General features: G+C 70.7%; 45 protein-coding genes. 26 read left to right on the plus strand and 19 right to left on the minus strand.

Annotation, left to right across the window (positions count from 1 at the left end):
• Window positions 1-49 precede the first annotated feature (49 nt).
• Window positions 50-1,147 carry a calcium/proton exchanger gene (cax, locus tag KGQ19_RS17810; RefSeq protein ID WP_212010306.1) on the plus strand — a complete coding sequence of 366 codons (1,098 nt, stop codon included), beginning with the start codon at window positions 50-52 and terminating at the stop codon, window positions 1,145-1,147.
• A gap of 138 nt (window positions 1,148-1,285) precedes the next feature.
• On the opposite strand, the gene KGQ19_RS17815 is transcribed toward cax, so the two are convergent.
• From KGQ19_RS17815 to KGQ19_RS17830, 4 genes are all read right to left on the minus strand, one after another.
• Window positions 1,286-2,137, minus strand: a complete 852-nt coding sequence (locus KGQ19_RS17815) for an ABC transporter permease (RefSeq protein WP_212010307.1) — start codon at window positions 2,135-2,137, stop codon at window positions 1,286-1,288.
• Complete coding sequence (locus KGQ19_RS17820; RefSeq protein ID WP_212010308.1) at window positions 2,134-3,231, minus strand: ABC transporter ATP-binding protein; 1,098 nt, start codon at window positions 3,229-3,231, stop codon at window positions 2,134-2,136. The genes KGQ19_RS17815 and KGQ19_RS17820 overlap by 4 nt, the downstream gene beginning before the upstream one ends.
• 86 nt (window positions 3,232-3,317) lie before the next feature.
• On the minus strand, window positions 3,318-4,403 hold the full coding sequence (locus KGQ19_RS17825) for a DUF2705 family protein (protein WP_212010309.1): 1,086 nt from the start codon (window positions 4,401-4,403) through the stop codon (window positions 3,318-3,320).
• 1 nt (window position 4,404) lies between these two features.
• Complete coding sequence (locus tag KGQ19_RS17830; protein WP_212010310.1) at window positions 4,405-5,433, minus strand: ABC transporter ATP-binding protein; 1,029 nt, start codon at window positions 5,431-5,433, stop codon at window positions 4,405-4,407.
• Between the two features lie 104 nt (window positions 5,434-5,537).
• Between KGQ19_RS17830 and KGQ19_RS17835 the strand changes: the two genes are divergently transcribed.
• Together KGQ19_RS17835 and KGQ19_RS17840 are read left to right on the plus strand one after the other, a co-directional pair.
• Window positions 5,538-6,278: an alpha/beta hydrolase gene (locus KGQ19_RS17835; protein ID WP_212010311.1), complete on the plus strand. Its 741-nt coding sequence runs from the start codon at window positions 5,538-5,540 to the stop codon at window positions 6,276-6,278.
• A 46-nt stretch (window positions 6,279-6,324) separates the two neighbouring features.
• A complete protein-coding gene (locus KGQ19_RS17840) occupies window positions 6,325-6,663 on the plus strand; it encodes a DUF2087 domain-containing protein (RefSeq protein ID WP_212010312.1) in 339 nt (112 codons plus the stop codon).
• On the opposite strand, the gene KGQ19_RS17845 is transcribed toward KGQ19_RS17840, so the two are convergent.
• The gene (locus KGQ19_RS17845; RefSeq protein ID WP_230418834.1) at window positions 6,590-7,816 is read right to left on the minus strand and encodes an AI-2E family transporter; all 1,227 of its coding nucleotides are present in this window, start codon (window positions 7,814-7,816) and stop codon (window positions 6,590-6,592) included. The two genes, KGQ19_RS17840 and KGQ19_RS17845, sit on opposite strands and share 74 nt — an antisense overlap.
• 137 nt (window positions 7,817-7,953) lie before the next feature.
• Here KGQ19_RS17845 and KGQ19_RS17850 point away from each other — a divergent pair, with 137 nt between their 5' ends.
• On the plus strand, window positions 7,954-8,451 hold the full coding sequence (locus KGQ19_RS17850; RefSeq protein WP_212010313.1) for a SigE family RNA polymerase sigma factor: 498 nt from the start codon (window positions 7,954-7,956) through the stop codon (window positions 8,449-8,451).
• A 39-nt stretch (window positions 8,452-8,490) separates the two neighbouring features.
• Window positions 8,491-9,384: a subtilase-type protease inhibitor gene (locus tag KGQ19_RS17855; RefSeq protein WP_212010314.1), complete on the plus strand. Its 894-nt coding sequence runs from the start codon at window positions 8,491-8,493 to the stop codon at window positions 9,382-9,384.
• 397 nt (window positions 9,385-9,781) lie between these two features.
• On the opposite strand, the gene KGQ19_RS17860 is transcribed toward KGQ19_RS17855, so the two are convergent.
• From KGQ19_RS17860 to KGQ19_RS17880, 5 genes are all read right to left on the minus strand, one after another.
• Window positions 9,782-10,735: a coiled-coil domain-containing protein gene (locus KGQ19_RS17860; protein ID WP_194896708.1), complete on the minus strand. Its 954-nt coding sequence runs from the start codon at window positions 10,733-10,735 to the stop codon at window positions 9,782-9,784.
• 268 nt (window positions 10,736-11,003) lie between these two features.
• Window positions 11,004-14,513, minus strand: a complete 3,510-nt coding sequence (locus KGQ19_RS17865; protein WP_212010315.1) for a polarized growth protein Scy-related protein — start codon at window positions 14,511-14,513, stop codon at window positions 11,004-11,006.
• A gap of 267 nt (window positions 14,514-14,780) precedes the next feature.
• On the minus strand, window positions 14,781-16,130 hold the full coding sequence (gene ccrA, locus KGQ19_RS17870; RefSeq protein ID WP_212010316.1) for a crotonyl-CoA carboxylase/reductase: 1,350 nt from the start codon (window positions 16,128-16,130) through the stop codon (window positions 14,781-14,783).
• A gap of 192 nt (window positions 16,131-16,322) precedes the next feature.
• Window positions 16,323-17,054 (minus strand): GNAT family N-acetyltransferase, encoded by a 732-nt coding sequence (locus tag KGQ19_RS17875; protein WP_438801870.1) that lies wholly within the window; start codon window positions 17,052-17,054, stop codon window positions 16,323-16,325.
• Window positions 17,055-17,145: 91 nt separating this feature from the next.
• Window positions 17,146-17,925 carry a TetR/AcrR family transcriptional regulator C-terminal domain-containing protein gene (locus KGQ19_RS17880; protein WP_212010318.1) on the minus strand — a complete coding sequence of 260 codons (780 nt, stop codon included), beginning with the start codon at window positions 17,923-17,925 and terminating at the stop codon, window positions 17,146-17,148.
• A gap of 93 nt (window positions 17,926-18,018) precedes the next feature.
• Between KGQ19_RS17880 and KGQ19_RS17885 the strand changes: the two genes are divergently transcribed.
• Entirely contained in the window at window positions 18,019-19,224 is a 1,206-nt protein-coding gene (locus KGQ19_RS17885; RefSeq protein ID WP_212010319.1) for an FAD-dependent monooxygenase, read from the plus strand.
• 72 nt (window positions 19,225-19,296) lie between these two features.
• Here the strand turns inward: KGQ19_RS17885 and KGQ19_RS17890 are convergent, their stop codons facing one another.
• Together KGQ19_RS17890 and KGQ19_RS17895 are read right to left on the minus strand one after the other, a co-directional pair.
• Entirely contained in the window at window positions 19,297-19,938 is a 642-nt protein-coding gene (locus KGQ19_RS17890; RefSeq protein ID WP_212010320.1) for a response regulator transcription factor, read from the minus strand.
• A 16-nt stretch (window positions 19,939-19,954) separates the two neighbouring features.
• Complete coding sequence (locus KGQ19_RS17895; protein ID WP_212010321.1) at window positions 19,955-21,247, minus strand: sensor histidine kinase; 1,293 nt, start codon at window positions 21,245-21,247, stop codon at window positions 19,955-19,957.
• Between the two features lie 163 nt (window positions 21,248-21,410).
• Between KGQ19_RS17895 and KGQ19_RS17900 the strand changes: the two genes are divergently transcribed.
• Together KGQ19_RS17900 and KGQ19_RS17905 are read left to right on the plus strand one after the other, a co-directional pair.
• Window positions 21,411-22,556 carry an MGDG synthase family glycosyltransferase gene (locus KGQ19_RS17900; RefSeq protein WP_230418836.1) on the plus strand — a complete coding sequence of 382 codons (1,146 nt, stop codon included), beginning with the start codon at window positions 21,411-21,413 and terminating at the stop codon, window positions 22,554-22,556.
• Entirely contained in the window at window positions 22,556-23,287 is a 732-nt protein-coding gene (locus KGQ19_RS17905; protein WP_212010322.1) for a polysaccharide deacetylase family protein, read from the plus strand. The genes KGQ19_RS17900 and KGQ19_RS17905 overlap by 1 nt, the downstream gene beginning before the upstream one ends.
• Before the next feature lie 206 nt (window positions 23,288-23,493).
• Here KGQ19_RS17905 and mce read toward each other — a convergent pair whose 3' ends face one another.
• Window positions 23,494-23,949 carry a methylmalonyl-CoA epimerase gene (mce, locus tag KGQ19_RS17910; RefSeq protein WP_212010323.1) on the minus strand — a complete coding sequence of 152 codons (456 nt, stop codon included), beginning with the start codon at window positions 23,947-23,949 and terminating at the stop codon, window positions 23,494-23,496.
• 190 nt (window positions 23,950-24,139) lie between these two features.
• Between mce and KGQ19_RS17915 the strand changes: the two genes are divergently transcribed.
• From KGQ19_RS17915 to KGQ19_RS17925, 3 genes are read left to right on the plus strand one after another with little or no spacing between them, the layout of a single operon-like run.
• Window positions 24,140-25,318, plus strand: a complete 1,179-nt coding sequence (locus KGQ19_RS17915) for an acetyl-CoA C-acetyltransferase (RefSeq protein WP_368862119.1) — start codon at window positions 24,140-24,142, stop codon at window positions 25,316-25,318.
• Between the two features lie 26 nt (window positions 25,319-25,344).
• Window positions 25,345-26,307 (plus strand): methylmalonyl Co-A mutase-associated GTPase MeaB, encoded by a 963-nt coding sequence (meaB, locus tag KGQ19_RS17920; RefSeq protein ID WP_212010324.1) that lies wholly within the window; start codon window positions 25,345-25,347, stop codon window positions 26,305-26,307.
• Window positions 26,307-26,696, plus strand: coding sequence for a VOC family protein (locus KGQ19_RS17925; RefSeq protein WP_212010325.1), 390 nt, complete (start codon window positions 26,307-26,309; stop codon window positions 26,694-26,696). The genes meaB and KGQ19_RS17925 overlap by 1 nt, the downstream gene beginning before the upstream one ends.
• A 71-nt stretch (window positions 26,697-26,767) precedes the next feature.
• Here the strand turns inward: KGQ19_RS17925 and KGQ19_RS17930 are convergent, their stop codons facing one another.
• Complete coding sequence (locus KGQ19_RS17930; RefSeq protein ID WP_194895138.1) at window positions 26,768-27,076, minus strand: DUF3817 domain-containing protein; 309 nt, start codon at window positions 27,074-27,076, stop codon at window positions 26,768-26,770.
• Between the two features lie 111 nt (window positions 27,077-27,187).
• Here KGQ19_RS17930 and KGQ19_RS17935 point away from each other — a divergent pair, with 111 nt between their 5' ends.
• From KGQ19_RS17935 to KGQ19_RS17950, 4 genes are all read left to right on the plus strand, one after another.
• Entirely contained in the window at window positions 27,188-28,135 is a 948-nt protein-coding gene (locus KGQ19_RS17935) for a DUF2127 domain-containing protein (protein ID WP_212010326.1), read from the plus strand.
• Between the two features lie 101 nt (window positions 28,136-28,236).
• Window positions 28,237-28,716: a MarR family winged helix-turn-helix transcriptional regulator gene (locus tag KGQ19_RS17940; protein ID WP_212010327.1), complete on the plus strand. Its 480-nt coding sequence runs from the start codon at window positions 28,237-28,239 to the stop codon at window positions 28,714-28,716.
• Between the two features lie 210 nt (window positions 28,717-28,926).
• Window positions 28,927-30,384, plus strand: coding sequence for an MFS transporter (locus tag KGQ19_RS17945; RefSeq protein ID WP_438801871.1), 1,458 nt, complete (start codon window positions 28,927-28,929; stop codon window positions 30,382-30,384).
• 12 nt (window positions 30,385-30,396) lie between these two features.
• On the plus strand, window positions 30,397-31,527 hold the full coding sequence (locus KGQ19_RS17950; protein WP_212010329.1) for a serine hydrolase domain-containing protein: 1,131 nt from the start codon (window positions 30,397-30,399) through the stop codon (window positions 31,525-31,527).
• A gap of 27 nt (window positions 31,528-31,554) precedes the next feature.
• Here the strand turns inward: KGQ19_RS17950 and KGQ19_RS17955 are convergent, their stop codons facing one another.
• Window positions 31,555-32,409 (minus strand): hypothetical protein, encoded by an 855-nt coding sequence (locus tag KGQ19_RS17955; RefSeq protein WP_212010330.1) that lies wholly within the window; start codon window positions 32,407-32,409, stop codon window positions 31,555-31,557.
• A 148-nt stretch (window positions 32,410-32,557) separates the two neighbouring features.
• On the opposite strand from KGQ19_RS17955, the gene ilvD reads away from it, so the two are divergent.
• Window positions 32,558-34,414 (plus strand): dihydroxy-acid dehydratase, encoded by a 1,857-nt coding sequence (ilvD, locus tag KGQ19_RS17960; RefSeq protein ID WP_212010331.1) that lies wholly within the window; start codon window positions 32,558-32,560, stop codon window positions 34,412-34,414.
• A 2-nt stretch (window positions 34,415-34,416) separates the two neighbouring features.
• Window positions 34,417-35,292, plus strand: a complete 876-nt coding sequence (locus tag KGQ19_RS17965) for a TIGR03560 family F420-dependent LLM class oxidoreductase (protein WP_307856444.1) — start codon at window positions 34,417-34,419, stop codon at window positions 35,290-35,292.
• A 49-nt stretch (window positions 35,293-35,341) separates the two neighbouring features.
• Here KGQ19_RS17965 and KGQ19_RS49710 read toward each other — a convergent pair whose 3' ends face one another.
• The 3 genes from KGQ19_RS49710 to KGQ19_RS17980 form a co-directional block, all read right to left on the minus strand.
• The gene (locus KGQ19_RS49710; protein WP_307856445.1) at window positions 35,342-37,552 is read right to left on the minus strand and encodes a putative Ig domain-containing protein; all 2,211 of its coding nucleotides are present in this window, start codon (window positions 37,550-37,552) and stop codon (window positions 35,342-35,344) included.
• A 265-nt stretch (window positions 37,553-37,817) separates the two neighbouring features.
• On the minus strand, window positions 37,818-39,179 hold the full coding sequence (locus KGQ19_RS17975; RefSeq protein WP_212010332.1) for a M16 family metallopeptidase: 1,362 nt from the start codon (window positions 39,177-39,179) through the stop codon (window positions 37,818-37,820).
• Window positions 39,176-40,606, minus strand: coding sequence for a M16 family metallopeptidase (locus KGQ19_RS17980; protein ID WP_212010333.1), 1,431 nt, complete (start codon window positions 40,604-40,606; stop codon window positions 39,176-39,178). The genes KGQ19_RS17975 and KGQ19_RS17980 overlap by 4 nt, the downstream gene beginning before the upstream one ends.
• A 156-nt stretch (window positions 40,607-40,762) precedes the next feature.
• On the opposite strand from KGQ19_RS17980, the gene KGQ19_RS17985 reads away from it, so the two are divergent.
• Entirely contained in the window at window positions 40,763-41,269 is a 507-nt protein-coding gene (locus tag KGQ19_RS17985; RefSeq protein WP_212010334.1) for a MarR family winged helix-turn-helix transcriptional regulator, read from the plus strand.
• Between the two features lie 92 nt (window positions 41,270-41,361).
• Window positions 41,362-43,053: a coenzyme B12-dependent isobutyryl-CoA mutase large subunit gene (icmA, locus tag KGQ19_RS17990; RefSeq protein WP_212010335.1), complete on the plus strand. Its 1,692-nt coding sequence runs from the start codon at window positions 41,362-41,364 to the stop codon at window positions 43,051-43,053.
• Window positions 43,054-43,125: 72 nt separating this feature from the next.
• Here the strand turns inward: icmA and KGQ19_RS51925 are convergent, their stop codons facing one another.
• Window positions 43,126-43,755: a TetR/AcrR family transcriptional regulator gene (locus KGQ19_RS51925; protein WP_212010345.1), complete on the minus strand. Its 630-nt coding sequence runs from the start codon at window positions 43,753-43,755 to the stop codon at window positions 43,126-43,128.
• A 270-nt stretch (window positions 43,756-44,025) separates the two neighbouring features.
• Between KGQ19_RS51925 and KGQ19_RS18000 the strand changes: the two genes are divergently transcribed.
• The 7 genes from KGQ19_RS18000 (at window position 44,026) to KGQ19_RS18030 (ending at window position 51,629) form a co-directional block, all read left to right on the plus strand.
• Window positions 44,026-45,039: a tetratricopeptide repeat protein gene (locus KGQ19_RS18000; protein WP_212010336.1), complete on the plus strand. Its 1,014-nt coding sequence runs from the start codon at window positions 44,026-44,028 to the stop codon at window positions 45,037-45,039.
• Window positions 45,040-45,585: 546 nt separating this feature from the next.
• Complete coding sequence (locus tag KGQ19_RS18005; RefSeq protein ID WP_212010337.1) at window positions 45,586-46,242, plus strand: DUF6230 family protein; 657 nt, start codon at window positions 45,586-45,588, stop codon at window positions 46,240-46,242.
• 95 nt (window positions 46,243-46,337) lie between these two features.
• Entirely contained in the window at window positions 46,338-47,081 is a 744-nt protein-coding gene (locus KGQ19_RS18010; RefSeq protein WP_212010338.1) for a DUF6114 domain-containing protein, read from the plus strand.
• 4 nt (window positions 47,082-47,085) lie between these two features.
• Window positions 47,086-48,864, plus strand: coding sequence for a hypothetical protein (locus KGQ19_RS18015; RefSeq protein WP_212010339.1), 1,779 nt, complete (start codon window positions 47,086-47,088; stop codon window positions 48,862-48,864).
• Window positions 48,865-49,042: 178 nt separating this feature from the next.
• A complete protein-coding gene (locus tag KGQ19_RS18020) occupies window positions 49,043-49,816 on the plus strand; it encodes an enoyl-CoA hydratase/isomerase family protein (RefSeq protein ID WP_212010340.1) in 774 nt (257 codons plus the stop codon).
• 53 nt (window positions 49,817-49,869) lie between these two features.
• Window positions 49,870-50,775 carry a heavy metal-binding domain-containing protein gene (locus KGQ19_RS18025; protein WP_212010341.1) on the plus strand — a complete coding sequence of 302 codons (906 nt, stop codon included), beginning with the start codon at window positions 49,870-49,872 and terminating at the stop codon, window positions 50,773-50,775.
• Window positions 50,776-50,795: 20 nt separating this feature from the next.
• Entirely contained in the window at window positions 50,796-51,629 is an 834-nt protein-coding gene (locus KGQ19_RS18030) for a heavy metal-binding domain-containing protein (RefSeq protein WP_212010342.1), read from the plus strand.
• Window positions 51,630-51,665: the final 36 nt, after the last annotated feature.

Raw genomic sequence — 51,665 nt, forward strand, 5'->3', positions numbered from 1 at the left:
GCCCCGCCCTCCACAAGTTCGCAGCCTGAGATCCCATATAGTCCCGGGCATGACCGCACTCACGGGGCGCTCACGGGTCTTCTCCCGTTCGGACCTGATCGTCTTCGGCCTGACCGGGCTCGCGACCGCGGGCTCGGCCGTGGTCACCCACGGGTCGCTGGCGCCGTTCCTGGTGACGGCGGTGGCTGTCACGTTGGTGGCGGCGATGGTGGGGCGGGCGGTGGATCATCTGGCGGATCGGCTCGGGGCCGGTGCGGTCGGGGTGTTGCAGGGCGCGCTGGGGAACCTGCCGGAGCTGTTCGTGTCGGTGTTCGCGCTGCGGGCCGGGCTGACCACGGTGGTCAGCTCCGCGATCATCGGCTCGATCATGGCGAACCTGCTGCTGGTGCTCGGCTTGTCGTTCGTGGTCGGCAGCGCGCGGCACGGCGTGCTGCGCTTCTCGATTCAGCGGGCGCGGCTCATCATGGGTCTGATGATCCTGTCGGTGGCGTCGATGCTGATCCCCAGCCTGGCCGCCTACATCCACTCCCCGGCGGCCGGTCACGAGGTGGCGCTGGCCCGGGTCACCGCCGTGGTGTTGCTGGTGGTCTTCGCCCTGTCGATCCCGGTGAGCCTGCGCCGCGATCTGGAGCCCACCGCTGCCGAGGGGGCGGCTGAGGTGAAGCAGGAGCTCGATGCCGCCAATCCCTGGCCGCTCTGGCTGGCCGTCACCCTGCTCGCGGTTGCCGCGCTGGCCGCCGCGTATGTCTCCGACCAGTTCGTCACGGCCCTGACTCCCGCGATGAACTCCCTGCACATCTCGCAGGCCTTCTCCGGCCTGGTGATCGTGGCGCTGGCGGGCAACGCGGTGGAGAACGCGGTCGGGGTCAAGCTGGCCTGGCAGAACAAGGCGGACCACGCGCTGTCGGTGGTGCTGAACAGCCCGCTGCAGATCGCGCTGGTCCTGGCGCCCGCCCTGGTGCTGCTGTCCCCGGTGATCGGCGGGCCGGCGTTCACCCTGGTCTTCAACCCGATGCTGGTGACCACGGTCGGGATCGCGACGTTGGCGGTGCTGTACCTGATCTCGGACGGCGAGTCGGACTGGCTGGAGGGCTCGGCGATGATCGGGCTGTACGTGTTGGTGGCGACGGCCTTCTGGTGGGGATAGTGCCGGGGTGGGAGTGTGTGTCAGGCCTCGAACTGGCCGGTGTCCATTAGCGGCCCTGGATTTCCATGGCTCGCATGGTAGGTCCGGACGGCGCGGCGGCGCCTGGCTGTTCTCCGCCGGCCGGCCGGACCTGTGGCGCTAAGCGTCGCGCCGCTTCAGCACCCACCCAGCGGCGATCAGCAACACCGCGGTCCACAGGCAGAACACTCCGAAGCCCTGCCATGCCGACAGCAGGTCGTTCGTCCCCGGTGCGGACTGCGCGACCAGGTGTCCGGCCTCCGTCGGCAGATATGCGTGGACGTGCTTGCCCAACGAGCCCGGCAGCAGCTGCGCCAGTGGGGCCAGCACCTCGACGAAGGCGATGACGCCGGTGATGGCGCCGGCGGTGTGCCGGATCAGGGTGCCGATCGCGAGGGCGAACAGGCCCAGCATCATCAGGTAGAGGCCGGCGCCGAGCAGGGCCCGCAGGACGCCCTTGTCGCCGAGGCTCACCGGGACCTTGCTGTGCAGGATCGGGGCGGCCAGGAAGAAGGCGCCGAAGGAGACGATCTCGCCGACCACGAAGGTCACCACGGCGAACACCAGCGCCTTGGCCGCGAGCATCGGTGTCCGCCTCGGTGCGGCGAGGACCGAGGCGCGGATCATGCCGGTCGAGTACTCCGAGGTGATCACCATGACGCCCAGGACGCAGATCGCCAGCTGGCCCAGGACGAATCCGGAGCCGAGGATGTTGCCGGTCGGGTCCCGTCGGTAGGCGAGCTGTTGGGTCGGGTCCATCTTCGACCACTGGCTCGTGGTCAGCCAGGTGAACAGCACCGACAGGCCCAGGGTCAGGATCACGAAGGCGAGCAGTGACCAGACCGTGGAGCGTACGCTGCGGAACTTCGTCCACTCCATCGCCAGCAGGCGCGGGAAGGCGGCCGAGCGGCGGCCCTCGGCGGGCCGGCCCGCGGACACGGTGGCCGGGGCGTCGGGAGTCGCGGCGGTCATTCGGCGGCCTCGCTTCCGGACGTCGGGACGGCCGGTTCGGCCCGGTCCTGGGAGGGCAGGGCGGCAGGTGGCGCGGCGCCTGGTGGCACGGCGCCCGGCGGTGCGAATCCCGGCGGCACCGCGTCCGCGATCCCGCCGCCAGCCGCACCGGCCCCGCCGGTCTGCGACTCCAGATCCGCGTGGTACTCGACGGATCCCCGCGTCATCTCCATGAACGCCTCCTCCAACGAGGCCCGCTGCGGGGTCAGCTCGTGCAGCACCACGCGCGCCGCGGCGGCCTTCTCGCCGATCTCCTGCGCCGTCATGCCGCGGACGATCAGCGAGCCGTCCTCGGCGGTCGCCACCGTGACGCCGTCGGCCTCACCCTCGGCCGGCGTCCGTTCCAGTTCCTTGGCGAGCTGGCTCGGCTGCGGCGTCCGGACCAGGACCGAGTGATCGGAGGAGCGCGCGATGAACGCGTCCACCGACTCGTCCGCGATCAGCGCGCCGCGGCCGATCACCACCAGGTGGTCGGCGGTCTGCGCCATCTCGCTCATCAGGTGGGAGGAGACGAAGATGGTCTTCCCGGCGGCGGCCAGCGCCTTCATCAGGTTCCTGATCCACAGCACGCCCTCCGGGTCGAGCCCGTTGACCGGCTCGTCCAGGATCAGCACCTGCGGGTCGCCGAGCAGCGCCGCGGCGATGCCCAGCCGCTGGCCCATGCCCAGCGAGAAGCCGCCGGCCCGCTTCTTGGCCACCTCGGTCAGCCCGACCAGGGCCAGTGACTCCTCCACCCGCTTGCGGGGCAGGCCCTGGCTCTGTGCCAGGCACAGCAGGTGGTTGTAGGCCGAGCGGCCGGTGTGGACGGCTCGGGCTTCCAGCAGCGCCCCGACTTTGCGCAGCGGCTCGCGCAGGTCCGCGTACCGGACGCCGTCGATCGTCGCGGTGCCGGACTGCGGCCGGTCCAGGCCCAGGATCAGCCGCATCGTGGTGGATTTGCCGGCCCCGTTCGGGCCCAGGAACCCGGTGATCCGTCCCGGTTGCACCGAGAACGTCAGGTGATCGACGGCGGTTTTGGCCCCGTACCGCTTAGACAGGTCGTGCACTTCGATCACGGCGGCCCCCTCAGACAGCGCGAGACGGAGCCAGCGACCCCTGGCCCCGCCTCGAAGCTTACTGAAAACGCCTGGGAAAACCGCGTCTACGCGTCCTTGCTCCGCATCACGATTGCGCCACCGATCACGGCCGCGGCGGCATAAGCGGCGAACACCCCGAACCCGGCCCACGGCGAGAGCATGTCGTCGGCCGGCCTGGTGGCGATGATCTGCAGCCCGGCGTTGAACGGAATCCACTTGGCGATGTCGGTGTGCCAGTTCCCCGGCAGGAACTGCACCAGGATGAACAGGATGAACAGCACCCCGACCGAGGACGTGATGGCCCCGGCGGTGTGCCGCAGGATCGCGCCGAGCCCGAAGGCCAGCAGCGCGGTGCCCGCCATGTACAAGCCGCCGCCGAACACCGCGCGCAGTACGCCGTGGTCGCCCAGGGCCACATGGATGTGGTGGCCGGAGTAGATGCCGGAGGCGATGAAGAAGGACACGAACGAGCAGATCAGCCCGACCGCCAGCGCCACCGCCGTGACGATCGTGGCCTTGGCCCAGAACAGCGTGGCCCGGCGCGGCTGGCTGGTCAGCGAGGTGCGGATCATGCCGGTGCTGTACTCGGCGGTGATCGCCATCGCGCCGAAGACCACGATCACCAGCTGCCCGAAGAACAGGCCGGACATGGAGATCGCGGTCCAGTCGTCGCTGCCGTCGCTGCTGGGGTGGCTCGAGGAGCCGAAGGCGATCAGGACGCTCAGGCCGATGGTGAGCACGATGGTGATCAGCAGGGTCCAGAAGGTGGAGCGGACGGTGCGGATCTTGGTCCACTCCGAGCGCAGGGCGGTGCCGAAGGTGGCCTTCGCGCCCGGGAAGCGGTCGGGGCCGGCGGCGTCGACCTGGCCGGCCGCGCCGTGCCGGCCGGGGTTTCCGGGCTGGCCGTAGTGGCCGGGAGCCCCGGGCTGGCCGCCGAAGCCGGCGTCGGCCGGCACCGGCTGGCCCGGTGCGTATCCCGGGGCCGCCTGCATCGGCGCCTGTCCGGGTGCGGTGTTCGGTACGGCGTTCTGCGCGGCGGCGTATCCCGGCCCGTAACCCGGCCCGTAACCCGGCCCGGGCTGGGCCGCCGCCTGGTCCTGCGGCGCGAAGCCCGGGTTCTGCGGCTGCCCGGTCTGCGAGGGGGTGCTCATCTCAACGGGCTCCGATCATCTGGCCGGGGTTCTGGCCGGGGGCGTACGGGTTCTGCGATGCTCCGGGTCCGCCTGGACCAGCGGGACCGCCGGGTCCACCGGGACCGCCCGGTCCGTAGCCGCCGACGCCGGCCGCGCGGTACTCGACCTCGTCCTTGGTCATCTCCATGAAGGCCTCTTCCAGCGAGGCCTGGTGCGGCGCGAGTTCGTGCACCCGGATCTGGTTGTCGAAGGCCAGGTCGCCGATCTGCTGCGGGCTGGCGCCGCGCACCGTGATCAGGCCGCCGGCGTCGTTGGTGACCCGCGCGCCCTTACTGGCCAGCAGCTGCATCAGCTGCATGGCGTCCGGGGTGCGGACCGTGACCGTCTGCTCGGAGTTGCGGGAGATGAACTCCTGCACCGAGCAGTCCGCCTGCAGTTTGCCCCGGCCGATCACGATCAGGTGGTCGGCGGTGTGCTCCATCTCGGACATCAGGTGCGAGGAGACGAAGACCGTGCGGCCCTCGGAGGCCAGCTTGCGCATGAACTCGCGGATCCAGCGGATGCCGTCCGGGTCCAGGCCGTTGACCGGCTCGTCGAACATCAGCACCTTGGGGTCGCCGAGCAGCGCCGCGGCGATGCCCAGCCGCTGGCCCATGCCCAGCGAGAATCCCCCCGAGCGCTTCTTGGCCACCTCGCGCAGGCCGGTCAGCTCCAGCACCTCCTTGACCCGGCGGGCCGGCAGGTGGTTGGACTGCGCCAGGCACAGCAGGTGGTTGTAGGCGGTGCGGCCGCCGTGGATCGCCTTGGCGTCCAGCAATGCGCCGACCTCGCGCATCGGGGCCACGGCCTTGGCATAGGGGCGGCCGTTGACGGTGACCGTGCCGGACGTCGGAGCGTCCAGGCCCAGGATCATCCGCATGGTCGTCGACTTTCCGGCGCCGTTCGGACCGAGGAAGCCGGTCACCACCCCCGGACGCACGGTGAACGTCAAGCCGTCGACGGCTTTCTTGTCGCCGTACTGTTTGGTGAGCCCTGTTGCTTCGATCATGCGATAGACCGTATCGGCGTTGAGTAGGGCCCGTCGTCGCCCTTAGGTCTTTCGTTACCAGGTCAGGTATTAGCCCTTAGTAGGGGGAGGTACCGTTGATCGCGATGAGCACCGACATCCGCGCCACCACCATCCTGCCGGCCGAGCGCCGGCCGGTGACCCTGACCACCGCCGACGGCCTGGAGTTGGTCGGCGAGCTGGCGCTGCCCCCGGACGGCCGCACCCCGGCCGGCACTCTGGTCACACTGCACCCGCTGCCCACCCACGGCGGCTTCATGGACAGCCATATCTACCGCAAGGCGGCCTGGCGGCTGCCGGCGCTGGCGGACCTGGCGGTCCTGCGCTTCAACACCCGCGGCACGGTCTCGCCGGCCGGCCGGAGCCAGGGCGAGTTCGACCACGCGGTGGGGGAGCGGTTCGACGTGGAGGCCGCGATCGAGTTCGCGGACTACGAGGACCTGCCGAACCGCTGGCTGATCGGCTGGTCGTTCGGGACCGACCTGGCGCTGATGTACGGCGAGGACCCCTCGATCGACGGCCTGATCCTGCTCTCGCCGCCGTTGCGCTACTCGCGGCCGGAGGATCTGGACCGCTGGGGCGCCTCCGGCAAGCCGGTCGTGGCGCTGGTGCCGGAGTTCGACGACTACCTGCGGCCGGCTCAGGCGCGGGAGCGGTTCGCCCGCATCCCGCAGGCCGAGGTGATCGGCGTCGACGGCGCGAAGCACCTGTGGGTCGGCGAGAAGTACGTACAGCGTGTGCACAACGAGATCGTCAAGCGCGTGAACCCGGCGGCTTGTCCGCTGGCCACCACGTGGGACGGACCGTTCGAGACGTTCGCCGAGTAGCCGATATCCGGTTGGCGCGGACCGGCCGGATGACGATCATCGAGGCATGGACACCTCACGCCAGAGCGCCGACCGCGGTTCCGGGAGCTCCGATCCGCGGATCATCCAGTGCTACAGCCACGGCCGCGTGGTGCAGATGCCTTCTTTGCGGGCCCGGAGCCAGGAGCTGCGCGACAAGCTGCTGAAGCACATCGCCGCCCGGGCCTTCGAGCCGGGACGCGCGTACAGCGAGCAGGAAGTCAACGCGGCGCTGATGCCCGTCTTCGACGACTACGTGGCGCTGCGCCGCTACCTCGTCGAGAGCCGGCACCTCACGCGGGATCAGGCCGGGCGGGAGTATCGCCTGCCGGTCCAGACCCCGACCGCTGTTCCGGCCCAGGGCTAGCCGGCGGTTCCGACGTCGGAGTGCCGGGCGGCTGCGCGTCCGGGTCGCGGTCCTGGGCCGGCAGCACGACCTGGCGCACGATCACCAGCAGCCCGGCGGTCAGCGGGATGAACAGCAGCGCGCCGGAGACGCCCAGGATGGTGTAACCGGCCAGCGCCGCTATCACCGCGACCGCCGGCGGCAGGTCGACGGTCCGGGACATCACGCGCGGGTAGATCAGGTAGTTCTCCAGCTGCTGGTAGAGCACGAAGAAGATCAGGGCCGCGAGCGCCTTGACCGGCGAGTCCAGCAGCAGGATGACGGCGCAGGCCAGGAACGCGCCGAAGGTCGCGCCGATGATCGGGATCAGGTCGGTGAGCCCGACCAGCAGGGCCAGCGGCAAAGCGAAGCGCACGCCCATAATGGACATCGCCAGCCAGCTGGCCAGGGTGGCGCAAGTGGAGACGACCAGCGCTCCGGAGACGTAGCCGCCGACCCGGTTCAGCACCCGGTCGGTCAGGTCCGCGGCCCGCTCGCGGCGGGAGCGGGGGACGAGCTTGAGGCCGCCGGAGGTCATGGACGGCAGCGAGCCGAGGAAGTACAGCGTCAGCATCAGGATCGTGAAGGCCTTGAAGACGCTGGTGAGCACCGCCTTGCCGAAACCGAACGCGCCGCCGGCCAGCGTCTTGGTGGTGTCGGCGGTGCTGAACCAGTTCTGCAGCTTCGTGATCAGGTGGTACTTCTTGTCCAGCCGCTGGATCGTGGAGTTGTCCTGCAGCTTCTTCAAGCCGTCGGGCACGCCGTTGTGGATCAGGGACGAGGTCTGGTCGGTCAGCGGCTTGGCGATGACGACGATGAAGCCGGCGAACAGAGCCAGCACCGCCAGTGCCACGATCGTCACGGCCCACCGCCGGTGGAACCCGCGCCCGGTGAGCATCTCCACGAACGGATTGAGCCCGGCGGCCAGCACCAGCGCCATGGTGATCATGACGATGATGTCGACGACGTTGGTGAGCGTCCGGCCCAGATAGTAGGCGCCCAGCACACCGAACCCGCCGACCAGCCCGATCGCGAACGGCGGCGTCCGGGTCAGCGCGGGCTTGGCCGCCGCCCGGGACGCCGAGGCGCTGCTCGCGCTTGCGGACTCGGCGGGAACCTGATCGGCGGCGGTCATGGGGGGAGTTTAGTTGAGGCGCGGGTCGCCAGGCCGGTTGCGGACCGGCGTCGCCGGTGGCCGTCCGCCGAACGATTTCCCAACTCGGGCAACTACCGCGCACCGGGCCCGGGTCTGCATGGTCGAAGGAGGTGCCGATGAGAGCCGAGGACGAGGCAGAGTTCCGCGAGTACGTGGCCGGCCGCTGGACGTGGCTGGTAAGGGCCGCGGCGCTGCTCACAGGGGATCCGTGGCACGCGGAGGATCTGGCGCAGACGGCTTTGGTGCGGGTGTTCGCTTCGTGGTCGCGGGTCCGCACGGCCCAGGACATGGACGCGTACACCATGCGGATCCTGATCAACCAGAACAAAAACCGCTTCCGGAGGCGGCGGGTCGTTGAGGATCTGACGGCCGCGGTGCCCGAGCGCGGCGGCGGGGACCCGACCTCGCGGGTGGATCAGCGGGCCGGTCTGTTGGCCGCGCTGGCCTCGCTTCCGAAGCGGCAGCGCGAAGTCGTGGTGCTGCGGTACTGGGAGGACTACAGCGAGGCGCAGACGGCGCGGATCCTCGGCTGTTCGGTCGGCACCGTGAAGAGCCAGTCGTCCAAGGCGCTGGCCAAGTTGCGCACGCACGCCTCGGTGCTGGCGTCGCGCTGAATCACCAACCCACCCATCCAGCACGGAAGACGGGAATCCATGAACGACGAAGAATTCGACGGCTCCGCGGTGCGCGAGCTGTTCGCCCCCGCGGTCGCCGACCGCGGTCTGACCTCGGCCCCGACCGACGCCATCGTCGCCGCCGGGCGCCGCCGCATCGTCGGGCGCCGGGCCGCCGTCGCCGGCGGGGCGCTGGCGATCGTGGCCGCGGTGCCGCTGGCCGCCACGGCCATCGCCGCCGGGCCCGACCAGGCGGGCAGCACGACGAACGCGGCGAGCAACACGGGCACCACGAAGGCTCCCGGCCTCCTCGCCCCGCCGGACGCCAAAACCCTGACGAAGGGCGTCGGCGTCGGCGACAGCGGCGCGCCCAGCAGCCCCGCCAAGAGCGACACCGGCGGCGACCCCGCCGGTCTGCCGACCAAGCCGACCGTCGTGGCCACCGGAAGCATCGAGGGCCACACCTGGACGGTCACCTTCGAGACGATCCCAGGCAACAACGCTCTGACCGCCGGGGACAAGTGCCTCGGGCTCGTCCTCACCGTGGACGGTCACACCTCGTCCATCAACCCGTCGATGGGGCCCTACTGTCTGCCGGTCAAGTATGAAGGCCCCTCGGGCCTCATGTGGGCCATCCAGTACACCCTGAAGTACTACTACCCCAGCGGTGCGGGCACCCTGCAGATGGGCATGGTCCCGGCCAACGTGGCGAAGGTCGTCGCGCACGTGGACGGCCTGGCCCCGGTCTCGGCCGCCACGATCCCGGCGCCCGGCCTGAACGACGAGGCGTTCTATTTCCTGCCGATCCCCAAGGACGATCAGGGCTTCCGCGTGTCCTTCGACGAGTACGACACGCAGGGCGTGAAGATCGGCAGCTTCAACAACTGGACGCCGGCTCCGGGCCAGCCGCCGAACCCGACGAACACGAAGTAGCCGAAGCAGCCGAAGTGTCTGAAGTGTCTGAAGTAGCGGAAGTAACTGAAGCAGCCGAAACAGTGGGCTGATAGAAGCCCGGCGCGAACGCGGCGCACCAAAGCGCACCGAAGCGCTTCGCGCCGGAACGCAAAAGCGCCCCCGGACCCACCCAGAGGGTCCGGGGGCGCGCTCGCGACGTCTGCCGAAACCGGCTTTCCCGATCGGTGTCGGCAGCTCTGCTGCGAGCGCCGGTCGTCCGCTGCCGCCGGGGTTTCGGACTGAAACCCTTCAGGCTCGGGCCGATGCCGGCGCCGCCTGTTGTCCGCCCGTCAAACGATCCCGCAAACGATCCCGCAAGCGATCCCGATCCGCCCCCGCCGGCCGGTGCACCACAACCGCCGGCGGGGGCGAAGACTCAGCGCTGCGCCGGGATCGCCGCGTCGTCGGCCTGCTCCAGCTCGTCCTCGGCCTCGTTCAGCGCCGCCAGGGCGTTGACGTTGACCGCGCCGCCGGTCAGCGTGGCCAGCATCTCGCGCACGTTGTGCAGCTGCGCGTTGATGCTGTCGCGGCGGTGGGTCAGCGCCGCCAGCTCGCGCTCGGCCTCGCTGCGGATGCGGTCGGTCTTGCTGCGCGCGTCGGCGATGATGTCGTCGGCCTGGCGCTGCGCGGTCTCGATCGTGGACCGGGCCCGGCGCTCGGCGTCGGTGCGCATCTTCTCGGCCTCCAGGCGCAGCTGCTCGGCCCGGTTCTCGATCTCGGCCAGCCGCTTCTCGGCCTTGGCCTGGCGCGCGGCCAGGTCCCGCTCGGACTGCTCGCGGCGCTTGGCCAGCTTGGTCTCGAAGTCGGTGGCGGCCGCCGCGGCCTTGGCGCGGGTCTCCTCGAAGAGGGCTTCGGCCTCCTCGCGCTTGGTCGCCGCGTCCTTGGCGGCGGTGGCGCGGACCTGGTTGGCGTCGTCCTTGGCCTTCTCGACGATCCGCACGGCCTCTTCGTCCGCCTTGGCCTTGCGGTCCTTGGCGTACTGCTCGGCGTCGGTGCGGACCTTCATGGCGGCCTGGTCGGCCAGCTCGCGGTGCGCGTCGGCGGCCCGGCGGGCCTCCTCGCGCAGGTCCTTCGCCTCTTCCTCGGCCAGGCGCAGGATCTTCTCCACGCGCGCGCCGAGACCGGCGTAGCTCGGCTCGCTGTCGGCGAGCTGCGCCTGCACGGTCTGGTTCTCCAGGTGCAGTTCCTCGATGCGCTTCTCCAGCGAGCCTGACCGGGAGTGAGCGGCGTCCCGCTCGGCGATCAGCTTGGTGATTCGGTCGTTGACCTGAACCGGGTCGTACCCGCGGCGCACTTGCTCGAAGCCGTGCGGCGAATGCATGTCGCTCATGAGATCCCTGTCGCGATTCACTGGCCCGCGTCGGGCCGGGGGTGAGTGAACAATCTACAAGTGGCGGTGAAGGTGTACCGGGCTGTGGTGGTGTAAGGGGAATCCTGGCACGAAACCCGCCGGTCTTCGACCGGGTGTGCCGTAATCGAACAAACGAACCCGGCAAACCCGCCCTATCGAGTGCATTAGCTGATCATGCGTCACGGGCCGTGGACCAACACATACCGGGTGTCGTGGTGCGGCGGGGACGGCGGAACAGACACGCTTCTCAGTCCTCCGACGGCGGCCCGACGGGAACGGAGACCGAGGTCGCCAGCGCGTCCAGCACCCCGTGCACCCGCGACATCTCCGCCTTGATCTCCTGCTTGCGCACCTCGATCTCCTCGACCTCGCGCTTGGCGTCGGCCCGCAGCCGCTCGGTCTCCTCCTTGGCCTTCTCGACCAGTTGCTCGGCCAGCTCCCGCGCCTCCGCGACGGTCTCAGCGGCCTGCTTGCGCGCGGTGGCCAGGGCGGTCTCGGCCTTGGAGTTGGCCTGCTCGCGGGTCTCCAGCGCCTTCTTGTCGGCGGCTTCCAGCACCCCGTCCGCGGTCCGCCTTATCCGCTCGACATCGGCCTTGGCCGCGGCGGTGACGCGCTCGGCCTCGGCCTCGGCGGTCGAGGTGACGCGCGTGGACTCATCGCGCGCCGCCGAGAGCATCTTGTCGACCTCGTTCTCGCTGTCGGCGCGCACCTTCACGGCCTCCGAGCGGGCCATCGCGACCAGCTTGTCGGCGTCCCGGCCGGCCGATTCCAGCTTGCGGCCGGTCTCCTCGCGGGCGTCGCTGCGGATCTTGTCGGCGTCGGCCCGGGCCGCCTCGGCGCTGGCCGCCGACTCGTGGTGGATCCGCTCGGACTCCGACTTCGCGGCCTTCACCATGGTGTCGGCCTTGGTCCGGGACTCGGCCAAGGTGGCCTCGGCCTCGGCCCGCATCGCGGCGGCGTCGCGGCGGGCCTCGGCGCGGACCTGGACCGCCTCCTCGGCGGCCTCCACCCCGAGCACCGCGGCGGCCGCCTCGGCCTCGCCCCGGATCCGCTCGGCGTCGCCGAGCTGGCGGTCGGCGGCGGTCTGCGCCTCCTCCACTATCCCGGCGACCTCGGCGCGCACGGCGGTCGCGTACCGCGTGCCCTCCTCGCCGATCTTGCGCGCCTCGGCCTGCGCCGCTTCCATCGTCTCGTTGGCCACGGCCTCGGCGGCCTGCCGGGTCTGCGTGGAATAGGAGTCGGCCTCGGCGCGGGTGACCTGTGCGGCGCGGTCGGAATCGGCCTTGGTCTTGGTCGCGTACGCCTCGGTCTCGGCCCGCAGCGCGTTCGCGTAGTCGTCGGCCGTGGTGCGGGTGATCTCCCCGGCCCGCTCCGAATCAGCCTTCGTCTTCGCCGCGTACACGTCGGCGGCGGCGCGCGTGGTGTGCGAGTACTTCTCCGCCTCGCCCCGCGCCTCGTCGGCGGCGCGGTCGGAGTCGGCCTTGGTCTGCGCCGCGTAGGCGTCGGCCTCGCCGCGCACCGCGGCCGAGTAGTTCTCGGTCTCGATGCGGAGGTTCTCGGCGGCCTGCTCGGAGTCGGCCTTGACCTTGGCGGCGTAGGCGTCGGCCTCGCCGCGCACCGCGGCCGAGTAGTTCTCGGTCTCGATGCGGAGGTTCTCGGCGACTTGCTCGGAGTCGGCCTTGGTCTTGGCCGCGTACGCGTCCGCCTCGGCCCGGACGCCGTTCGCGTAGTTCTCGGTCTCGGTCCGGAGGTTGTCCGCGACGTGCTCGGAATCGGCCTTGGTCTTCGCGGCATACGCGTCGGCCTCGGCCCGCACCCCGGTCGAGTAGTTGTCGGTGTCGGCCTGGAGCCGCTCGGAGGCGAGCTCGGAGTCCGCCTTCGTCTTGGCCGCGTACGCGTCGGCGTCGGACTTGGTGCCCTCCGAGTACGAGTCCGCCTCGCCCCGGGTCTGCGCCGAGTACTGGTCGGCGGCCAGCTGCATCTGCTGGGCGTAGGCGTCGGCGTCCGCGCGGACCTTGCCGGACTCGGCGTCGATCGTGGCCCGGGTCTGCGCGGCGTAGGTATCAGCGTCCTGCCGTACCGTCAGCGAGTACGCCTCGGTGTCCGCGCGCAGCTTGTCGGCCTCGGCCTTGACCGCGTTGCGGGTGTTGTCCGCGTAGGTGTCCGCCTCGCCGCGGGTGTTGCTGGCGTAGGTGTCGGCCTCGCCCCGGGTGTTCTGCGAGTAGTGGTCCGCCTCTTCGCGGACCTTCGCGGTCTCGGTGTCCGAGCGCGCCTGCGCCTCGTCGATCCGGGCCTGGGCCTTCTCGCGCAGCCGCTGGATCTCCTCGCGGGCGCCGTTCTGCATGGCCTGGACACCGGCCTCGGTGTCGACCCGCAGTTGCTCGGCGGCGGTGTGCGCCTCATCGTGTGCCTGCTGGGCCGCCGAGTGCAGTTCGCTGGCCTGCGCGTGCAGCGCCTCGATCTGGCCGCGCAGCGGGGCCACGTCCTCCTCGGCGGCGACCCGGGTGGCCTCGGCGTCGGCCTGGCCCTTGCCGATCAGCTCCTCGACGGTCCGGGCCACCTGGTCCAGCCGCGTGGCCGCCTGCTCCTCGGCCTCGGCCAGGATCCGGGCGGCGTTCCCGGTGACCTGGTCGGCGTCGGTGCGCGCCTCGGCCCGCATCCGCGCGGCGTCGTTCGCCGCCTCCTGGCGCGCCTGCCGCGCGTTCGCCTCGGCCTCGGCCCGCTGGTGCTGCGCCGCCGCCTCGGCCTCGCCGCGTACCCGCATCGCCTCGGCGCTGGACTCCGCGCGGATCCGCTCGGCCTGCGCGCCGGATTCCATCAGCATCCGCGAGGCCTCGGCACGCGCGGAGTTCACCGTGGCCTCGGCCTCGGACTTGGCGGTGCCGCGGATCTGCGCGGCGTGCTCCTGGGCCTGGGCGGCCTGGCCGCCGGCCGCGGCCAGCACCCGCTCGGCCTCGGCGTTGGCCGCCTCGCGGGTCTTCTCGGCCTCGGCGCGCGCCGTGGTCCGCATGTTCTCGGTCTCCATGCGGACGTGCTCGATGGCCTGCGCGGTCTCCATCGCTATCCGGTCGCGGCCGGCCTCGACCTCGCCCCGGGCCGCCTCGATGATCCGGCCGCGGTGCGCCTCGGTGTCCGAGCGGACCTTCTCGGCCCACGCGGCCATCTCGTTGACCTGAGCCTCGGCCTGCTGCCGCTTCTCGGTCAGCTCGCGGTCCAGCGACTGCCGGCGGTTGCCGACCTCGGTGTGCCACTCGGCTTCCAGCTCCGCGGACCGGTGCGCGGCCTCCTCCAGGAGCCGGGCCGTCTTCGCGCGGGACTCGCGCAGCTCGCGCTCGGCGGCCGCGCGGACCTGGTCGGCCTGGATCTGGGCGTTGCGGAGCATCTGCTCCACCTGCCCGGAGATGTTGTCGAAGCGCGGCTGCGCGGCCAGCCGGCGCTGCTCGTGCAGCTTGGAGCGCAGGACCTCGATCTGGTAGCGCAGGTCCTCGGTGTCGGTCAGCGCCTCGTCGCGCGCGGTGCGGAGCTTGTCGAGCTCCTTCTCCATCTCCGAGAACGTGGCCTCGACGTCGTGCTTGTCGTAGCCGCCGGTGTCGTAGCCGCCGTCGTCCCAGGAGTCGCCGGGGGCCGCCGAGCGCGAACGCGGCGGGTAGTCGCCCGACTGCGAGGGGTTCGCGCCCCGGCGCGCGTGGGAGCCGCGATCGCCGGCACGGTCGCCGTAGCGATCCGTGCTGCGTTCGTCGAGCCGCCCTGGTCCCATGACAGTGAATCGTGTCAGATTTCCGGCCGGATGACACCTAGTCGGGCCGGGGAATGAGTAGAGGCTTCGGATCGTACCAGGCCCGGCTCCCATGCCCGCTCAAGTCGGGCATCTCCCACCAGAATCAGTACCTTGTGGAAGGTTCGCAGGCCGCGGCCGTATGGTCGCTCTCCGCTGTCCACCTGTTACTGCTCGTTCCGATCCGGGTCGAAAGGCCGAGCGAAGGCGTCCTGCGCCTTCGCCCGGCCCGAAGAAATCACCCGTGCCTCACACGTTCCGGAACCGGTTGATCGCCGGCAGCAACCGGGCCCGCTTGGCCTCGTCGCGCACTCCCAGCCCCTCCTGCGGGGCCAGACACAGCACGCCGACCTTGCCCTGGTGCAGGTTCTGGTGGACGTCGTACGCCGCCTGTCCGGTCTCGTCCAGCGCGTAGGTCTTCGACAGGGTGGGGTGGATCATCCCCTTGTCGATGAGCCGGTTCGCCTCCCAGGCCTCGCGGTAGTTGGCGAAGTGCGAGCCGATGATGCTCTTGAGGTTCATCCACAGGTAGCGGTTGTCGTAGCTGTGGTTGAAGCCGGAGGTGGACGCGCAGGTGACGATCTTCCCGCCGCGCTTGGCCACGTAGACGCTGGCGCCGAAGGTCTCCCGGCCCGGGTGCTCGAAGACGATGTCCGGGTCTTCCCCGCCGGTCAGTTCCCTGATGCGGGCGCCGAAGCGCTGCCACTCCTTGGGATCCTGCTCCGTCTCGCTCTTCCAGAACTTGTAGCCCTCGGCCTTGCGATCGATGATCAGCTCGGCGCCCATCGCCCGGCAGATCTCGGCCTTGTCCGGCGAGGAGACCACGCAGACCGGGATCGCGCCGCCGTTGAGCGCCATCTGCGTCGCGTAGCTGCCCAGGCCGCCGGAGGCGCCCCAGACCAGCACCACGTCGCCCTGCTTCATCGCGGCGCCGTTCTTGGAGACCAGCTGCCGGTAGGCGGTGGAGTTCACCAGGCCGGGGGAGGCGGCCTCCTCCCAGGTCAGGTGGGCGGGCTTGGGCATCAGCTGGTTGGACTTCACCAGCGCCAGGTGCGCCAGGCCGCCGAAGTTGGTCTCGAAGCCCCAGATCCGCTGCTGCGGGTCGAGCATGGTGTCGTCGTGGCCCTCGGCGTCCTCCAGCTCCACGCTCAGGCAGTGCGCGACGACCTCGTCGCCGGGCTTCCACTTGTTGACGCCGGGACCGGTGCGCAGCACGACGCCGGCCAGGTCCGAGCCGATCACGTGGTAGGGCAGGTCGTGGCGGCGGGTGAGTTCGCTCACCTTGCCGTAGCGCTTGAGGAAGCTGAAGGTGCTGACCGGCTCGAAGATCGAGGTCCACACCGAGTTGTAGTTGATGGCGCTGGCCATCACCGCGACGATCGCCTCGCCCGGACCCAGCTCCGGCGTCGCCACGTCCTCCACGTGGAGCGAGCGCCGCGGGTCCTTGTCCCGGCTGGCCAGGCCGGCGAACATCTCGGCCTCGTCGGCGTGCACCGTGACCGCGCGATAGGACTCAGGAAGCTTTAGGTGCGCGAAGTCCTCGGCGGGAGTGTTCCCCGCTTGGATAGCGGCGAGTATTTCTGCTGTCTCGTTCTGCATCGTCGGCCTCCAGGGGTCGGCGGCGTCGAGGGCTGTGGCTTGCCGTCTGTGAGGGCAGTACGGCAGTCGGCCCTGGGAAGTGAGGGAGCGTTGGGCTACTCACTGGTAACTATGGCGCTCCGCCGACACCCTGGCTAGGTGGGCCTTGTCACAGATTCAAAGCGGTCCCTATCAGCCTGCAACATCTTGACGTCATAGGCGACGGCAGTGATAACGGTGCGCGGTCACGTAGCCGAGGGACGCATAGAGCGCAAGCGCGGGAGCGTTCCCGTCCTCGACTTCCAGATAGGTGTCCCCGGCACCGTGCGCGGCGGCGAACGCCAGCAGGTCCCGCATGACGATCCGCGCCAGCCCGCGCCGCCGTGCGGCTTCCACGGTGGCGAGCGCGGCGATCCCGGCATAGCCCGTTCCGGTGTCAATGGCGACGCGGCCGACAGAGAGGGCTTGTCCGTTGTCGCCGCGCACCACCGCGAAGGCGATCAGCGCGTCGCCAGAGGTGAGGAGGGTCTTGAACTCGGGGATGCCGCGACCGCGGAGGTAGGCCGCGAAGTAGTCCTCAGGGAGTTCTGTGGTGACTTCGGCTACATGACGGGCGTCTGTAGAACTCTTAAGGGTTTCCAACACGGGCCCCAATGGCGCGGTCTGGCGCAGGGCGGGGCGATGGGTTTCGGTGAAGCCGAGATCGGTGATCTCGCGGTCTAGCGGACTGCCGTCGATCGTCTGCACCATGCCGGGGAGAGCACGCTCTGCGAACCATTCCCGAACCGCTTCCAGAGTCTGGGGCAGCGGCATTCCGGAATCCCCTAGAGGGAGTGCAGCGTTGGCGCGCGAGGTACGTCCGCCCGCGGCACGTACTTCCCAGCCGCCTATATAGGCGCGTTCTGCGAAACCCCATCCAGTCGCGGCGACGGCTTGAAGATCCATACCCCGACGCTAGTACGGGTCGGTTCCCTCACGCCGCCAGGTATCGCGATACGGCCATGGCCTCAGCGCGGTACCCCCAGGAATCAATCATCTAGCGCCGGGGGCGCTCGCGGGTCGCCGCGATATGCAGGTCCACCCCGTCGAGGATGCGGCCGAGCCCGAACTCCAGCGCCTGGTCCTGTCCGCCGTGCGCCGCCACCTCGGCGAACGCCGCGGACAGGGCCGGGTACCGGTCCTGATGGCGGTCGAGGATCAGCCCGACCGTGGCGTGGAAAGCCTGCTCCGGTTTGCCGTCGCCGCCCACGCTCTGCTGCGCCGTGGCGCGCACGTGCCCGGCGAGGGTGGCGGCCACGTCGAACTTCTCGGCACCGGGCAGGCCCGTGCCGGCCAGGGACTGCACCGCCTGCTCAAGCCAGGCCACCTCGTTCGGGCCGAGCGGGCGGATCCCGACCGTCGCCTCAAGCGTCCACGGGTGCGCGACGAAGCGTTCGAACAAGCGCCGGGCCCAGAGTTCGAGGCTGGGCCGCCAGCCCTCAGTGCCAGAGGGGAGCGCCGGCGGGGCGCCGAACCCGATATCGGTCATCAGGGCGACGAGTTCGACCTTGCCGGGCACGTACCGGTAGAGCGCCATCTTGGTGTAGCCCAGTGCGGCGGCGACGTTCTGCATGGTCACCGCGGCCAGACCGTCGGCGTCGGCCAGGCCCATACCCGCGCGGGCGATGGTCTCCAGGGTGAGCGCCGGTTTGGGACCCCGTTTCGGCGCCGGGCGCTCGCTCCACAGCAGCTCCAGTGCGGCGGCCAGGGTGTCGCCGCCGGCTTCGGCGGCGGTGTCCTTCTTGCCGATCTCGATCTCGTTCCCGGCTGCGCCCATGCTCGGCTCCCGCGGTGGATTCTCGGCTTGACGGCACAGCGTCCATCATACACTGTATCCGTAGGACACAGTTTAGTTCCCGAAGGAGACTCCATGAGCGGCTCGGCGTTGAAAGACATGCGCATCCTGATCTCCGGCGCCGGGGTCGGTGGCCCCGCGCTCGCCTTCTGGCTGGCGCGCCGTGGCGCCGAGGTGACGGTGGTCGAACGTGCCCCCGCGCTGCGGACCGGCGGCTCCGCGGTGGACTTCCGCGGTCCGACGCACTTGGGCGTGCTCGAACTGACCGGAGTGCTCCAGGACCTGCGCGAGCTGCAAACACATGGCGGGGCCATGCGTTTCGTCGACAAGCACGGCCGGCAGACGTTCGAACTGCCCACCGATTTCGCCGGCGGCGACGTCGAGGTCTACCGCGGCGATCTGTCCCGCGTGCTCTACCAGCGAAGCCTCGCACCGGATGCGGGAGGACGGGTCGACTACGTATTCGGCGACACGCTCACCGGTCTGACCGAGACCGCCGATGCCGTGCACGCCGTATTCGAGAAGTCCGCGGATCGCCGTTTCGACCTCGTCATCGGCGCCGACGGCATGCACTCGGCGGTGCGCAGGCTCGCCTTCGGGCCCGAGGAGCAGTTCGTGCACAATCTCGGCTACTGCATCAGCGGCTGGGACCTGCCGAACCACCTCGGTCTGGGCAGCACCGCGCTGCACTACAACGTGCCGGGCCGGATGGCCGCGGCGGGCGCGAACGTCCGCGACCCCGGACAGGCCAAGGCCGTCTTCGTCTTCGCCACCAAGGACACCGCGCTCGCCCGGGCCGGACTCGATCGGCAGAAGCAGGCACTGCGAGCGGCCTTCGGCGGGCTCGGCTGGCAGGTGCCGGCGCTGCTGGACTCCCTGGACCAGGTCACCGAGCTGTACTTCGACGCGATAGCGCGGACGAAGCCGTCGAACTACACGAGCGGCCGGATCGCGCTGCTCGGCGACGCGGCCTGGGGCGTGACCCTCGGCGGCATGGGGGTGGGCACCGCGGTCGTGGGCGCGTACGTGCTGGCCGGGGAACTGGCCTCGGCCGGCGGCGAGCATCGCACCGCCTTCGCGAAGTACGAACAGCGCATGCACGGGTACGCGGGACGCTGGCGGAAGTCGGCCAATCCCGGCAAGTTCCTGGCCCCGGGCAGCCGGGCCGGCCTGTGGACCCGCGACGCCCTGTTCAAGCGCAAGGCGGTCCAGCGCATGCTGGTGTCCAGCACGAAATCCGTGGCCACCGAGCACGGCCTGCCCCAGTATCCGGAGCCGTAGAGCCGGAGCCTTAGAGAAGCGTAGAGAAGGAAGTCTCCTTGGGAGATCAGGCGGCCGGCCCGAAGCGCTCCGTCACGCCGCCAGGTATCGCAACACGGCCAGCACCCGGCGGTGCCCGAGGTCGTCGGGTTGCAGGTCCAGCTTCATGAAGATGTTGTTGATGTGCTTGCCCACCGCGCTCTCGCTGACCGCCAGCACGGTCGCGATCGCGGTGTTCGCCCGGCCCTCGGCCATCAGCGCCAGCACGTCGCGCTCGCGCGGGGTGAGGCGGTCCAGCGGGTCGGCGGGCCGGCGTACCAGGAGCTGCGCCACGACCTCCGGGTCCAGCGCGGTACCGCCGGCCGCGACGCGTTCCAGGGCTTCGATGAACGAGTCGATGTCGGCGACCCGGTCCTTGAGCAGATAGCCGACCCGCGTGGTGTCCCGGGCCAGCAGGTCGGTCGCGTAGCGCTCCTCGACGAACTGGGACAGGACCAGGACCGCGGTTCGCGGCCAGCGTTCCCGGATCTGCACCGCCGCGACGATGCCCTCGTCCTTGAACGTCGGGGGCATGCGGACGTCGGCCACCACCGCGTCCGGGCGGTGTTGCTCGACCGCCGCGAGCAAAGTGGTGCCGTCGCCGGTCTCGGCGACCACTTCGTGGCCCGCGAGTTCCAGGACCCGGACCACTCCGGCGCGGATCAGGATGGAATCGTCCGCGATCACCACCCGCATCGAGAACTCCCCCGGATCACGCCCCGCAGGGCAACTCGGCGGTCAGGACGGTCGGTCCGCCGCTCGGTGATGTTAGCCGCAGACGGCCGTCCACCGAAGCCACCCGCTGCGCCAGTCCCGTCAGGCCGGTTCCGCCCCGCGCGTCCGCTCCGCCGACCCCGTCGTCGCCGACCCGGATCAGCAGCAGGCCGTCCCGCCGCTCGACGTCCACCTCGGCCTGCTTCGCCTGGGAGTGCTTGACCACGTTCGCCAACGCCTCGGAGACCACGAAATACGCGACCGTCTCCACCGACGCGCTCAGCGGGCCGGTGCTGGCGACGGTCAGCCGGACCGGGACCGCCGAGCGGGCGGCGACACCGGAGAGTGCGGCGTCCAGGCCCCGGTCGTCCAGGACCGCCGGATGCAGTCCGCGCACCAGGTTCCGGATCTCCGCCATCGCCTCCTTGACCTGTTCGTGTGCGTCGATGATGACGGCCATGGCCTCCGGCGGGACCTGCTCGACGTCTTTGAGCGTCTTGCGCGCGATGCCCAGGTGCACGGCCAGGGACATCAGCCGTTGCTGCGCGCCGTCGTGCAGATCGCGCTCGATCCGGCGGCGCTCGGCGTCCGCGGCCTCGATCGCGGCGGCCCGGCTGTCGGACAGCGTCTGCACCCGGTGCGCCAACACCACGGTCTCGTTCGGACCGAGCAGCCGCCGGGCGGCCGTCTCGTCGGCGCGGGTGAGCAGGCGCAGCAAAAAGGGTGCGAAGTAGGCGGTCGCCACCGACACCAGCAGGGTGAAGACCTGCGCGAAGAACTTCTGACCGCGGAACTCGGGCTGGTAGCGGCCGATGCCGAGCATGTGCTGCGGGATCTGGAACACCAGGAACACGCTGATGCCGATCGCGAAGCCCATGATCGCCAGCGCCACCCCGATCAGCGGGCCGGCCAGCAGGTGGTAGACCACTTGGCGCCGGAGGGCTTCCGAGCGCAGGGCGGCGCGCACCTGCCGCTTGTAGATGCGCGGGGTGTCCACCTCAAGGATCTCGATGCCGGCCATGCCGCGGAAGCGTCTGCGCTGCCAGCCGGTCAGGATCGGCGCGATCGTGAGCATCAGCGCGACGATCACCACCACGGAGAGGCTGAAGCGGACGACGATGTCGCCGTCGCCGAGGCCGGCGCCGAGGAACTGGATGTCCTGCAGCGGCTTGCTCCAGACCGTCAGCATCACCATCGCGCCCAGCCACAGGGGCAGCCCGGTGACGAGGAACAGCGCGTCCTGGCCCGCCTGCGTCCAGCGCGTCCTTCGCAGTTCTTCAGTCGTCGGCACGCGTTCACGGTAATTCCGCAGGTGGCGGGAGGTCCATCAGGCCTGCCTCACCCCGCGGGTGGTGCTGGCCCCACCCCTTAAGCGCCAGGTCGCACTACTGATCTCGGCGCCGCGCGTGACCAGCATGGGACGAGTCCGAAACACATTCTCCGGAAGGACTCCCATGTCCCGCGTGGTCATCTTCTCCGCTTCGGTCGGCGCCGGCCATGACAGCGCCGCCCAGGCCCTCGACGACCGGCTGACCGCGCGCGGCTTCGCCGTCGACCGGCACGACTTCCTGACGCTGATGCCCGCCGGGCGCGCGGTGTGCGGTTCGTACCGGCGCATCATCACCCACGCCCCCGCGCTGTATCAGTGCATCTATTCGCGCACCGAGCGCGCGGCCCGCCCCGGGCTGGTGCAGCGGCACCTGCTGCGCGCCGCGGAGCAGGCGGTGCTCGCCGCGATACCGGCCGACGCGGTCGCGGCGGTGGCGACGTACCCCTTGGCCGCGCAGGTGCTCGGGCGGCTGCGGGCCTCGGGCCGGCTGGCGGTGCCGGTCGTGGTGACCTTCACCGACTTCTCGGTGCACCCGCTGTGGATCGCGCCCGGTGTCGACCTCTACCTGGCGCCGCACGCGGTGACCGCCGCGCAGGCGGTGGCGCACGGCGTGGACGCCGACCGGGTCGCGGTGGCGCGGCCGCTGGTGTCGGCGCGGTTCGGGCAGCGGTCGGCGGCGTCGCGGGCGGCGGCCCGCGACCAGTTCGGCCTGTCCGGCGCGGACAAGCCGCTGGCCCTGTTGCTCGGCGGCTCGTGGGGCGTCGGCGACATCGAGGGGACGGCGCGCGATCTGGCGGCCTCGGGCGTGGTGACGCCGGTGGTGGTGTGCGGACGCAACGAGGTGCTGCGCGGCCGGCTGCGCGCGGCCGGGTTCCCGCACGTGTTCGGCTGGGTCGGGGACATGCCGACGCTGATGGCGGCGTGCGACGTGATGGTGCAGAACGCCGGGGCCTCCAGCACGCTCGAGGCTTTCGCGACCGGGCTGCCGGTCGCCACCTACCGCAGCCTGGTCGGCCACGGCCGGACCAACGCGGCGGTGCTGGACGAGGCCGGGCTCGCGGTGTGGGTGCGGTCGCAGGGGGAACTGGCCGGGGCGATGTGGGAGCTGACCTCGGGGGTGCGCGGGAGGCGGCAGCACAACGCCGGGCTGGCGATGGTCGGCGGCGGGGTGGAGCCGGATGAGTTCATCGTGGAGCTGCTGACCGGCACCGCGGCCGGCACCGTGGCCGGCAACGCGGCTGGCAACGCGGTCGAGGCGGTGGCGGTCTGATGGCCATCAGCACCCGTACTCTCAGCACGCTGGCCGCCGCCGCGACCGTGCTCACGCATCCCTTCCCGGCGACCACGACCTTCGGCCCGGTCCGCAATCGCGTGCTGCCCGGCTTGGCGGCGCGCGGCGCGGATGACCACGTGGCCCTCACCTTCGACGACGGCCCGGACCCCGATTCCACGCCGCGCTTCCTGGACCTGCTCGCGGCGCGCGGCGTGCACGCGACGTTCTTCCTCCTCGGCTCCATGGCCGAGCGCGCACCGGGACTGGTCCACGAGATCCAGGCCGCCGGCCACGAGATCGGCGTCCACGGCTGGCACCACCAGAGCCTGCTGTTCCGCGGTCCGCGCGCCACCGATCAGGACCTGACCCGGGCCCGCGACTACCTCGCCGACCTGACCGGCGGGCAGCCGACGCTGTTCCGGCCGCCCTACGGCGTCATGACCACCGCGGCCCACCGCACCGCCCGGCGCCTGAACCTGCGGCCCACGCTCTGGACCAGCTGGGGCGAGGACTGGACGGCGCGCGCCACGCCGGGCGGCGTCTATCGGCAGGTCGCCAAGGACCTGCACGGCGGCGGCACGATCCTGCTCCACGACACCGACTGCACCGCCCAGCCCGGCTCCTGGCACAACACGCTCGGCGCCGTGCCGCTGCTGCTCGACCACTGCGAGGAGCGCGGCTGGGCGGTCGGGCCGCTCCGCGAGCACGGTCGGGTCGCCGGACGCTGACCGGACACCGTCTGACCGGATGGTGAGCGGATACCGGGCGGATACCGGGCGGTGGGGATTCACTCGATCAGCGCATAGCGCGGCCCCGGCGCGACTGCGCCACCGGAGTGGCGGCGCTGCGCCGATCTAGTGACAGCAGCCGTCCCGGCTGGGCCGTCGGAGTGAGTCAGCCTTCTTTATGCGGGCGAGTCAGCTTTGGCGGCGAGTCAGTGCTCGTCGCCCTCAGCGGCCTGCACCAGCTCCACCAGCACCCCGTGCGCGTCCTTCGGATGCAGGAAGTTGATCGAGGACCCCATGCTCCCGCGCCGGGCCTCCGGGTACAGCGACCGGATGCCCTTGCCGACGATGTCCGTGGTGGTGGCCGTGACGTCGGCGGTGCCGAAGGCGATGTGGTGCACCCCCTCGCCGTTCTTCGCCATCCACTTCGCGATGGCCGAGTCCTCGCGGATCGGCTCCAGCAGCTGGATGTAGCTCGCGCCGCCGTCGCCGGTGTCGTTGATCTTCAGCATGGCCTCGCGGACGCCCTGTTCCTCGTTGACCTCGCAGTGGAAGACCTCGAAGCCGTAGGTCGCGCGGTAGAACTCGACGGTCTCGTCGAGGTTCCGGCACGCGATGCCGATGTGGTCGATGCGGGTCAGTGGTGAAGATTGTGAAGACGACATGGGGACATCCTCCTGGATCGGCCGTTGAGCGTGCGGGGTTGTGGCGAAGAAGACACCCTAAGCTACTGACGAGTAATTTACTGCTGACTAGGCTGGTGGCCAGCAACAAGCTCTACTTTCCCCTCACCCTCGGCAGACACTGGAGAGCATCGTCGTGAGCACTCGATCCACAGGCGGCACTGTCAAGTCGGTGATCGTCGCAGGCGCGCGAACCCCGATGGGCCGCCTGCTCGGCTCCCTGAAGAACTTCTCCGGCGCGGACCTCGGCGGGGTGGCCATCAAGGCCGCCCTGGAGCGGGCCGGCGTCGCGCCCGACCAGGTGCAGTACGTGATCATGGGCCAGGTGCTCCAGGCCGGGGCCGGGCAGATCCCGGCCCGGCAGGCGGCCGTCTCGGCGGGCATCCCGCTGACCGTCCCGGCGATCACCGTCAACAAGGTCTGCCTGTCCGGGCTGGACGCCATCGCGCTGGCCGACCAGCTGATCCGGGCCGGCGAGTTCGACATCGTGGTGGCCGGCGGCCAGGAGTCCATGACCAACGCGCCGCACCTGCTGCCCAAGTCCCGCGAGGGCTTCAAGTACGGCGCCGTCGAGATGCTCGACGCCATGGCCTACGACGGCCTGACCGACCCGTGGGAGAACATCCCGATGGGCCAGACGACCGAGAACTACAACACCAAGCTGGGCATCGAGCGCGCCCCGCAGGACGCGTTCGCCGCCCGCTCGCACCAGCGCGCCGCGGCCGCCCAGAAGAACGGCGTCTTCGAGGCCGAGATCGCCCCGGTCTCGATCCCGCAGCGCAAGGGCGACCCGATCCTGTTCAGCCAGGACGAGGGCATCCGCCCCGACACCACGGCCGAGGGCCTGGCCGGGCTGCGTCCGGCCTTCACCAAGGACGGCACGATCACCGCCGGCACCTCCTCGCAGATCTCCGACGGCGCCGCGGCCGTGGTCGTGATGTCCCAGGCCAAGGCCGAGGAGCTGGGCCTGGAGTGGATCGCCGAGATCGGCGCGCACGGCAACGTCGCCGGCCCGGACACCTCGCTGCAGTCGCAGCCCTCGAACGCGATCAACCACGCCCTGGGCAAGGCCGGCCTGACCGTGGCCGACCTGGACCTGATCGAGATCAACGAGGCCTTCGCGGCGGTCGGCGTGCAGTCGATGAAGGACCTGGGCGTGGACGAGGAGATCGTCAACGTCAACGGCGGCGCCATCGCGCTGGGCCACCCGATCGGCATGTCCGGCGCCCGCCTGGTGCTCAGCCTGGCGCTGGAGCTCCAGCGCCGGGGCGGCGGTACCGGCGCCGCGGCACTGTGCGGCGGCGGCGGCCAGGGCGACGCGCTGATCATCACCGTGCCGAAGCGCGGCTGAGCCCGGCGCGGATAGGATCACCGGCCGTGGCTGGCAACAATGACGTGACCGACCTTGTCGAACGCGCCCGCAAGGGCGACCCCCGTGCGGTGGCGCGCCTGATCTCCCATGTGGAGGACGGCTCCCCGCTGCTGCGCGCGGTGATGGCGGCGCTGACCCCGTACGCCGGCAACGCGTACGTGGTCGGCCTGACCGGCTCGCCCGGCGTCGGCAAGTCCACCACCACGTCCGCGCTGGTCACGGCGCTGCGCGCGCAGGGCAAGCGGGTCGGCGTGCTGGCCGTCGACCCGTCCTCGCCGTTCTCCGGCGGCGCCCTGCTCGGCGACCGGGTCCGGATGCAGGAGCACGCCACCGACCGCGACGTCTACATCCGTTCCATGGCCTCCCGCGGCCACCTCGGCGGCCTGTCCGCGGCCACCCCGCAGGCGGTCCGGGTCCTGGATGCCGCCGGCTGCGACGTGGTGCTGATCGAGACGGTCGGCGTCGGCCAGTCCGAGGTGGAGATCGCCGCGACCGCCGACACCGCCGTGGTGCTCCTCGCGCCGGGCATGGGCGACGGCATCCAGGCGGCCAAGGCCGGGATCCTGGAGATCGGCGACCTGTTCGTGGTCAACAAGGCCGACCGCGACGGCGCCGACGCCACCGCCCGCGAACTCGGCCACATGCTGGCCCTGGGCGAAGCCCGCGGCCCCGGCGACTGGCGCCCGCCGATCGTGAAGACGGTCGCCGCCACCGGCCAGGGCATCGAGGAGTTCGTCGAAGCGCTGGAGAAGCACCAGTCCTGGCTCAACGAGCACGGCAAGCTCGCCGAGCGGCGCCGGCACCGGGCCTCGGTGGAGATCGAGGGCATCGCGCTGGCGGCGCTGCGGGCGCGGATCGGCGATCTGCGGGGCGACCGGCGGTTGTCGACGCTGGCCGAGCGGGTCGTGGGGCGCGAGCTGGACCCGTACTCGGCCGCTGATGAGCTGGTGGCCGGGATCAGCGACTGATGGGCGCGCGGATCAAGGACGTCATCGTCGACTGCCGCGATCCCGAGGCGCTGGCGGCGTTCTGGGCCCAGGTGCTCGACCGGCCGATCGCGGCGCGCATCGGGCCTTTCGTCTGGCTGACCCGCGGCGACGGGCCGGGGCTGGGATTCCAGAAGGCGGACGGGGCCAAGGCGGGCAAGAACCGCGTGCATTTCGACGTCGGCGCGCCGGACCCGGCTGCCGAGCGAGCGCGGCTGGAGGCGCTGGGCGCCCGCCACCTGCCGGAGTACGCCGCGGGCGGCTTCCTGGTCATGGCCGACCCGGAGGGGAACGAGTTCTGCGTGATCCCCGAGGGACCGTTCGAGCTCGATGATGAGGGGCGCGCGAGCTATCTGGAGCCCGGCGCCTGAGGCCGGCTTGCTTCTTGAGCGAGCCGACCTACCTTCTTCAGTGAGCCGGCCTACGTCTTGGGTGAGCCGACTTACTTCTTCAGCGACTTGTGCAGCCAGAACGGCCCGGTCGGCAGCACCGAGGCGATCAGCACGATGCCGAACCGCTTGCCGTCCCAGTTCTGGGCCTGCTTGGCGTCGTAGGCCAGCGCCAGGTAGGCCAGGAACAGCAGGCCGTGGATCATGCCGAAGACCATCGTCGGCGCGGGCATGTGCGCGGCGTACTTCAGCGGCATCGCGACGCACAGCAGGATCAGGAAGGACACGCCCTCGGCGAGCGAGACGAGGCGGAAGCGGGCGAGCTTGCCGTCCTCGGCGGTGGTCACATCGGCAGTGGTCACGGGCGGATCCTCGCTGTTCACCAGGCTTATAGCCGACAACGTGTCGGTATGTCCCGCGAAGAATACCCGACGTCCCGACGCCCGTTCGCGGTGCCCCCTACGCTGGGCACCATGCGTGATTGGAACAGGCGCCGCTGTGCGCGCCGGGGGCATGAGACCTACGCACCGGTCGGTCCGGGGATAGAGACGGAACTGGCCGCGAGACTGCAAGTACAGACCGCCCACGGACCGGCGTGGCGCTGTCTGCGATGTGGCGACTACGCGCTCGGGGAGCCGACGGCCAGCGGGCCGGCGGACGAGGCGCCGGCGGTGCCGCGGGGCAAGGCGCTGCGGGACCTGTTCATCCTGCGGCTGCTGGCGATCGAGCGGGTGATCCGCGGCGTCGTCATCTTCCTGATCGCCTGGGCGGTGTGGAAGTTCGGCAGCAGCCAGGACGCCGTGCAGAAGCTCTTCGAGTCCGACCTGACGGCGTTCAAGCCGTTCGCCAACCACTTCGGGTGGGACGTCGAGCACGCCAGCATCGTCGAGCGGATCCGCAAGACGTTCAACTACAGCCCGAAGACGATACACACGGTGGCGCTGTTGCTCGGCGGCTACGCGCTGCTGGAGACGGTCGAGGGCGTCGGACTGTGGCTGGCCAAGCGCTGGGGCGAGTATCTGACCGCGGTCGGTACGTCGATCTTCCTGCCGCTGGAGATCTGGGACGGCTACAGCAAGATCCACGAGCACAAGTCGTACGTGTTCGCGATCTGCACCTTCGCCATCAACGTCGGCGCGGTGGTGTACCTGCTGGTGTCCAAGCGGCTGTTCGGCATCCGCGGCGGCGGCAAGGCTTTCGAGGCGCAGAAGCATGCGGACGCGCTGCTGACGGTGGAGCTCGCGGCTTGTGGCGCGGGTGCGGGTGCGGTTGCGGTTGCGGGCGACGGTGTCGAAGGTGCGGTGGGCGCGGCCGGTCCGAGTGCTCCGGGCAGCGGGGTGCCCGACTCGCGCGCCGCTCTGGCCGAGACGGTCGTGCTCAGCCAGCCGCCGTTGACCGACCCGGCCGGCGGCGGGCGCTGACCATCCGCAGGGCTTGTCACCGACCGAGCCCGCCGCACCTTCTTCACCAGGTCGGCGGGCTCGACCGGTTGCGACTTCAACAACTGACGTAGGCTGGACGCATGACCGCCGAGGGCACCGACGAAACCGCTTGGCTCGACGAGACCGAGCAGGCCGTCTGGCGCCACTACATCTCGGTGATGCGCCTGCTCCCGGACCGCCTCAACGCCAGCCTGGCCCGCGGCCACGACCTGACCCTGATCGATTACGAGGTCCTGGCCAGGCTCTCCGAAGCGCCCCTGCGCCGGATGCGGATGACCGAACTGGCCGAAGGCGCCCTGCTGTCCAAGAGCCGGCTGTCCCATCAGGTCAGCCGGATGGAGAAGGAAGGCCTGGTCCGCCGCGAACCCTGCGAGACCGACGGCCGCGGCTTCTTCGCGGTCCTCACCGACCAGGGCTGGGAGAAGCTGCTGTCAGCCGCGCCGGCCCACGTCGCGGACGTGCGCGAAGTCTTCATCACCCCGCTGAGCCGGGACCAGCTCGTCACGCTGGGGGAGATCCTGGACGTGATCGGGAAGGGTCTGGAGCCGGGGCGGGGCTGACCCGGACCACGGGCTGACCCGCACCCCACTGGCCCCCTGGCACCTCACGGCCCCCTCGACTTGCAGGCTGTCCCGACGGCTGTCACCGTGACGAGGGTGAGCGCCGGCGCGCAGGACCCCGAATCCGACCCCGGTCGGGTCGTTGACCACCAAGATCCGGGCGCTGCTTTGGCGGTCGATCCCGACGAGCGGCCCGAGGGGCACAGCAGCATCCCGGGCATCGCGGGGCTTTCCGATCGGCAGAAGTACCGGGCCCTGGCGGTGTGCCTGCTGGTCGGCTTCATGACCTTGCTCGACGTCTCCATCGTCAACGTCGCGCTGCCCTCGATGCAGAAGGGGCTCAAGGCCTCGCCCGCCGACCTGTCGTGGGTGGTCTCCGGTTACGCGCTCACCTTCGGCCTGATCCTCGTGCCCTCCGGGGTGTTCGGCGACATGGTCGGCCGGCGGACCGCGTTCCTGACCGGGCTCGTCGCGTTCACCGTGGCGTCCGGGCTGTGCGGTATCGCGCCGGGGGCGGCGTTCCTGGTGGTGGCGCGGCTGGTGCAGGGCTTCGCGTCGGGCATCCTGGGGCCGCAGATCTCCGGGCTGATCCAGGAGATGTTCAGCGGGGCGGCGCGCGCTCGGGCCTTCGGGTACTTCGGGGCGACGGTGGGGTTGGCCACGGCGGTCGGGCCGCTGGTCGGCGGGCTGTTGATCGCCGCCGGCGGCGAGGACCACGGCTGGCGGTGGGTGTTCTTCGTCAACCTGCCGATCGGCGTCGTCGCGTTCTTCCTGGCGCTGCGGGTGATCCCGGGGTGCCTGGGCTGCGGCCGGGCCGAGACCCGCGGCCGCATCGACTGGGTCGGGGTGGCGCTGCTGGGCGCCTCGGTCACCTCGATCATGCTCCCGCTGGTGCAGGAACAGCAGTGGAAGGGCCGCGGGAAGTGGTGGCTGGTCGTGCTCGGCGTGCTGCTGCTCATCGCCTTCACCCAGTGGGAGCGCCGGGTCGCCAGCTCCGGCAGCACTCCGCTGGTCCCGCCGGCCCTGGTCCGCATCCGCTCCTACACCCGCGGCAGCCTGCTCGGCCTGTTCTACTTCGCCGGCTTCACCACGATCTTCTTCATCTTCACGCTGTTCCTGCAGAACGGCCTCAACTACAGCGCGCTGGAAGCGGGCCTGGCCACCACGCCCTTCGCCGTCGGCTCCGCGGTCAGCGCCACGCTCGGCGGCCGGCTGGTCGGCAAGCACGGCCGGTCGCTGGTGATCCTCGGCATCGTGCTGGTGGCGGTGGCGACCGGGGCGGCGATCCTGGTCGTGCACTGGGTCCACGGCCGCGGCGCCGGGGTGGCCGCCGCCGCCCCGCTGCTGGTCGCCGGGGTCGGCTCCGGCCTGGTCATCGCCCCGAACGCGGCCCTGTCGCTGTCCGAGATCCCGGTGGTGCGCGCCGGTACCGCCGGCGGCGTGATGCAGACCGCGCAGCGGCTCGGCTCGGCGCTCGGCATCGCCTGCGTCGGCGCGGTCTTCTTCTCCCGGGTCGGCCACGGCAAGGGTTTCGCCAACGCCTTCCAGGCCGGTGCCGTCGTCGCGATCTGTTTCGAGGTCGCGGCGCTGGTGGTCGCGGTCGCCGACTGGCGCAGCCGCAGGGCGGCGGCCGCGACTCCGGCGACCGCCGAGGAGAGCAGCGCCTGAGAAGCTGGCGTGGTGAACGAGAACGAGGACCGGGGCCAGGCCGCGACCGAAGCCGCGCTCAGCCGCATCGCGAAGCTGGTCGCCGACCGCCCCGGCCAGGCCCAGCTCCACGTGCTGCACCACGGCGTCCCGATCCTCGACGTCTGCGTACGCTGCGACCCCGACACGCCGTTCCTGTTGTGGTCGACCGGAAAACCGTTCACCGCGCTGGCCGTCCACCAGCTCGCCGAGCGCGGCCTGCTCGACCTCGACGCGCCGATCGCCGACCACTGGCCCGAATACGGCCGCGCCGGCAAGCAGTCCGTGACACCCCGCCACGCCCTCACCCACACCACCGGCGCGCCGCTGTCCACCCGGCACGTCGTCGGCGACGCCTGGATCATGCACGACTGGGACCGGTCGGTGCGCGCGGCCGCGGCGGCCAGGCCCCGGCACGAGCCGGGGCGCGACCCGGCGTACCACATCCTGAGCCAGGGCTTCATCCTCGGCGAACTCCTCCAGCGGGTCACCGGCACGCCGCTGGCGGAGTATCTGGACACGAACATCCTCGGCCCGGCCGGACTGGCGAACACCCACCTCGGACTGCCGGACTCGCTCTGGGACACGCGCACGATCCTGCAGATCTCGAAGGAGCCGCGAACCTCGTTCCCGGACCGGGCGAAGGTACGCCGGTTCGGCACGAAAGCCGTCCGCACCGCGCCGATCCCGGCGGCGACGGTCCACTCCACGGCTCGCGACGTGGCCCGCTTCTACCAGCTGCTCCTGAACGGCGGCGGCATCGACGGCGTCACCGTCTTCCACCCCGAAACCGTGCGGGCGGCCCGCGAACCCGCGGCATCGCAGGCCACGCACATACATTCCGACCCGATCGTCGGCCACGCCATCCGCTGGTCCCACGGCTTCCAACTCGGCTGGGGCACCCGTCCCGCCCCCGCCGCCCGACCCTTCGGCACCACCGCGGGCGAGGACGTCTTCGGTCACAACGGCAGCAACTACTGCAACGCCTGGGCCGATCCCGAGCACGGGCTCGTATTCGCCTGCCTGACCAGCCTCATGACGCCCCGCGCTCAGGCGCTCGCCTGGCAGACCGAGCTGAGCGATCTGGTGCGCGCGGCGGTCGGCGGCAGCGGCGAAACAGCCTGATCGCTCGGCGGGTGAACCGAGTCCGGCCTACGGCAACTGCCGCCGCGGCTTCCCCTTGGCGTTCGCCTTCGCCGCAGCGGCCCCGCGCTGCCCGAGCAGCATCGGCTCGCCCCGCAGCGGCTGCGTCGCCACCCAGGGGATGAACGGCCACGCCACCGACAGCACCAGCAACGCGACCCCCGTCACGTTGAACACGGCCAGTACGTACGTCGCGTGGAACAGAGCGGACATCGCCGCTGCCAGGCCCAGGCCCACCAGGGTCCAGTCCGGGACCCGGTTGCGCTTCAGGTTGATCGCGATGCGGTTGCGGAGCAGTCGGCGCAGCAGGGGGCGGCCGAAGGCGGTGGCGACCAGCAGGGCCATCGACAGGACGCCCAGGTCGTCGGTGACGACGTGGTGCGGGTTCAGGTCCGTGTCGTGGGTCTTTCCGAGGAAGGTGTACCGGGTGATCTGGTCGTGCCAGACCAGGACCGCCATCTGGTCGCCCTCGGAGACCGAGCCCGACAGGTCCTTCGTGCTGCTCAGGGTGACGTACTGGGTCTCGCCGACAGTCGGATCGAGGTACACATTGGTGGTGTAGCCGTGCGCCTTCCGGCCGGAGTTCTTCCAGACGCCGACGTAGTCCACGTTCGCATTGGTGCGCAGGACGCAGTTGTCGGTCTGGCCCGAGCCGGTGCAGTACGGCGCGTTGTCGTAGGTGTTCTGCCGGCCCTGGGCCTTCACCATGGCGAACGACTCGACGACCGTGAAACCCGAGATGCTCGCGGTGAGACCGGCGAGCAGCAGCATGCCGAGCACGCCGCGTATTCGGCCTTTGCGCCGCCGTCGCCCCGCTCGCCCGTCGACGTCCAACAAGTCCACTGATCGCCCCGTCTTCGCCACGGCCCAGATGGTACGCGCATGTCATGGGGACCGGACCCGGTTCGGCGCGCGCCGTCCAATTCCCGGACGAGGGTGGAACGGTAGAGTCCACAGTGCGAGAATGGTCGTCTCAAGACGGACGGATGACGGATACAGATCGGAGCCGCGCATGCCAGCCCTGCGGTCGCGCACCAGCACCCACGGACGCAACATGGCGGGGGCGCGCGCGCTATGGCGGGCCACCGGCATGGGCGACGACGACTTCGGCAAGCCGATCGTCGCGATCGCCAACTCCTTCACCCAGTTCGTCCCCGGCCACGTGCACCTGCGCAACGTCGGCGAGATCGTCGCCGACGCGGTCAAGGAGTCCGGCGGCGTCGCCAAGGAGTTCAACACCATCGCGGTGGACGACGGCATCGCCATGGGCCACGCCGGCATGCTCTACTCGCTGCCCAGCCGCGAGTTGATCGCCGACGCCGTGGAATACATGGTGAACGCGCACTGCGCCGACGCGCTGGTGTGCATCTCCAACTGCGACAAGATCACCCCCGGCATGCTGATGGCCGCGCTGCGGCTGAACGTCCCGACCGTGTTCGTCTCCGGCGGGCCGATGGAGGCCGGCAAGACCACGGCCATCGAGGGCGTGGTGCACTCCAGGATCGACCTGATCGACGCGATGATCGCCTCGGCCAACGACGCGGTCACCGACGAGCAGCTCGGCGACATCGAGCGCTCGGCCTGTCCGACCTGCGGCTCCTGTTCCGGCATGTTCACCGCCAACTCGATGAACTGCCTGGTCGAGGCCCTGGGCCTGGGACTGCCCGGCAACGGCTCGGTGCTGGCCACCCACGAGGCCCGGCGCCGGCTGTTCGAGCGGGCCGGCAGCACGGTCGTGGAGATCGCCCGGCGCTACTACGACGGCGACGACGAGTCGGTCCTGCCGCGCGCCGTGGCCACCCCGGCCGCCTTCGGCAACGCGATGGCCCTGGACGTGGCCATGGGCGGCTCCACGAACACCGTGCTGCACCTGCTGGCCGCGGCGCAGGAGGCCGGCGTCGGCTTCGGCCTGAAGGACATCGACCACGTCTCGCGCCGGGTGCCGTGCATCTCCAAGGTCGCGCCCTCCAGCCAGTTCCACATGGAGGACGTGCACCGGGCCGGCGGCATCCCGGCGATCCTCGGCGAGCTGAACCGCGGCGGGCTGCTGGACCCCCAGGTGCACGCGGTGCACGCGCCGACGCTTCAGACCTGGCTGGACGAGTGGGACGTGCGCGGCGGCAAGGCCTCGCAGGCCGCGGTCGAGCTGTTCCACGCGGCGCCCGGCGGGGTCCGCACCGTCGAGCCGTTCTCCACCGCCAACCGCTGGGCCGGCCTGGACACGGACGCCGAGAGCGGCTGCATCCGCGACCTGGCGCACGCCTACACCAAGGACGGCGGCCTGGCGGTGCTCTGGGGCAACCTGGCGGCCGACGGCGCGATCGTGAAGACCGCCGGCGTGGACGAGAAGATCTGGGAGTTCGCCGGTCCCGCGCGGGTCTTCGAGTCCCAGGACGACGCCGTAGAGGCGATCCTGGGCAAGAAGATCGTCGAGGGCGACGTCGTGCTGATCCGCTACGAGGGGCCCAAGGGCGGTCCCGGCATGCAGGAGATGCTGTACCCGACGTCGTTCCTGAAGGGCACCGGCCTGGGCGCCAAATGCGCGCTGGTCACCGACGGCCGGTTCTCCGGCGGCTCCTCGGGCCTGTCCATCGGCCACATCTCCCCGGAGGCGGCGTCCGGCGGCGTCATCGCGCTGGTGGAGGAGGGCGACACGGTGAAGATCGACATCGCCACCCGCAGCCTGCACCTGGACGTCGACCCCGAGGTGCTGGAGCAGCGCCGCACCCGGCTGCTGGCCGACCTCGGCGGCTACCGGCCGCGCGACCGGGACCGCCAGGTCTCCGTCGCCCTGCGCGCCTACGCCGCCCTGGCCTCCAGCGCCTCCACCGGCGGCGTCCGCGACCTCGACCAACTGGGCAGCAGGTAGCCGTGCCGCGGCACCGGCTGCGGATCGGCGCCAAGCTGGTCCCGCAGGGCACCACCATCGCCGCGCTGCGCGCCTTCTGGCGGCTGGCCGACGAATCAGGGTTCGACCACCTGTGGGTCTACGACCACCTGGCCGGGGCCGGCAACCTGGCCACCGTGACCGAGCCGGACCCGGCGATCGAGCTGTTCGACGGCTGGTCGCTGCTGGCCGCCATGGCCTCGGAGACCCGCAGGGCCCGCATCGGCGCCATGGTCACCGCGAACGCCTTCCGCCACCCGGGGCTGCTGGCCAAGATCGCCACCACCGTCGACCACCTGTCCGGCGGCCGTCTGGAGTTCGGGATCGGCGCCGGCTGGGCCGAGTACGAGCACCGGATGCTGGGCATCGAGCTCGGCGGCGCGCGTCAGCGTATTGAGAAGCTGGACGAGGCGCTGCGGGTCATCAAGGCCCTGTGGTCTCCGGAGCGCTTCACCGACTTCGCCGGCGAGCACTACACCCTCGACAAGGCTGTGCACGCGCCCAAGCCGCTCCAGAGCCCGCACCCGCCGATCTGGCTCGGCGGCACCGGTGAGAAGCGGATGCTGAAGCTGGTGGCCGAACAGGCCGACGTCTGGAACACCGTCAACCACGACGGTGTCGCCGAGGCCGCGCGGCTGTCCGGCGTCCTGGACCGCTGGTGCGCCGAGGTCGGCCGGGACCCGGGGGAGATCCGGCGCTCCGTGCAGCTGCGGCCGGACCCGCGCCGGGTGGTGGACGACGTCGCGCCGTGGGTGGACGCCGGCTTCACCGAGATCGTGCTGTTCTTCGCACCGGAACAGCCGCTCGCCGACCTGGAACAGGTCGCCGAGCGGCTGTCGGAGCTGCGCGCCCTGCTCTAGCGGGCGCGCAGCTTGGCGCTGTGCTTGCCTGTCAGTTCACTGACCGGCGTCAGTTCACGTTCAGACCGGTGTCGTCGATGACGAACGAGGTCTGCAGCGAGGCGTCCTCGGTCCCGGTGAACTTCAGGGTGATGGTCTGGCCGATGTAGCTGGCCAGGCTGAAGGAGTGCTGGGTGTAGCCGCTGTTGGCGTTCACGTTGCTGTAGGTGGCCAGGGTGCCCAGCACGGTCCCGGAGGCGTTCAGGACCTGGACGTTCAGCTTGTCGTAGGCCGTGGTGCCGGTCTCCGCGGTGTCGATGTGCAGCCAGAAGGAGAAGTTGGCCGTCTTGCAGGTGGCCGCGATGCTCACCTTCTGGGACAGGGTGTCGGTGTGGGTGGTGCCGTAGCCGTCGAGCCAGGCGTCGTAGCTGCCGGAGTGGGCGGGCTCGTCGGTGGTGTCGCTGTTGATGACGCCGGAGGACGCGGTCCACGGGGACGCGCTGCCGGTCTCGAAGCCGGGGTTGCCCAGCAGCTGCGCCGCGGTGCAGCCGCCACCGCCGGAGGAGTTCACCGTCCAGCTGAAGGTGGTCGTCCCGGAGGCGGTGCCGGAAGAAGCGGTCACGGTCACGCTGGAGGTGCCCGTGCCGGTCGGGGTGCCGGTGATGGCGCCGGAGCTGCTGATCGACAGGCCAGCCGGAAGCCCGGAGGCGGTGTAGGTCAGCGCCTTGCCCGCGGAGTCGGTCGCCGCGATCTGAAGCTTGGTGATCGCAGTGCCCTGAGTGGAGGTCTGGTTGCCGGGGTTGGTGACCGAGACCGTCTCAGTGCCGCCCTGCGCGTTGACCGTCCAGCTGAAGGACGTGGTGCCGGTCGCGGTGCCCGAGGACGCGGTCACCGTGACGGTGGACGAGCCGGTGCCGGTCGGGGTGCCGGTGATGGCGCCGGAGCTGCTGATCGACAGGCCGGCCGGGAGTCCGGTGGCGGTGTAGGTCAGCGACTTGCCGGCCGAGTCCGTACCCGAGATCTGCAGGGTGCTGATCGCAGTGCCCTGTGTCGAGGTCTGGCTACCGGGGTTGGTCACCGAGACCGTCTCGGTGGTGCCGCCGTGGTTGATGATGGCGTGCGACAGGTCGCACTCGTTGGTGTCGTTCGACCAGGACGCCTGCTCGGGGTAGGTGCCGAAGGAGCCGAACGAGACGTTGCCCGCGCCGCCGGCGGTGCCGGGGGACAGCCAGGCGCACTCGTCGGAGTTCTCCTGGCCGTTGTAGGACGAGCCGGTGTTGTTGGTCCAGCCGCCGGCCGGGTTCTGGTCGGACATCATCTCGTGCCACTCGTGGCCCATGGTGATGGTGTAGCCGTCCAGGGTGCCGGGGGAGTTCACGAAGCCCACGCCGCAGCCGGCGCCGGAGTCCATGTTGTACGGCTGGTTGGAGAACGCGATGTCGCCGTACGGCGAGGTCACCGGGCCGCCGGTCAGGGTGCTGTCACCGTTGTAGTCGTGCCAGGCGCAGTACTGGCCCTGGTAGTTGTCCGGGTTGGTGCCGGTCGGAGACAGGATCACGTAGTAGGCGTTGCGGTTGGCCGCGGCCGTGGTGTTGCCGAAGTGCGAGGCGGCGTTGATCGCCTCCTGGCCCAGCTGGTGCCCGGTCGCGGCGCTCGGCGAGGCGGCGGAGTTGTCCTCCCACACGCCGGCCAGCACGCCACCGGACTGGTAGTTGATGTACTGCGAGGCCGGAAGGTTGGTCGGGCAGGAGACCGCGCCGGTCGCCACACCCGCGCCGTCGCACCACTGTGTCAGGTCCGCGGACCACAGCTCGTTGTTGGTGCCGATGCCCTTGAACATCTGCTGGGCCACCGAGGCGCCGCCGTCGGGGTCGCCGGAGAACTTGGCGTTGCCGTTGGCGTCAGTGCTCTGGGTTCCCCACTGGCTACCGTAGAAGACAAGGTAGACCTTGCTCTTGGCGCCGTCGTTCACGCCGATGCCGTCGATGCCGCCGCCGTAGGACAGCGTCTCGGGACCGGTGGTCGCGGTGGTCGCGGCGTTGGCGGGGTGCGATGCGGCCCAGGCCTTCTCCTTCTGGTCCTGCTGGATGGTGGGGACGGCCCCGTGCCGGTAGGGGTGGCCGTACGAGGGGTCATACGGGTTCTGCGTTGTCGAGCCTGACGAGGTGGCTCCGGAGGACGACGGCAGCAGCGCCATCGCCGATCCGTTCGCGGCGGTGGCGAACAGCGTGATCGCCGCTGCGGCTATGCCAGCCGCCGCTCTGAGTGGGACCCGATGCACGTGGTTTTCCTCTCCGAACCGGTTCACGGTCCAGTCTTGGAGGGTGGGGTATAAGGACACGTACCGACCGGGAAAGTTATGGGCGTTTCGGTTCGCCGTCAACGACCTTCGTCGAGGCAATTTTCCAGCGGGAGGGCGAAACCTGGAAAAGCCGAGGCCCGCCGGTCGGTAGGGCCGGCGGGCCTTGACAATTCAGAGCTGATTCAGAGGTTTGTGAAAAACCAGTGAATGCCCTTTACACGCGGTGGCGGAGAAGGAATGAAGATCAAGCCTGGCCTTCGTCATCCACCCGGACCGTGCCGATCCCGGCTTCGGTGAGACCCGGAAGGATCTTCTCCGCATCGCCCTCGATCACCACGACGGCCTGCTCCGGGAACAGCCGCTTCGCCGCCGCGGTGTTCACCTCGTCCTTGGTCAGCCGGGTGTACTCGGTGTACTTGCGGGTGAAGTAGTCCTCCGGCAGGCCGAACTCGACGATCTGCGCCAGCGCGCCGCCCACCGAACCCGGTGTCTGCAACGCGATCGGCAGCGAACCGGTCCGGTAGGCCTTCGTCGAGGCGAGCTCGTCATCGGTCACACCGCCGGCCTTGATCCGATCGATCTCGGCCAGCGCGTCCACCGCGGCGGCCGCGGTCACCTCGGTGTGCACCGAGGCGGTGGCCGAGAAGACGCCGCCGTCGCGGTTCAGGTCGAAGCCGCCGCGCGCGCCGTAGGTGTAGCCCTTCACTTCCCGCAGCTGGTGGTTCAGCCGGGAGTTGAAGGTCCCGCCGAGGATGGTCGCCATGGCCTCGATCGCGGTGTAGTCCGGGGTGTCGCGGCCCGGCGCGTGGTGCGCGATCGCCACCACCGACTGCACCGCCCCGGGCCGGTCCACGACCACGATCTCGCGGTCCACCAGGTCCCGGGCGCCGGTCGGGTCCGGCGCGGTGATCTCCGGGCCGGCCTGGCCGAGCAGCACCTCGCCCAGCCCGGTGACGTCCACCCCGGACAGGTCGCCGGTCAGCAGCAGGGTCCCGCCGAAGGCCAGCCGGGCGGCGTGGAAGTCGCGCACGTCCTGGAGCGTCAGGGCACTGACGGAGGCGACGGTCCCGGTGTCCTGCTTGCTGTACCGGCTCCGCGGCAGGTACAGCCCGCGGCTCAGGGCCTCGTTGGCGCGGGTCCCGGGCATCGCCCAGGCCGTGGTCAGCTTGGCGACGCGGTCGCCGCGCACCCGGTCGAAGTCGTTCTCGGCCAGCCGGGGCCGGCGCAGCGCCTCGGCGAGCAGCGCCACCGCGGCGGCGATCCGGTCCACCGGCGCCTGCACGCCGACCCGCAGCACGTCGGCGTCGACCGAGCCGGACCAGGAGGCGCCCAGGGACTCCAGCGCCATCGCGAACTCGTCGCCGCTCTTGAGCTCCGTGCCCTCGCGCAGCAGGTCCATCGTGATCTTGCCGACGCCCTCCTTGCCGGCCGGCTCGCGAACGACGCCGGCCTCCAGGAGCACACCGGCGTAGGCCATGCGCTGACCCGGCAGGTGCGCCGAGACGACCTCGCCGCCGGGCAGCTTGGCGCGGTCGACGGCCGGGAACTCGTAGGGGCGCGGCGCTCCGCCGGCCGGCCGGTCCGCGACCAGGGTGTTGCCGCTCATGCTTGGGTCTCCTCGGCGGTCTCGGCGGTCTCGGCGGTCTCGGCGGTTTCGGCGGTTTCGGCGCTGTCGTCAGCGGCGTCGGCGTCGGCGTCGGACGTCGCGTTCGTCGTGTACTCGATGATGACGCGGTTGTCGTCGGCGAGGATCAGGGCGGCGACCCGCTGGACGTCCTCGGCGGTGACCGCCTCCAGCCGCCCGAGGTATTCGCGCACCAGCTTCGGGTCGCCGTCCAGTGTCGCGTACTGGCCGAGCAGGTCCGCCCGGCCGCCGAGCTCGCCCACCGCGCGCAGCCAGTCGCTGGTCAGCAGCGCCTTGGCCCGGCCGAGTTCGGCCGCTGAGACCGGGGCCGAGCCGTCGGCCAGCCCGTCGAGCACGGCGGTGAACTCCCGCTCCACCTCGGCGGCCTCGATGCCGTCGCGCGGGCTGAACATGCCGAAGAACACCGAGGCGCCGTAGGCCAGGTTCCACACCGAGGTGTAGGCCTCTTCGCGCTGCGCCAGGTTCTTCTCGGTGATCAGCTTGCGGTACAGCCGCGCGCCGCGGCCCCGGCCGAGCACCGCGGCCAGCACCTCGACCGCGGTGAAGTCCTCGTCGCGGGAGTCCGGGGAGCGGAACATGAAGAACGTCATCGGACGCGGCACCGAGTCGTCCGGCTCGATGTGCCGCTTGGTCTGGCCGATCCGCAGCGAGGGCAGCGTGCCGTCCGGGGCCGGCGGGATGTCGCCGTGCCGCTGGATGCCGCCGAAGTACTTCTCCGCCAGCTTCACGACGGCCTCGGGGTCGACGTCGCCGGCCACGGTCAGCACCGCGTTGTTCGGCGAGTAGTAGACCGCGTTGAAGTCCTGGAAGTCCTCCAGGGCGGCTTCCTGCAACTCCTCCATCGAGCCGATGGTGGTGTGGTGGTACGGGTGGCCTTCGGGGAAGGCCAGGGCCAGGGCGTACTCGACCCAGCGGCCGTAGGGCGGGTTGTCGTAGCGCTGCCGGCGCTCGTTCTTCACGACCTCGCGCTGGTTGTCCAGGGTCTCCTGGGTCAGGGCCAGCGAGCCCATCCGGTCGGCCTCCAGCCACAGCGCCAGCTCCAGCTGCGCCGAGGGCATGACCTGGAAGTAGTTGGTGCGGTCCGGGCTGGTGGTGGCGTTGATCGCGGCGCCGCCGGCCGCGGTCACCCACTCGAAGTGCTCGCCCTTGTCGACGTGTGCCGAACCCTCGAACATCAGGTGCTCGAACAGGTGTGCGAAGCCGTGCTTCCCGGCCGGCTCGTGGCGCGAGCCCACGTCGTACCAGAGGTTCACGGCGGCGATCGGCGTCGTCGGGTCTGGACTCACCACGACGCGGAGCCCGTTGTCGAGTACTGCTTCGTGGATCTTCCAGGGGAATGAGGCGTTCTCGGCCCCGCTGGTGCCCGGTTCGCTCTTGACCTCTGTCACGCTTGCCAGTCAACGCGATCGGTCGGCGGTTCGTCCACTCAACGCGCACACCGTCCCGGCGCCGCCGGGAGGACACGTCCCGGCACGCTGCCGGACCCCGGTCCGCCACCTGGGATCGGCGCACCGCGTCACGCGGAGAGCGACTAACGTGACCGCGTGCCCAAGGACCGCAATCTCCCGTTCGATCCGATCGAGCGCGCCTTCGAGTCGTGGAAGGGCCGCTGGGGCGAGTCCACCTCGATGCTGGCCATCACCTCGGTCATGCGCGCACAGCAGTTGCTGCTGGCCCGGGTCGACGCGATCGTCAAGCCCTACGAGCTCACCTTCGCCCGCTACGAGGCGCTGGTGCTGCTCACCTTCAGCCGGGCCGGCTCGCTGCCGCTGTCCAAGGTCGGCCAGCGCCTCCAGGTGCACCCGACCTCGGTGACCAACATCGTCGACCGGCTGGAGAAGTCCGGCCTGGTGGTCCGGCGCCCCAACCCCGACGACGGCCGCGGCACCCTGGCCGAGATCACCGCCAAGGGCCGCGAGGTCGTGGAGGACGCGACCCGGGACCTGATGGCCGCCGAATTCGGGATGGGCGCGTTGAGCTCCGAGCAGCACCGGGAGCTGTTCGCCGTGCTGCGCGACCTGCGGGTCGCGGCCGGTGACTTCGAGGTGTAGCCGGGCCGGGGCGGGCCGGGCCCGATCACCTTTCCCCTGCTCAGCGGATGCCTGTTCGCATTTAGTAGGACGTCCTAGTAAAATTTCGAAGCATGGACTCCGAGCAGATTTCCGCCGGCCGCGATCGCTGGCAGGCGCGCTACGACGCCGCGCGTAAGCGGGACGCCGATTTCACCACGATCTCCGGCAGCGACGTCGAGCCGGTCTACGGTCCGCCGGAGGGCTCCGAGGTACCCGGCTTCGAGCGTGTCGGGTGGCCGGGGGAATTCCCTTACACCCGCGGGATCCACCCGACCGGCTACCGCGGCAAGCCGTGGACCATCCGGCAGTTCGCCGGATTCGGCAACGCCGAGCAGACCAACGAGCGCTACCGGATGATCCTGGCCGCCGGCGGCGGCGGGCTGTCGGTGGCCTTCGACATGCCGACCCTGATGGGCTACGACTCGGACTCCCCGCGCGCCCTCGGCGAGGTCGGCCACTGCGGCGTCGCCATCGACTCCGCGGCCGACATGGAGGTCCTGTTCCGCGACATCCCGCTGGGCGACGTCACCACCTCGATGACGATCAGCGGCCCGGCCGTCCCGATCTTCGTCATGTACCTGGTCGCCGCCGAGCGCCAGGGCGTGGACATCGGCAAGCTCAACGGCACACTCCAGACCGACATCTTCAAGGAGTACATCGCGCAGAAGGAGTGGCTGTTCGACCCCGAGCCGCACCTGCGCCTGATCGGCGACCTCATGGAGTTCACCGCCGAGAAGGTCCCGGCCTACAAGCCGCTGTCGGTCTCCGGCTACCACATCCGCGAGGCCGGGTCGACGGCCGCGCAGGAGCTGGCCTTCACCCTGGCCGACGGCTTCGGCTACGTGGAGCTGGGCCTGTCCCGCGGCCTGGACGTCGACGTCTTCGCCCCCGGTCTGTCGTTCTTCTTCGACGCCCACGTGGAGTTCTTCGAAGAGATCGCGAAGTTCCGCGCGGCCCGCCGCATCTGGGCCCGCTGGCTCCGCGACGTCTACGGTGCCAAGACCGAGAAGGCGCAGTGGCTCCGCTTCCACACCCAGACCGCCGGCGTCTCACTCACCGCCCAGCAGCCTGACAACAACGTGGTCCGCACCGCGATAGAGGCACTGGCCGGCATCCTGGGCGGCACCAACTCCCTGCACACCAACGCCCTGGACGAAGTGCTGGCCCTGCCCAGCGCGAAGTCCGCGGAGATCGCCCTGCGCACCCAGCAGGTGATCATGGAGGAGACCGGCGTCACCAACGTCGCCGACCCCCTGGGCGGCAGCTGGTACGTCGAGGCGCTCACCGACCGCATCGAAGCCGAGGCCGAGGCCATCTTCCAGCGCATCAAGGACCTGGCCCCCAACGGCGCCCAGCACCCGATCGGCCCCATGACCGCGGGCCTGCTGCGCGGCATCGAAGACGGCTGGTTCACCTCCGAAATCGCCGAGGCCTCCTTCGCCTACCAGCGCGCGGTCGAAAAGGGCGACAAGCGCGTAGTCGGCGTCAACGTCCACACCGACTCGATCGAGGAGCCCCTGGAGATCCTGCGAATCTCCCACGAGGTGGAACGCGAACAAGTCCGCGTCCTCGGCGACCGCAAGACCCACCGCGACAACGCCGCGGTCCAGGCCGCACTCGCGACGATGCTGGAGGCGGCACGCTCCGGCGCGAACATGGTCCCCGCGATGCTCGACGCCGCCCGCGCCGAAGCCACCCTCGGCGAGATCTGCGACACCCTGCGCGCCGAGTGGGGCGTCTACCGGGAGCCGGCGCGGATCTGAGGCGGGGCTTGAGGTAGCGCTGCTCGCTGATGCCGGTCGGACTCGATGCGGGTCCGGCCGGTTCGCTGTTCGCTAAATCCCCCCAGCAAGCCGCAGCTGCGCCAGCCCGGCCAACACCACCGACACGAACCGCGTCAGATACTCCTGGTCCACCGGCTGCCCCTTGATCAGGATCCGGTGCACCAGGGTCCCGCAGATCATGTCGAAGATCAGATCGATGTCCGTCTCGCCCTCGACCTCCCCGCGCGCGCAGGCCCGCTCCCAGGCCTCGTACACCAGGTGCCGCTGCGGATCGATCACCTTGTCGATCACCTTCGCCCGCAGCGACGCGTCCCGGTCTGCCTCGGCCGACAGCGCCAGCAGCGCGGCTTGCGTCTCCGGCAGTTGCAGCAGTTCCACGTACTGCCCGACCGTCGCCAGCGCGTCCTGAAGCATCGAGCCGCGGTCGAGCACCTCCAGATGCGAGAACAGCTCCGCCATCGCGTCCACCACGAGGTCGGCCTTGCCCGGCCAGCGGCGGTAGAGCGTGGTCTTGGCGACGCCGGCCCGGGCGGCGACCTCGGCGATGGTGAGGTCGGGCCAGCCGCGCTCGGCGAGCAGGTCCCGGGTCGCGCTGAGGATCGCGGCGTCGGCGTCGGCGTTGCGGGGGCGGCCGCGGGTGCGCGGGCCGGTCTGGCGGCTGTCCTCGGACTCGGACACGATCGCGGCCCGCCTCCTCGCTTGGTCGGTTCCCGGGTGCGGCGTCCGCCTCGGGCGCGCCGTCTTTTCGCAGGTCGCGGCGCCATACCGAACTGTTCACCCGATCTTCACAAAGGGCCGTCGCACACCCGGCCGCTTTGCGATACGCTTCGACGCGTATCTTAATGATCAGTCTTGCTTCCACGAGCGGGACACGCAAGAGCGCCACCCCCTCCAGGTGGGGACCCGGAGGGGAGTTGGCGCGAGGTTAGCCGGAAAGGGGAGGATGGCGCTATGAGACAGCGACCCCAGTTCCCCGGGATGGCCGCCGGCGGAGGCCCGGGCTTGCCCGCCTCCGCGCTGCGGGGCGTGGTTGACCTCGGGGCCCTCGCCGCCAAGCCGCAGGCCGCACCGGCCGGGTCGGCTCCGGCGGCCCCGGCCGGCAGCGGCGGCGAGGGCTCCGGCCCGGCCGCCGACGGTTCCGGCGCCATCGCCTCGCCCCTGGTCTTCGACACCTCCGATGCCACCTTCGACGCCGACGTCATCGAACGTTCCCTGACCGTTCCGGTGGTCATCGACTTCTGGGCCGAGTGGTGCGGCCCGTGCAAGCAGCTCTCCCCGGTGCTGGAGAAGCTGGCCGGCGAGTACGGCGGCCGGTTCATTCTGGCCAAGCTGGACGTCGACGCGAACCCGATGCTGGCCCAGGAGTTCGGGATCCAGTCCATCCCGATGGTGATGGCCGTGGTCGGCGGCCGACTGGTCCCGCTGTTCCAGGGCGCGGTCCCGGAGGCGCAGGTCCGCCGCTACCTGGACGAGCTGCTGAAGCTGGCCGCCGAGAACGGCGTCACCGGCACCGCCGGCGGCGAGGCCCCGGCCGAGCTGCCCGAGCCGCCGATGGACCCGGCGCTGGCCGCCGCCTACTCCGCGCTGGAGGAGAACGACCTCGACGGCGCCGCCCAGGCCTTCCGCAACGTGCTCAGCGCCAACCCCGGCGACACCGAGGCCAAGCTGGCGCTGGCCCAGGTGGAGCTGATGCTCAACACCCGGGACCTGGACGCCGGGCAGGTGCACGCCGACGCCGAGGCCAGGCCGGACGACGTCCGGGCCCAGATCGCCGCCGCCGAGTTCGACCTGTCGGCCGGCCGGGTGGAGCAGGCGATCGACCGGCTGATCTCCTTCGTGGCCCGCACCGCCGGGGCCGATCGGGACGCCGCACGGGTGAAGCTGCTGGACTTCTTCGAGCTCCTGGGCCCGGAAGACCCGCGGACCGGGGCCGGTCGGCGCCGACTGACGAGCGTGCTGTTCTGAGCGCTGTCCCGAGTGCTGTTCCGGCGGCCTGACCGGGCCGTCGGACGGCCTGGGAAACCACCCTCGCCAAACGCCCCCGCGCCTGATCAAGACCGGCGTGGGGGCCGTGATTTTACCTTTTCTTTGCCAAGTGTCACATCGCCTTGACGGCTCGTCAGACCTCGGATGAGAGCGGGGTCACAGGCGAGGTGTTAGTGGGGTTTTGTCCCTGTTCGTCAACTACACAGAGTGTCCAATTAGCCGTCAGTTCTCGTTTATGAGTCCCCGACAACCGTCCGCCGGGCAACCGGAGTCCCCCGATCGTGTTACCGGTCGGTAACGAACCCCTTGTGCGGCGGGCGCGAGTAGACCACGATCACATCCGCTCGGTCTGTTAATCCGACGATCCCCGAAACGATCGCGCGGCAACAGGTCCCCACCGGGTCGGCAGAACTAGCAGAACTACTCGTCGCTGCCGTAGCCGAGGCCCTTGCGGGCCATCTCGGCCCGCATGCCGCGGTCCGGTGCGCGCCGGACCCGTCCCATCCGCTCGTGGAGGAGTAACGCATGAAGGACGCAATGGGCGCCCAGGTGCTGGGCGGCACCAAGTGGAAGCGCTTCGCCCTGGTGATGGTCCCCACCGTCGGCATCGCCGGCGCGATGACCGTCGGGATGGCCAACGGTGTGCTGGCGAGCTCCTTCGCCGTGTCCGGCCAGCAGTTCAAGGTCTCCGCCGACGAGCTGGACGGTAACGTCTTCGCCCAGTCCGGCACCGTGATCGTCGACGCGAACGGCAAGCCGCACGCGGTGGCCGTGGCCGGCATCAAGAGCGCGAAGATCTACAAGATGTGCCAGTCGGTCAACGTGCCGGTCCCGCTGCTGGGCAACCTGACCATAGTGCTGTCCGCCGGCGGCGGCGGCACCCCGGTGACCGCCACGAACCTGGTCCTGGACACCAACCAGGTGAACGCCGACGCCACCTTCTCCGGCGTCAACATCGGCGCCTCGGCGGCCGACATCGCGAACCAGACCGGCATCCAGGGCTTCAACGGGTACGACAAGACCGGCAAGCCGGCGCCGTTCGCCCCGGGCGACTTCGGCCAGGTCGTGCAGACCGCGGTCCTGAAGGGCGTGACCCAGACCGCCTACTCGACCACGGCCGGCACGATGGCGCTCAAGGGCCTGTCGATCTCGGCGAACCTGAACGGCAAGGAGTGCTTCTAGGCCCTTGAGGCTTCGAAGCGGTCTGAGACACCCTGGGAGGCGGGCGCGAGTAGGGCGCGCCCGCCCACCACAGTCAGCACATGTCGGGAGTAGCAGTGACCACCATTGACGCCGAGTATTCCGGGGGCCAAGAGCACGTCGTGGTCAGAGGATGGCGCGCGTTCAAGGAGTGGCGCCACTCCCGGCCGTTCTGGGCCGGACTGTGGACCCTTCTGGCCGCCTTCGAGCTGTGGAGCATCCCGTTCCTGCAGCCGCTGCTGGTCCAGCACAAGCTGAACATCAAGATGGCCGGCATCGCCGGCGTGTCGACGATGGCCATCACCCCGGCGCTGATCATGATGGCCGCGGCCATGTGGTTCGCGCCCGGCTACCGGGTATTCGCCGGCGTCTTCACCCTGGTGTGCGCGCTGCTGTCGATGGTGGTGTCGAACTTCGGCGGCTTCCTGCTGGGCATGCTCCTGGGCGTGTTCGGCGGCGGGCTGGCCTTCTCCTGGACCCCGCGGCTGACCGACGAGCAGATCGCCGCGCAGGCCAGAGCCGAACAGGCCTACCGGGACGCGCTGGCCGGCGATATGCCGCCCTCGGCGCGCTCGCCGCTGGCCGGACCCGCCGAGAGCCGGGACGACCAGGACCCCTACCAGTTCGAGGAGACCGAGCCGCAGCACGCGGCCGCCGGACCCATTCCGGGCGTCGCCGGCTACCAGGGCACCCGAGGCGAGATGACCTCGGCCTTGCCGCAGACCGCCGACTCCACACCCGCCGACACTGTTCCGGCCACGCCACCGCGGGACGTCGTCCCGCCGTTGCCGCGGGCCGAGGACACTCCTCTGGGGGCTTGACGTCTTGAGTGCCACAGGCAGCAACGAGAACCAGAACTCCACCGGGCCGGACCCGGACGGGTCACGGGCCGACCGGGCGCGCCGTCCGGCGGCGTCCGGGCCCGGGGGGTTCGCCGACCTCGCCGGGATGCGCGAGGCCATCCTGCGCGCCGAGCGCGGGACGCCCGCCGGTGCCGCGGGGGCACCGGCCGGGCCGGAGGCGCTGCTGGACGCGCTGCGGCGCTCCCGCCGCGTCGGCGGGACCCCGGCGGGCGGGTCGTCGATCGGCGGCGCCTTCGCGCTCGACGCCGGCCCGGAGCCCGAGCCGGACAGCGAGCCGCCGCTGCGCTCCCGCGGCGGCGGGGTGAACAAGCCCCGCGCGGTCGTGCCGACCCCGCTGCTGGCCGCCGAGGCGGTCCGGCTGGTCGACACCGCGCACAGCAAGCGGGCCCGCATGGTGACCGCGATCGGGCTGCCGGCCGTCTTCCTGGCCGCCACCGGCGTCGCGGTGATGCCGACGGTCGCGAACGCGGCCAGCTCGTCGTCATCGACCTCCACCTCGCCGACCTCCACCTCGTGCGCACCGGGCTCGTCGGCGGTGCCGAACACCGGCGGGGCCAAGAGCTCCGCGCCGACCTCGGCCCCGAGCAGCACGCCGAGCTCCGCCGCCGGCAAGCCGAGCTCAGCGCCGAGCACCCCCGGCGCCCCGCAGCCCTCCGGCGGTTCGAGCACGCCGAAGCCGTCGTCCTCGGCCCCGCAGAGCAAGCCGTCGGGCGCGCCGTCCGGCGCCCCGAACCCGGTCACGCCGACGCCGACCGGCGCCAACACCGGCCCGACCGCGCCGCCGCCGTCCGCCAGCGCCTCTAAGGCCCCGTCCTCGGCGCCGAGCAGCACCCCGAGCCCGAGCTCGTCGGTCACCTGGTGGAACCCGCTGAGCTGGCTGGGCACCACGGTCAACGGGGTGTTCAACCCGGCTCCGTCGTCGAGCCCGTCCACGGTGAACAAGCTGGCCGCGGCGCCCGCGGCCACCCCGAGCTCGAACCCGACGTCCTCGCCGGCCCCGATCCTGTCGATCGGCCTGGGCGGCTCGACCAGCCCGAGCCCGTCCGGCACGCCGAGCTCGAAGCCCTCGGTGCCGAGCACGCCGCAGCCGTCGTCCAGCGAGTCCTCCAAGCCCTCGGCGCCGTCGTCCACGCCTTCGACGCCGACTTCCAGCTCCAGCTCGACCTCCGGCGCGAGCAGCCCGTCGAGCGTGCCGTCCGGGGTTCCGACCTACCAGGGCCACGTGCTCACGGCGCCGACCACGGTCTGCGTGCAGAGCGCCGCCGCCCAGCCGTTCCGCGAGGTCGAGTGGCACCTGTCCGCGTCCTCGCTGACGCTGACCAACCAGAAGTTCCTGGGTTTCCAGAAGATCCAGACCGGTGACGGCCAGACGGTGACCGTCATGGCCATCCACGCGGACTCGATCGACCTGACCGACATGGTCACCTACAACGAGGACGGCAACGTGCCGATCCTCTCCGACGGCGGCAGGGGCCAGAACGTCCACCTGACCAACGTCACCCTGCACGTCCTGAAGCAGGTGGGCACCATGACGGCGCCCCTGCCGCTCGGTCCGGTCACGCTGGGCCCGCCCGGAGAAGCCGGGACCGACCTGATCAGCCAGGCGGTCATGGCGCTGCTGCAGTTGAACCTGCCGCTGCCGCCCAGCACCTTCACCCATGTGGACGTGGACCAGTACATGCTGACCTCTGACACGCTGGACATCCCCGGCTTCAACGTCGAGGCGCCGATCCTCAAGTAGGGATCCCGGACCCTTGCGGCCGGTCGGTCCCGACACCCGTACAGATCACCACCCCCGTGCCCGCCCTCCCGGCGGGCACGGGCTTCTGCTTTGATGAGATATCCGACATCGAAATCCTGATACCGAAGTCGGCCGTACCAGTCCGCACCCCGGGCTCGTGAGAAAGGGTCACCGCCGAATGGGCGAGTTCGTACGCGTGGAGACCGACGGCGCGGTGGGCGTGATCCGCCTGGACCGCCCGAAGATGAACGCGCTGAACGTGCAGGTGCAGCGCGAGCTGCACGAGGCCGCCGACCAGGTCGGTGCCGACCCGGCGATCCGGGCCGCGGTGATCTGGGGCGGCGAGAAGGTGTTCGCCGCCGGCGCGGACATCAAGGAAATGCAGGGCATGTCCTACGCGGACATGGCGGTGCAGTCCGTGCGGCTCCAGGACGCCTTCAAGGCGCTGGCGAACATCCCCAAGCCGGTCATCGCCGCGATCACCGGCTACGCCCTGGGCGGCGGCTGCGAGCTGGCCCTGACCGCCGACTTCCGGGTCGCGGCCGAGGACGCCAAGCTGGGCCAGCCGGAGATCTCCCTCGGCCTGATCCCCGGGGCCGGCGGCACCCAGCGGCTGCCCCGGCTGATCGGCCCGGCCCGGGCCAAGGACCTGATCTTCTCCGGCCGCATGGTGGACGCCGCCGAGGCGCTGGCGATCGGCCTGGTGGACCGAGTGGTCCCGGCCGCCGATGTCTACAAGACTGCTGTGGAGTGGGCGGGCACCTTCGCCGATGGTCCCGCGTTGGCCATCAAGGCGGCCAAGGAGGCCGTGAACCGCGGGTTGGAAGTGGACCTGGAGACCGGCCTGGAGATCGAGCGCCTCCAGTTCACCGGGACCTTCGCCACCGACGACCGCACCGAGGGCATGCGGGCTTTCGTGGCCAAGGAGAAGCCGGGCTTCACCGGACGTTGAACAAGGTGGGGGCCCACCCCGGGTCCCCGTCGAGCCAAGGAGGCGTCACGGCAATGGCCATGGAACAGCTCCCAGAGGCCGCCCAGGCCCGGATGAACGAGATCCGGAACTCGGGCACCTGGGGCTCGGCCCTGACCACCAACGAGTTCGCCGCGGTCCGCGCCGCCGGCTTCGAACCCGTCGGCCAGGTCTTCGGCTCCTGCGTGTACCACCTGGGCTACACCGGGGCCTACAACTGCCCCGGAGCCTGGATGGGCGGGGCCGGCTACACCTCGACCTCCACCGGCCGCTACTCGGCCTACGCGCCGCTGACGCAGTCGCTGTACGACGCGCGCCGGCTGGCCGTGGGGCGGATGAGCACCGAGGCCTCGCTGCTCGGCGGCGACGGCGTCGTCGGGGTACGGCTGGCGATCCGCCGGTTCCCGGCCGGCGGCCTGGAGTTCTCGGCGATCGGCACCGCGGTGCGCGCCGCGAACAGCACGGTGAAGCTGCGGAACCCCTTCACCTCCCACGTCACCGGCCAGGAGTTCGCCAAGCTGGTGATGAACGGCTGGATCCCGGTGTCGCTGGTGCTCGGCATCGCCATCGGGACCCGGCACGACGACTGGTGGACCCGGATGGCCTCGCGGCGCTGGGCCGGCAACCAGGAGGTGGAGGGCTACACGGACCTGGTGAACCAGACCCGGCACGCCTCCCGGCAGGAGCTGGCCCGGAACGTGAAGGGCGTGCACGCCGACGGGGTCGTGGTGTCCTCCATCGAGCTGGAGATCCGGGAACGGGAGTGCCCGGTCACCGACGGCCAGCGGGACCACATCTGCGAGGCCACCACCATCGGCACCGCCATAGCGGCGTTCAAGAGCAGCGGCCAGCCGGCCCGGACCGGCTCGCTGGCCATCATGTCGCTGGACCCGGAGCGGCGCGCCGCCGCCCGGCGCGAGACTTCTGTGCGATACCTGTAACGAGGGGCTGGAGACACGAGATGGCTGACAAGATCGCGCACACCGCCGAGGGCGTGCCCGAGGACGCGATGCGGCGGCTGGCCGAGCTGAAGCCGGGCTCGCCCGGCTCGATCTTCACCTCGGACCTGTCGGTGAACGAGTTCCTGCTGGTGAAGGAGGCCGGCTTCCGGCCGCTGGGCCTGGTCCTGGGCTCCTCGATCTACCACGTGGGCCTGCAGGTCGCGCGCTGGGGCAAGAGCCAGGAGCTGGACGTCCTGAGCCAGGCCATGTACCACGCCCGCGAGCTGGCGATGACCCGGATGGAGGCCGAGGCGGACGCGCTCGGCGCGGACGGGATCGTCGGGGTCCGGCTGGAAGTGGAGTTCAAGGAGTTCGGCAACGACGTCGCCGAGTTCATCGCGATCGGCACCGCGGTCAAGGACGACGGCAGCGGCCAGCACGGCAACGTCACCTGGCGCAACAACAAGAACCAGCCCTTCACCTCGGACCTGTCCGGCCAGGACTTCTGGACCCTGATCCGGGCCGGCTACGCCCCGCTGGGCATGGTCATGGGTTCGTGCGTGTACCACATCGCGCACCAGCGCTTCGGCGCGGCGCTGGGCAACATCGGCAAGAACGTGGAGCTGGAGCAGTTCACCCAGGCCCTGTACGACGCCCGCGAGCTGGCCATGGCCCGGATGCAGGCCGAGGCCGAGGCGCTGCACGCCGAGGGCATCGTCGGCGTCCAGCTGCGTAACCACAGCCACACCTGGGGCTCGCACACCACCGAGTTCTTCGCCCTGGGCACCGCGGTCCGCCCGCTGCGCGCCGACCACCAGATCCAGCGCCCGACGATGGTCCTGAGCCTGGACTGATCCCGGCTCCCCACCCGCCCCCGAACAGTGGTTGAG

Source organism: Catenulispora pinistramenti, assembly GCF_018274385.1.
In the GTDB taxonomy this organism is placed as follows: domain Bacteria; phylum Actinomycetota; class Actinomycetes; order Streptomycetales; family Catenulisporaceae; genus Catenulispora; species Catenulispora pinistramenti.

Coding starts and splice junctions, on each gene's coding strand:
- KGQ19_RS17865 (WP_212010315.1), bottom strand. CDS start 14,513: ATGGGACCAGGGCGGCTCGACGAACGCAGCACGGATCGCTACGGCGAC.
- ccrA (WP_212010316.1), bottom strand. CDS start 16,130: ATGCAGAACGAGACAGCAGAAATACTCGCCGCTATCCAAGCGGGGAAC.
- KGQ19_RS17900 (WP_230418836.1), top strand. CDS start 21,411: ATGTCCCGCGTGGTCATCTTCTCCGCTTCGGTCGGCGCCGGCCATGAC.
- KGQ19_RS17925 (WP_212010325.1), top strand. CDS start 26,307: ATGGGCGCGCGGATCAAGGACGTCATCGTCGACTGCCGCGATCCCGAG.
- KGQ19_RS17880 (WP_212010318.1), bottom strand. CDS start 17,925: ATGGGCGCAGCCGGGAACGAGATCGAGATCGGCAAGAAGGACACCGCC.
- KGQ19_RS17975 (WP_212010332.1), bottom strand. CDS start 39,179: ATGAGCGGCAACACCCTGGTCGCGGACCGGCCGGCCGGCGGAGCGCCG.
- KGQ19_RS17830 (WP_212010310.1), bottom strand. CDS start 5,433: ATGATCGAAGCAACAGGGCTCACCAAACAGTACGGCGACAAGAAAGCC.
- KGQ19_RS18025 (WP_212010341.1), top strand. CDS start 49,870: ATGGCCATGGAACAGCTCCCAGAGGCCGCCCAGGCCCGGATGAACGAG.
- KGQ19_RS17845 (WP_230418834.1), bottom strand. CDS start 7,816: ATGACCGCCGCCGATCAGGTTCCCGCCGAGTCCGCAAGCGCGAGCAGC.
- KGQ19_RS17905 (WP_212010322.1), top strand. CDS start 22,556: ATGGCCATCAGCACCCGTACTCTCAGCACGCTGGCCGCCGCCGCGACC.
- KGQ19_RS18000 (WP_212010336.1), top strand. CDS start 44,026: ATGAGACAGCGACCCCAGTTCCCCGGGATGGCCGCCGGCGGAGGCCCG.
- KGQ19_RS17825 (WP_212010309.1), bottom strand. CDS start 4,403: ATGAGCACCCCCTCGCAGACCGGGCAGCCGCAGAACCCGGGCTTCGCG.
- KGQ19_RS17875 (WP_438801870.1), bottom strand. CDS start 17,054: ATGGATCTTCAAGCCGTCGCCGCGACTGGATGGGGTTTCGCAGAACGC.
- cax (WP_212010306.1), top strand. CDS start 50: ATGACCGCACTCACGGGGCGCTCACGGGTCTTCTCCCGTTCGGACCTG.
- mce (WP_212010323.1), bottom strand. CDS start 23,949: ATGTCGTCTTCACAATCTTCACCACTGACCCGCATCGACCACATCGGC.
- KGQ19_RS17850 (WP_212010313.1), top strand. CDS start 7,954: ATGAGAGCCGAGGACGAGGCAGAGTTCCGCGAGTACGTGGCCGGCCGC.
- KGQ19_RS18005 (WP_212010337.1), top strand. CDS start 45,586: ATGAAGGACGCAATGGGCGCCCAGGTGCTGGGCGGCACCAAGTGGAAG.
- KGQ19_RS18030 (WP_212010342.1), top strand. CDS start 50,796: ATGGCTGACAAGATCGCGCACACCGCCGAGGGCGTGCCCGAGGACGCG.
- KGQ19_RS17890 (WP_212010320.1), bottom strand. CDS start 19,938: ATGCGGGTGGTGATCGCGGACGATTCCATCCTGATCCGCGCCGGAGTG.
- icmA (WP_212010335.1), top strand. CDS start 41,362: ATGGACTCCGAGCAGATTTCCGCCGGCCGCGATCGCTGGCAGGCGCGC.
- KGQ19_RS17860 (WP_194896708.1), bottom strand. CDS start 10,735: ATGAGCGACATGCATTCGCCGCACGGCTTCGAGCAAGTGCGCCGCGGG.
- KGQ19_RS17935 (WP_212010326.1), top strand. CDS start 27,188: ATGCGTGATTGGAACAGGCGCCGCTGTGCGCGCCGGGGGCATGAGACC.
- KGQ19_RS17840 (WP_212010312.1), top strand. CDS start 6,325: ATGGACACCTCACGCCAGAGCGCCGACCGCGGTTCCGGGAGCTCCGAT.
- KGQ19_RS17815 (WP_212010307.1), bottom strand. CDS start 2,137: ATGACCGCCGCGACTCCCGACGCCCCGGCCACCGTGTCCGCGGGCCGG.
- ilvD (WP_212010331.1), top strand. CDS start 32,558: ATGCCAGCCCTGCGGTCGCGCACCAGCACCCACGGACGCAACATGGCG.
- KGQ19_RS18020 (WP_212010340.1), top strand. CDS start 49,043: ATGGGCGAGTTCGTACGCGTGGAGACCGACGGCGCGGTGGGCGTGATC.
- KGQ19_RS17835 (WP_212010311.1), top strand. CDS start 5,538: ATGAGCACCGACATCCGCGCCACCACCATCCTGCCGGCCGAGCGCCGG.
- KGQ19_RS17855 (WP_212010314.1), top strand. CDS start 8,491: ATGAACGACGAAGAATTCGACGGCTCCGCGGTGCGCGAGCTGTTCGCC.
- KGQ19_RS17885 (WP_212010319.1), top strand. CDS start 18,019: ATGAGCGGCTCGGCGTTGAAAGACATGCGCATCCTGATCTCCGGCGCC.
- KGQ19_RS17940 (WP_212010327.1), top strand. CDS start 28,237: ATGACCGCCGAGGGCACCGACGAAACCGCTTGGCTCGACGAGACCGAG.